Below are 48,709 nucleotides of genomic sequence, written 5' to 3' on the forward strand. Positions count from 1 at the left end.
CTGACTTAAAAGGAAAATCAATCAATGAAAGTCCATCTAGTTATGAATATTCTTTATTAACAAGTTATAACCAAAAGACATTAGGAAACACATTAAAAATCAATGCTGTTTCAGATTTGTCAACGGCTGATAATTTCAAACAGGTAGCGAATGGGCAAGTAGACGCAGCGCTTACTTACCAATCAACATATAAATCAGTACAAGCGGATCTAAAGATTGACAACATTAAATTAACAGATACAGTTCTTGTAGAAGATACATATATTATGTTAGCAAAAGGACAAGAAAAATTAACGGCCGCAATCAATCAGGCATTAAAAGATATGTTAAGTGATGGAACACTTGCTACAATAGCAAAGAAAAATTTGAGCGAAGATGTTTTTGCAAATTATACCAGTTTGATTCAGACAACAAATTAATATCTATTTGAATAATATCTATTTGTTGCAAAATAATAGATGAGAAAATAATAATCTCAAATATTATGTTGCAGTAAGTATAGAAAAGGAGTGATAGAATTTTGAATAGTACATTTAAACCAGAAACAATTCTAGGTTACATACCAAAAATATTACAAGCTTTTCCAGTCACTATGGAAATCCTGTTGGTGTCTTTAATAATAAGCTTGATTATAGGAGTACTTATTACCATGTTGAGTTTAAGCAATGAAAAATGGTTAAAAAGAATTGCCCATTTTTATATTGCATTTATGAGAGGGATTCCAACGCTTGTTTTGATTTTCCTGATTTATTTAGGTTTGCCACAGCTAGCATTGAGCTATGGGATTAATTTGTCGAAAGTTAGTAAGATAACTTTTATTATTATCTGTTTATCATTGGGTAGTTCAGCCAATATGGCTGAAATGATGAGAACTTCTTACTTGGCAATTGATAAAGGTCAAAGAGAAGCCGCATATAGTGTAGGAATGAAAGGATTTCCAACATTCTACAGAATCATCTTGCCACAAGCTTTTGCTATTGCAATTCCAACATTAGGAAATAACATTATTATTTTGTTTAAGGAAACATCGTTAGCATTTTCAATTAGTGTTATTGATTTGATGGGAAAAGCTAGGTTAATGAGTACACTTAGTTATGGCGCAAACAAATTAGAGGTATATATTGCGGCAGGAATTGTATTTTGGGTTAGTTGTATTATATTGGAGAAGCTGAGTAAATTTTTAGAAAGAATCTATACAAAAAGCAGAAAGAAAGTAGTTATTTAGGAGGAGTTTTATGATCAATTTTAAATTTATCATCGCATCATTTCCTGAAATTATTAGGGCAATTCCTATTACACTTCTAATGGCATTTGTTTCTGCAATAATTGGTTGGATACTTGGATTTGGAATTGCGTTAGTCCGAAAATATAAAATCCCCATAATTTCTCAGATATGTGCTATTTTTGTATCATTAATGAGGGGAGTTCCGATGGTTATCTTGTTGTATATTTCCTATTATGCTTTACCAATTATAATTTATAGGTATGGAACAGGAGTTGGATTAAAGCTTGATATCAATGTATTACCGGCCGTTGTATATGCAATTATAACATTGACCCTTGGTCAGGCTGCATATGCTTCAGAAATATTTCGCTCTGCACTCGCAGCCATAGATGAATCGCAAATGGAAGCGGCTTGTAGTGTTGGTATGACAAGAAATCAAGGTCTACAACGAATTGTATTTCCACAGGCGCTTGTAATTGCAGTCCCTAATTTAGGAGGTTTGTTCGTTGAATTAGTAAAGGGTACTTCCTTGGCATATTATGTAGGCGTTTACGAGATTACTGCAACTGCCAATCTGTTAGCTATGCCGTCCTACAATTTTATTGAGGCCTATATAATAACAACAGTAATTTATGAAGTTATTAGTTTTATCTTCAATTTTTCCTTCCGGAAAATTGAAAACAGGCTCAAGAAATTTCGAACGGGAATTGTTGCCTTATAAAATATTCAAGGAAGATATGTTTGTGTTAAGATATTAAAAAAAGTATATAAAAATAATGAAAAAAATTGAAGTAAAAAGCATCCAATGATGGAAATATATCGGAGGAAGCTTTTTGCTGTATATTTAAATATATTTATTTAGATTAGTGGAACAATTTTAATTTCATAATTAGTGGATTGATTTTAAATTTAGGGTTGACAAAGCAATTCATTCATAGTATAAATATTAAAACAATATTTCATAGTAACCATACTATTTAAGTATGATATATTTAGACGATACATTTGAGTTTCGCATTACAGATGTTTAATAGACAAATAATATTAAACTAGGAGGATTTTTATGTTAGATATTAGAACCCCAGAACAGTATATTAATGAAGTAGGAAGTATAAAAAAAGCTGGAGAGTATATAGGAAAATACGGAAAAAATGCATTGATTATTGCAAGCGCTAAAGCCTTAGCCACAGTAAGTGATGATATTTTTTTAAGCCTAAAGGAGAATTCAATATCTTATGAAGTAATTCAATTTACAGGTTATCCTACATTGGCAAAAGCAAATGCATATTCTGAGATCGCAAAAAATACCAACATAAGCGTTGTTATAGCGATAGGCGGCGGTAAAGTACAGGATGTATCAAAGGCTACTGGAGATTTAGCAAGACTTCCAGTAATCGCAATTCCAACCATAGCTGCAACATGTGCTTCTTGGGCAGCTGTATCCATTATATATAATGATGAAGGTGATTTTGAACAAGTACATCTAAATAGATTTACCCCTAGGTTAATCATTGCGGATCCTGAAATCATCTTGAATGCACCAGAAAGATACATAAAGGCCGGGATTGTTGATACATTTGCAAAATGGTACGAAACTATTCCAGGAATCACAGGAAAAGATGATGCGTTGCCATTACAGATTTCTGTAAATGGAGCGAAAATAGCACTTGATCTTTTAAACGAAAAAGGCTTAAAGGCTGTTGAAGATAGCAGAAAAGGTGTCATTTCAAAAGAAGGAATTGATACAATTGATGCGATTATATATTTGGCTGGTTTTGTTGGTAGTTTCGTAGGGGAAAGAGCATTTGCAGGATTTGCACATCCATTTTACCATGCATCACGAAGAATACCGTCAACAAGACATATTCTACACGGAGAATTAGTTTCCTATGGATTAATTACACAGCTTATACTTGAAGGAAAACAAGAACAGGAAATATTTGAAGTCATTCGAAAATTTGACCAATTTGATGTTGCATTTACATTAGAAGATATTGGCCTTGCAGAAGATTCTAAGAATAAGCTCACAATAATTGCAGAGAGAATATTGAAGGAATTCCCAGGCTATACGAAATTAGGCTTTGGAACAACTGTTGAAGAAATTGTTGCTGGCTTATATAAGGCTGACGAATACGTAAGGAAATACAGAAGCGCGTAGGAAGGGAGTTGCGAAAATGGCTGTTAAAGAAAGAGAAGCATTAGGCAAAATTAATAATTACATAGCCGCAAGAACGCTAGAGTCGGTAAAAAGGGAATTTGGACTTACAGAGGTAATCAAACTCGCGGGAAATGAAAACAGAATTGGATGCTCGCCATTCGTACATACGGCAATCCAAAATTTTTTTGGCCAGTTATCCTACTATCCCGATATGAAATGCACCAAATTGAGAGAACAACTTGCAAAAGAATTTGACATTGATGGGGAACAACTAGTATTTGGAAATGGTTCATTTGAACTTATTTCATTTGTCGCTCAAACATTTTTGGAAAAAGGAGATGAGTCCATAATTTCAGTACCTTCATTTGGATGGTACACAAATGTAACTTTGCAGATGGATGCAAAACCAGTAAATGTTCCACTAAAGAATTTCACAGTGGATTTACAAGCTGTTTATAATGCAATTACTGATAAAACCAAGGTGATCTGGATATGTAATCCTAATAATCCTACAGGGACATTATTAGACCAGAAAAAGCTTTTAGATTTTATAGATAAAGTAGGAAAAGACATAGTTATTGTTTTGGATGAGGCCTATATCGAATATATTGAGGGCGACTATCTTGATACTACAACACTCATCACTAAATATGACAACTTAATTCTTCTAAGAACATTTTCAAAGGTATATGGTCTGGCATCATTTAGAATTGGATATGGGATTGCAGATACGGACATTATTCTTAAAATGAATAAAGTAAGGCCACCAATTAATATAAATGCACTTGCACAAGAAGCAGCAGTGGCTAGTCTTGGCGATAAGGAATTTAAGAAAATAGTCCAAGATAATAATAAAAAAAGTCTTGAATTTTACTATTCTGAATTAGATAAATTAGGCCTAAATTATGTAACGTCAAATTGTAATTTTATATTATTTGATACAACAAAAGACAGTGTATGGATTGAGAATGAATTCATAAAGAGAGGGTTTATCATACGGTCAGGAGTTGAATTTGGATATCCGACGTGGGTTCGAATTTCAATTGGAACATGGGAGGATAACGTAAAAGTCATTGAGATACTACGAGAGGTGTTACTTAATACACAGAATGTGTACTAAGGGCGAAGATAAAATGACTAATGGTTAGCAACAAAATGATTAATATATAACACAAAATGTTTAATAGAAAATAGTGAAAAGAGTTTTGGTCTTGAAAAACAGGCTTGAAATTATAAAAAAGAGTGAGACGAAAGGTTTCCCAAATGGGAAGGTGAAAAATTATGAAAAAGATTAGAAGAGGTCAATTTGGTAAAAAAGTGAGTACAATATTACTCGTTATAAGCGTTTTATCAACATTTGTATTAGCAGGCTGTGGAGCTGATAAGACAACAACATCAACAGCAACATCATCATCAACAATAGAGTATCCATCAAGTTTAAATAAGACAGTTGTTCTTAGAGTAGCAGAAACAGGTTGGGATTCTTATAATCAATTACTAATTGCAGCAGGATTAGATGATACCCCATATACGGTTGAATATGCAATATTTCAGGGTGGAAACTTATGCCTTGAAGCAGTGGCAGCAGATAAGATCGATTTTACAGGCTCAAGTGAAATACCACCAATTTCAGCATCACTTGCCACAAACGGAGGGAACTTTAAAATCGTTGCAGTAAGTAACTCAAGTCCACAAAATCAGGAACTTGTGACGATGGGAACTTCAGGAATTAAAACAGTTGCAGACTTAAAAGGTAAAAAAGTAGGATATATCAAAAATACAACAGCACATTACTTCTTGTCACAAATGCTAACAGCTGCAGGTCTCAAATGGAGCGATATAACACCAGTAGAAATCACAACAGCTGATGGCGTTACTGCATTAAAAGCAGGTAGTATTGATGCATTTGCAAGTTACGGAAACTCAATCAATGCAGCTAAAAATATTGGAGCTGTAACATTAAAATCAGCACTTAAAATTTTATCGGGTAATTTCCCTTATGAAGTATCAGACAAAGCGTTAGCGGATACCAATAAGAGAGCTGCCGCAGCGGACTATCTTGCAAGATTACAAAAAGCAAATGAATGGCAAAAAAATAATCTTGATAAATGGGCAGAGATTTCAGCAGATCCAACAGGACAGACCTATGATGATGCTTTAACATTATTAAAAGCTACGTATGCTGATTTTGCTACATCTGTAAAAATTGCTGATGATGCAATCATCAAGTCAGAACAAAGCGTGGCAGATACATTTTATGAATTGGGATTATATGCAACAAAAGTGGATGCTTCAAAATTATACGATAAATCATTTTCAAGCGATTACACAGCAGCACTAAGTAAATTCAAATAGACGGAGGTTTGTTAATATGGATAGGCTAAAACAAGCAATTAGGTTAATTGTTCCATGGTTACTACCAATATTTCTTATAATATGGTGGTACTTAGCAACAGTAAATACAACAACTGCCTCAATAATGCCGGCACCAGGTAAGGTTTGGGATAGGGCCGTTAAAATGCTAAAGACTGGTCAGTTACAAGAATACACAGCAGTTAGTACGCAAAGAGCATTACTAGGTTTATTGATAGGTGGTGTGATTGGCCTTGTTCTTGCTATACTAACCGGTATTTCAAAAACTATAGATCTCGTTCTTAATACATCTATACAGATGCTTAGAACAGTTCCCGTACTTGGCGCAATCTCACTTATGATTATCTGGTTTGGGATTGGTGAAGAAGTTAAGATATATATGGTTGCATTTGGAGTGTTTTTTCCAATCTATATTAATACATATCATGGAATAAAAAGCGTCGACAAAGGTTTAATCGAAATGGGAAAAGTTTATGGATTGAACAGATTTAAATTATTTATCAATGTTATATTACCAAGTTCATTATCCTCAATATTAGTAGGGTTACGATTATCACTTGGAACAATGTGGCTTATTCTCATAGCAGCTGAAACAATTGCAACAGACGCAGGTATTGGTTATATGGCAATGAGTGCAAGAGAATTGATGCAAATGGATAAAGTCGTATTATGTCTACTTATCTATGCACTTCTTGGTAAATTATCTGATGTGATTGCCAGAGCATTGGAATTCGTACTTTTAAGATGGCAGAGAGCATAGAAGAGGAGATGGCTAATGGGAGAAAATTTAACAGGATATGAAATAAAAATTGAGAACCTTAGTAAAAGCTTTGGAAATCTGGAAGTCCTAAAAGATATCAATCTTACGATACCACAGGGACAGTTTGTTGCTATCGTAGGGCATAGTGGATGTGGGAAAAGTACGTTGCTGCGAATCATAGAAGGACTTGATATTCCAACAGTAGGAAGTCTTAGTGTAAATGATAAGAAAGTAAATGGCGTTGATAGCAATGTAAGGTTTATATTTCAAGATGCAAGACTTCTTCCCTGGAAAAGCGTTTTAAATAATGTACTAATAGGAACAAAAGATAGAGACAAGAAAAAAGCAGAAGAAGCCTTAGCGCATGTAGGGCTTCTTGAAAGAAAAAAAGTATGGCCAGGAATATTAAGTGGCGGACAAAAACAAAGGGTTTCACTAGCGCGCGCATTATCAGGGGAACCATCCGTGCTGCTACTTGATGAACCGCTTGGTGCACTTGATGCACTTACAAGATTAGAGATGCAAAATTTAATCGAAGGTTTATGGAAAGAACAAGGGTTTACAGCAGTTCTCGTCACGCATGATGTAAGTGAAGCTGTAAAACTTGCGGATAGGGTAATTATAATTGATGGAAATTCAGTAAAATTAGATTTGGAAATATCACTACCAAGACCTAGAGTAAAGAATAATGATAGTAGTTATTTTGAACAAAAGATTTTAAGCTATCTTATGCGAAGCGATGATAAGACGGATGATTTCACTATTTAATACCCTCAAAAGATAAAAAGATATCTACAGGTAGACGGGATTGAACAGTGCAAAACATTCTTTCTCCCCACCATTTTGCATTAACACTGATTTTTAAAATGAAAGAGGTGAGAGGAAGTGCCAGACAGAATACGTTTACTTGGTCTAGATTTGGATGGAACATTACTAAATAATAAAAAACAGGTAAACGGGCCTGACGAAGATAGAATAAAAAAAGCAATGCAAAAAGGTATTATTGTAGTACCAGTCACAGGTCGGCCCCTAAAGGGGATCCCAGAAAATATTAGAAAACTGTTTTACAGTTCCTATATGATTACATCCAATGGTGCAGTTACAACGGATATCAAACTTCAAAAAAATATAGATTGTGCTTATTTGAATAGTAAAAAGGTACTCGATATAGTGGAATTACTTCAGTGTCAAAAAGAAGAAGTAATGGTTGAGGTTTTTGCAGATGGAATTGGCTATGTTCAAAAGAAACAGCTTGATATGATCAAAGAATTGTACAGAGGAACAAACCTAGAATCATATTTTCATACTAGTAGGATTCCAATAAATGACATAAAAAGCTTTATAGTAAGTAGAAATGATGATATTGCCGAAATTTCGATTATGACACGATCGATTGCGATTAAGAATAAAATCAAAAAACTACTCAATGTGTTTGCTGATATCAAGATAACTTCATCTGTTCAGACAGATTTAGAAATAAATGCTCAAAATGCTGGAAAAGGGTTAGCACTTTTAAGATTGGCAAAGAAACTAGGTATTCAAAGTTCAGAAATTATGGCATGTGGCGATAGTGGAAATGATATTGAAATGCTACAATCCGCAAGAATAGCAGTTGCAATGGGTAATGCAAATGAAGAAGTGAAAAGCGTTGCCGATTTTGTAACATCGAGTAACGAAGAAAACGGTGTCGCGTATGCAATCGATAGATATATATTCAATGAAATCGTAGGAAAGTAAGTGAATAGGAAGAAAAAGGGTTTATATAAATGTTTGATATTAGAAAAGCAAATAAGTATGACATAGTGGTGGAGTTATTTGGTATGATATGGAGTTGACATACATAAACTTTAATGATAAATCAGACTAAATATATCAAGTAAGTATGAAAAGAAAAGAGGCCTATTATGACAAATGCAAATAATTATGAAAATCTAAAAGCATCTCACCCATGTTTTGGTGGACATAAGAATAATAAAGGAAGAATCCATCTTCCAGTTAGTCCAGGATGCAATATACAGTGTAAGTTCTGTGATAGAAAGATTAATGATGTTGAGCAAAGACCTGGAGTTACTTCCAAGGTGATTACTCCAGAAGAATCATTAGATGTAATTAAAAGGGCATTGGAATTGTGCCCTGAGATTACAGTTGCAGGGATAGCAGGACCTGGTGATACACTGGCCACAGATAATGCCTTAAATACATTTCGATTGATAAAACAAAGCTATCCAGATCTTCTAAAATGCATGAGTACCAATGGTCTTTTATTATATGAAAGAGCAGATGAAGTAATAGAAGTTGGAATTGATTCACTTACTGTAACAGTAAATGCAGTAGATCCAGAGATTGAAGCAAAACTGAATTCTGCCATATTTTATCATGGGAAGAAGTATGAGGGAATAGAAGCTGCAAAAATTCTTATTGAAAACCAGTTAAAGGGAATCAAAAAGGTAACTAGCGCAGGAATTACCGTTAAGGTAAACAGCGTATTGGTACCAGGAATTAACGAAGAACATATTCCTGAAATTGCAAAGGCAGTCAGTGAAGCTGGGGCATCTATTTATAATATTATTCCGCTTATTCCACAACATGAATTATCAGATTCTCCAGCGCCAACCTGTGCGCAAATTGACGATGTAAGAACAAAAGCAGGACAGTACATAGATGTATTTAGACATTGCCAAAGATGTAGGGCAGATGCGATTGGGGTACCGGGCGAAAGTGATTTCGGAGACCAGATATACCAGAGAAGAATCTCTCATAAAGATACTTTCTCACATGGATAATTAAAACAGGTAGGAGGCAGAATATGTCATACAAGATAGCGGTGGCATCAACGGATGGCAAAGTGGTTAATCAGCATTTTGGAAAGGCAGATCAGTTTTACATCATTGAAGTTGACGATGAAAGCAAATATGAACTAGTAGAACTGCGAAAACTGCCTCCGGTCTGTCAAGGTGGTGATCATGATGATGATGCAATAAAAAGAAATGTAAAATCATTATCGGACTGTCAATATGTATTGGTTAGCAGGATTGGGCAGAGAGCAGAAAATGAATTAGAAGGTCATGGAATTAGTGTATATATTATACCTGACATAATTGAGGATGCATTAAATAAGTTGATTTCTTATGTGGAAATAAACAATATGATAAATAATCTTGCAAAGTAGGAGGAAACGAGATCAATGGGAGAAACATATTCTGGTATTCGAGAAAGTAGGCCGAATACTTATAATGATTTAGGTGATAGTAGTAAGAATATTGAAGAAAATTTTGACAAAGGATGTTTAAAGAGGGCAGATAGAAGCTTTGCGCAGGGTTTACAGTGTCAGCAGATAAATAGCATGGCGGCTCTTATGTCCTTAGATGATGCAGTATTCATCGCACATTCGCCGCAAGGATGCGTTGGATGTGCTACAATGGCGACCGATGTATTTCGTGTAGGCCAGGCCCATAGAGGTGTGAAAGTAATTCGTAATCCTCGAGTAATCGTATCAAATATTGATCAAAACGATGTCATTTTTGGTGGTGAAAAGAAGCTCGTAGAAGCGATTAATTTCGCGAAAGAAAGATATAATCCAAAACTGATATTTATCTTTTCTTCTTGTGCATCAGGAATTATTGGAGATGACATTGATTCCATAGCGAAAGAGCTTCAGGAAGAAAGTGAAGCTCTGATAGTACCAATTCATTGTGAAGGCTTTAAATCTAAAATATGTGCTTCTGGATTTGATTCAGCATTTATATCAATATCAAAATACATATTAAAGGAAGAAAAACTGCCTAAGACGGAAGGGCTTATTAATCTATTTGCGCCTACGACTGTAAGCTATAAAGATCAGGTGGAAATAGAGCGAATGTTAAGCGAATTGGGGCTTAGCGCTAATTATATACCATTTTATAGTTCTCTTGAAAGTATCAAAAAAATCCCATCAGCAATCGCATCTACTTCTATATGTAAGGTGTTTGCGGATGAATTTATGAAAGAACTTGAAGAAAAATATGATATTCCATATTCGCATACAGTTATGCCCATTGGAGTGAGAAATACAGATAAGTGGTTTAGAGGTCTTGCAAGTATTGTAGGCAAGGAAAAAGAAGCAGAAGAAATCATTGCAAAAGAACATGCACGAGTATTACCGGAAATAGAAAAGATAAAACAACGCTTACAAGGTAAGCGAGTATTTATTTGTGGTGGAACAGGTCGCTCATTTGCAGCTGCAGCACTGATTGATGACTTTGGTATGAAGCTTGTCGGGCTTGAGACACCTACTTATGATGATGATGCGCAGCTTGATATCGAGTATCTAAATGGAATACATAAGGACTTTGTCGTAGATATAGCGAATATGCAGCCATTTGAACAAATCAATCTTGTAAAGAGATTAAAACCAGATGTATTTATTGGTGTGCCAACATGGGCGGCCAGACTTGGAATTCCAACTACTCATGTTCTTGACATGAAACGCCCAACAATGGGATACGATGGAATACTTTATCTTGGTAATAAAATAGCAGATCAGATAGAAAATCCAGGTTTTAATGTGAAGCTTTCAAAACATGCAAGACTTCCATATAGGGATAGTTGGTATGAAGAAAATCCATTTAAATATATAGAAGGATAGGTGATAATATGTCAAAAGTAACAGAGAGCCCAAGAGGCAACTGCGTTCTTGGTGGAATAAATGCTGTTTTAGGAGCGGTTGATAGAGTTTGTCCAATATTTCATGCAGGCCCTGGCTGTTGTATGCAAACATCTGCTGGTGAAGCAGGACAGTCGGGTGGAAAGACTCCTCACTTTGTTTCAAGTGTTTCCATACCTAGTTCAAATATGTTGGAAAAAGAAGTCGTATTTGGTGGTGTTGATAAGCTTCGAAGTACAATAAAAGGCACATTAGAAGTGATTGATGCCGATGCATATTTTGTATTGACTGGATGTACAGCTGGTATTATCGGTGATGATATCGTTAGTACAGTAGAGGAATTCAGCCAGGAGGGTCATCCAGTATACGCCATAGAAACACCAGGTTTTGCTGGAAATAGTGAATATGGTTATGAGGTTGTATTTGATACATTTCTAGATCAGATTATTGAAAAAGGAAGGCCCAAACAGAAAAATCTAGTTAATCTTCTTGGAATTATTCCATATCATGATCCATTTTGGAGTGGAGATTTTGAAGAACTAACAAGGATTTTAAATAAACTTGGATTGGAAGTGAACACCTTTTTCACAGAACATCAAGGAATTGAACACATTAAAAATTCTTCAGCAGCAAGTTTAAATATAATCGTAAATCCTTGGTTACTTCAAGGTGCAGCGACAAAATATGAGGAAATATTTGACGTCCCAAGTATTCGTATTGCAGGTATTCCAATAGGAGCAACAGATACAACTGTATTTGTTAGGCAGGTAGCAGAGGCACTTAACCTAGATAAAGCGTTGGTAGAAAAAGTGATTGCCGAGGAAGAGGATTATGTATATAGCTATTTAGAAGCAGCAATTGGTCAGCTAAGCTGGAAACGTTTTGCTGTAGTTGGTGATGCTAACTATGCGATTGGGATAACAAGGTATTTAGCAAATGATTATAGCTTTACACCACAAGTTGTAATTATTACAGAACCAATGTTTCGTGAAAATGATAAGGAACTCATTACAAAGCGTCTTACTGAATTGGAATATGCGAGACCGCCAAAAGTATATTTTGAGCCGGATCAATATAATATAACCAAAATTCTAGAAGAAAATGACGAAATCACACTTTTGATTGGAAGCACGAATGAGAGAGAAGTCGCTTTGAAAAAAGAAATTCAGTGTAGTGTAATTATGTTCCCGATTACAGATCGGTTAATATTTAACCGTACCTATGCTGGATACAGAGGCAGTTTGACGTTGATTGAAGATTTGTATGATAATTTATAATAATTAGGCGAATAAAATCTGAAAAAACACTACAATTTTCGTTGTAGTGTTTTTAATAGAAAGGCGAAGCGTTAATTGGCTTTATTTACATTTTCCACAAGTAGCACAATCTGTACATTCATTTGAAATCAATGGGATAGAACTTAACTTGATACTAGCGATATCACTAATCTTAATTGTAAATGCATCTAGACATGAGAAGGTAATTGTTTCACTATCAAATTTAACGTTCAAAGGAACTAATTCAGTTTCTTCAATGCTAGTGCTACTTTCAACATAGGAAGGGGCCAGATAATGAATTTTTCCTGCTTGGTCTGTGATTTTAATAATATCAGTAGAAGTAACAAGTTCTGCAACTTTATTTCCAGTGCTATCAAAGATTAGAGAATTCTGATCGGCGTGAATTTCCATAGCACTAGAATCATATGCATGAAGAAGTCCAATAGGAGTTTCTATCGCATAAGGGCTTTCCGGTTCTAATGAACGTAAACGACCATCACTTAGGAATGAAAATCCAATTCTTGTTTCAATTATTCCAAATGGGGTAGGAACAGACGCTGTTTCACCAGGGAAAAAGGATACACTTTTAACTTTACCATCAGGATAGAAAAAAATACTATTCACTTTTAAATGAAAGCTTCTATTTAACATATTAAATGTAATTCTTTTCATTAACTCAGCTTCATCCGTTTCTAACCACATTCCGTTAACTGCTCCGTTTAATGGAAATATTCTTTTCAGAGAGCCATTTTCATAAAAAGTGACAAGTTCGGCCTCAATGACTCCAATCGGAGTGGGTATTGCAGTCGGTTCCTGTAAATCGATACTTTTTATAGTTCCACTTGGATAAAACAAAAGACATTTTGTGTTTTTTCTTCTTCCCGTAAAATCTTGAAAACGTGGAATTAAGATACCAATCGAGGTGTTTAGTTTGTGTTCACTATCTAAACATAAAGAATCAAGCTGGCCATTTTCATGGAGAGAATATCTTGTTACATTATTTAAATTACCGTATTTAGTTGAAAAACTCTGCATATTTAACCTCATTTCTTAACTGATTTTAAAGATGTGCCTATCAAATTTGTGTATAGCAGTGCCGACACAAACTTGTACGTGAACGATAAAAGCATTCACACATATTCAATCATATCATAGCATATATATATGAATAGTATAGAAAAAGAATTTTCAGTTGTCAATCGATATTTATTATTTTGAATTTTAAAAAGAAATGACAATATAACTGTTGACAAATAACAAAAAAGTAGTTATAATTCATAAAAATAGAATTCATACAAACATAGTATGAAAAGTAAGAAATACATCAAGACATAGTGATTCGCAGTAAGCAAAGTGGGTTATCAATATCCAGTTTGACTTTTATAAATGATGGAGGATAGATATATGGGAGAGCTTAGACAAATTGCAATATATGGAAAAGGCGGAATTGGTAAGTCTACAACTGCACAGAATTTGACAGCAGGGCTTGCGGAACTGGGGAAACAAGTAATGGTAGTTGGATGTGACCCTAAGGCAGATTCTACAAGATTATTATTAGGGGGATTAGCCCAGAGAACAGTTCTTGATACTTTAAGAGAAGAAGGTGAAGAGGTTGATCTTGCATCTATTTTAAAGACTGGGTATAGAGGCATTCGATGTGTGGAGTCAGGAGGACCGGAACCTGGTGTTGGATGTGCAGGACGAGGAATTATTACTTCAATTGGATTGTTAGAACGATTAGGTGCCTATACATCTGATTTGGATTATGTGTTTTATGATGTTCTTGGAGATGTAGTGTGTGGTGGTTTCGCTATGCCAATCAGAGAAGGTAAGGCTAAGGAAATATACATAGTTGCAAGTGGCGAGATGATGGCATTATATGCAGCAAACAATATTGCAAAAGGAATTCAAAAATATGCAAAAAAGGGTGGAGTTAGAATCGGTGGAATAATTTGTAACAGTCGTAACGTAGACCGTGAAATTGATTTGCTTCGTGCATTTGCACAAGAATTAGGAACACAATTAATCTACTATATACCAAGAGATAACATTGTACAGAGAGCTGAAATCAGAAAGCAAACGGTTATTGAATACAAAGCAGATGCAGCGCAGGCAGAAGAATACAGAAATCTTGCAAAAGCAATTCAAAATAACACACACTTTACAATTCCTACACCAATGTCGCAAGAAAGATTGGAAGAGATTTTAGTAGAATTTGGATTAATGGATTTGAATGATGATTATAGAATCTAGTTAACAAAATAGATTGTAAAATATAATGAAATTTGCTATTGTGAACTTGCGGAAAAGAATTCCGCTTAAAAAATATTTTATAAAAAGGAGTGTATACATTATGGCTAAGATTTTTGGAAGTGTAACAGAGTTAATTGGTGGAACACCATTACTTGAAGCAAAGAATTATGCAAAGAAGAGAAATATTAATGCTAGGTTAATCACAAAGTTAGAGTACTTTAATCCAGCTGGAAGTGTTAAGGATAGAATTGCTCTTGCAATGATTGATGATGCAGAAGCAAAAGGCGTTTTAAAGGAGGGTTCAGTAATTATTGAACCTACTAGTGGTAATACAGGAATTGGTCTTGCATCTATTGCTGCGGCAAGAGGATATAGAATCATATTAACAATGCCTGAGACGATGAGTGTTGAAAGAAGAAATTTATTAAAGGCTTATGGAGCAGAACTAGTATTAACAGAAGGTGCTAAGGGTATGAAAGGTGCAATTGCGAAAGCAGAAGAGTTAGCAGCAGAAACACCAAATTCATTTTTACCTGGTCAGTTTGTTAATCCTGCAAATCCAGAGGTACACAGAAAAACAACTGGACCAGAAATCTGGAATGATACTGACGGAAAAGTCGATATTTTTGTTGCTGGAGTTGGTACAGGTGGAACTGTTTCTGGTATTGGTGAGTATTTAAAATCACAGAATAAGAATGTTAAAGTAGTAGCAGTGGAACCAGCAAGCTCTCCAGTATTATCAGAGGGTAAGGCCGGACCTCATAAGATTCAAGGTATTGGCGCAGGTTTTGTTCCAGATACATTGAATACAAAAATTTATGATGAAATAGTTACCATTGAAAATGACGATGCTTTCGCAGCTGGAAGAGAATTTGCTCATACAGAAGGAATCCTAGTTGGAATTTCATCAGGTGCAGCATTGTATGCAGCAGAAATCTTAGCAAAGAGACCTGAAAATGCGGGCAAAAATATTGTTGTGTTGCTTCCTGATACTGGGGAAAGATATTTGTCTACAGCGTTATTTGCAGATTGAAGTTGAGGGAGTGAGTGAATATGGATTTATAATGATCCGTTTTACTTGCCTTTCCTTCAAGCAGTATGGTTTTTGCAAGCCTCAGGGATGATGAAAAGACTCGCTTCGCTCATTTTTCATCTGAGTCTTGTAAAAACCATGGACACTGCTTTCAGCCGGTCTGCGTAAAATGGATCATTATAAATCCATATTCACGGTTACTTTTTTGGGGAAGCGCTAAAAGCAAAAAGACAAAAAAGATATTATCATGGTATACATTGGATAATGATGGAGTAGGTACTAAAAAAAAATTGAGGAATTTATAGATAAAACTATGAATTCCTTAAAAAATAATGCTTTTCCTAGTAAAATAGTATAGAATATATGAATTCGAAACGGGTTAGAATTAGTATATTTGATTTATAAGGTTAGGAACTATTAAGCGGTAGATAGTGTTTAGAGTGGAATTCAATATAAGAGTGAAATTTAATATAAAAGTGAAATCAAAATAAGAGGCATATTCAATGTAAAAGCGGAATGAAGCATTTAAGGGAAATAAAATAGAAAAATGAAAGGTGCAGGGTATTAATATGGCTATGCAATTAGACATTTCTGATATTGGAACTAGAGAAAGTAGATTGGGTTCAATTACGGGCTATGTGGGAGATTTAAAGGATTTGGCGACTCAGAGTAATTGTGGTTCACTAAAAGGGTGCTCTCGATGTTTTTCTCAGTCTAGTACATGTCTTTCCGGGTGTGCACTAAGTCAGTTGGCAGGAATTCGTGATGTGGCGGTTGTTCATCATGGGCCATCAGGTTGTTCAGTAACGGGAACTGGAATTTATGCAGTTACGAAGCAGGTAGCAGCAAAAAGAGGAATTATAAATAATTCTGTATATATTGGAACTGATATGAATGAAGAAGATACCATCTTTGGCGCAGGGGATGCACTAAAGGATATTGTACTTGAGACATACAGAAGATATAAACCGAAGGCGATATTTGTAAGTAGTTCTTGTGCAACAGGAATCATAGGCGAGGATATCGACAGCATTGTTGACGATTTGAGGGAAGAAATAGATGTTCCTATTGCAGCAGTACATTGTGAAGGTTTTAAATCTCGTATATGGGCAACCGGATTCGACATTTCAGATCATGCAGTATTATCTACGATCGTACAGCCACCAAAGCAGAAAAGAAATACGATAAACTTTAAAAACTTCTTTGAAAGCGCAAGAAACGAAATTATAGAAATATTTAAAAATTTCGATGTGGAACCTACTTTCTTATATGCGAATGCAACCGTCGAAGAACTTTCTCATATATCAGAGGCACTAGCAACTGTATGTATTTGTGGAACACTTGGAAATTACTTAGGAAATGGCCTAGAAGAAAAGTATGGCGTTCCTTATATAAGAACAATTAACCCATTAGGCGTTGTCGGCTTTGAAACTTGGCTTAGAGAAATTGGAAAAGTGATTCATAAAGAAGTTGAAGTTGAGAAATACATAGAAGTAGAAAGAGCAAAATATTTACCTAAAATTGAAGAAGTAAAGAAAGAGTTAGTGGGACTTAAAGCAGTACTTGGCATGGGACCCGGTTATACCTTTGAAGTATCAAGAGTTCTTCAGGAATTGGGAATAGAAGTGCTTCATGCAGCAGCTTGGCACTATGACAAGAAATATGAAAATGGTGAAGTGCCACCAGCGATGGAATATTTACTTGAGAATAATCCTAACTTTGAAGTAAGTGTAGCGGATCAGCAAAACTTTGAAGTGCTTAATATTTTAAATAGATTACAGCCAGATGTATATCTATCACGTCATCCAGGTTCTACCGTTTGGGCAATCAAACAAGGATTTCCAGCAGTATATGTAGCAGATGAATATATGATTTTTGGATATAAAGGTACTTTGGATTTTGCACATACGGTACTCGATACAATTCGTAATAGAAGTTTCGAGAAAAATCTTGCTAAGAGAGTAAAACTTCCATATACCGACTGGTGGTATAAACAGGAATCAGGACTTTTCTTAGATAATAAATAGATGGAGGTCAGATTAGATTATGGCAAAGATATTAGATAAACAAAGATATAAATGTGCGATGAGTGCAATGTCAACCGTTCAGGCAATTGAGCGAGCAATCCCGATCCTTCATTCTGGTCCTGGATGTGCACAGAAATTATCAAATTCATCAGGAAGCAGTGGATATTTTTCCCCTAACATTTTTCCATGTACCAGTATAAATGAAGAGGATGTAGTGTTTGGTGGAGAGAAAAAGCTTCGTTCCACTATTGAAAATTCACTTAAGATCATTGATGCGGATTTATACGTAGTTCTTACAGGATGTACACCTGAAATCGTTGGTGATACGGTGGAAGATGTGGTTAGCGATTTTAAGGATGCTAAGAAGCCCGTAATATTCGCTTCTACGCCTGGATTTAAAGGTAACAATTATAAAGGGCACGAATGGGTTGTTAATTCGATTGTTGAGCAATATTTAGAGCCATCAGATAAAAAAACAGTGGGACTTGTAAATATTTGGGCGGATGTACCTTATCAGGATGAATTCTGGTCTGGAAATCTAAGAGAACTTGAAAAGCTAGTTGCAGAGCTAGGATTGATTCCTAATACAATATTTGGCTACAAAAGGGGGATAGAGAATATAAAAAAAATTCCAGAAGCACAGTTTAATCTGCTCGTCTCACCTTGGGTAGGGCTTGAAAATGTAAAGCTTATGAAAGAAAAGTTTGGAACACCTTATTTACATTATCCAACACTCCCAATTGGAGCATTTGAAACAAGTAAATTTCTTCGAGCAGTAGGTGAATTTGCAGGTCTTGATAAGGATAAAGTGGAAGCAATCATTGTAGAAAAAGAAGAGTATTACTACTACTATATTGAGCGATTTGCAGATTTGTTTCTGGAGACGAGAGTTATGTCAAAGAAGTTCACAATCGTTTCAGATGCACAATATGCACTTGGTATTACGAAGTTTCTTGTAAATGATTTGGGATTATTCCCTGCAAAACAGTTTATTGTCGATGATACGCCAAAAGAATTTAGAAATGATATCGAAGGATATTTCAAAGATTTAAATTATGATATTGAAGCAGAAGTTATCTTTGCAACAGACGGATATAAAGTACATAAAGAAATAGAAGAAACCGATTATCATGGCTATCCATTAATTCTTGGCGGATATTGGGAAAAGGAAATAGCCGCAAAAGTAAATGCACATTTCTTAAATGTATCTTGGCCGGTGAATGAACGTTTAATTATGAATGGGTTCTATGTGGGGTATGATGGTGGATTGAAGCTGATTGAGGATATTTATTCTGTTGTCAAGACTAGATTTAATTAAGAGGGGTAGGTGGTGAGTGAATATGAAGTTATCATTATTTATTTTGCTTGCCTTTCCTTCAAGCAGCATGATTTTTTGCAAGCCTCATGGATGATGAAAATGCTCACTTCGTTCGATTTTCATCTGAGTCTTGGAAAAAACATGGGCGCTGCTTTCAGCCGGTCTGTACAAAATGAATAATGATAACTTCATATTCACACCTACTTTATCGGTGGGGGCGGAAAGACGAAGACAAAAGCATAAAGACAAAAGCATAAAGACAAAAGCATAAAGACAAAAGACATAAGACATGAGGTCATAAATATTATATTTAGATAGTTGATGGATTTACATTATAGGTGCCGTGAAGGGCGGAGGAGGATATTGATATGGGAAAAATTAATAAATCGATAACGGAGTTAGTGGGAAATACACCATTGTTGGAGTTGGTGAATTTTGAAAGACAGAATGGTTTGGAGGCTGAAATTGTAGTGAAACTTGAGTATTTTAATCCGAATCAGAGTGTAAAGGACAGAATTGCATTGGCAATGGTTGAGGATGCGGAAAAGAAAGGGTTACTGAAACCTGGATATACCATTGTTGAGACTACGAGTGGAAATACGGGGATTGGTTTGGCAGCAATTGCAGCTGCAAAAGGTTATAAGTTCAGAGTATATATTCAGGATAATGTAAGTATAGAAAGATTTAAGGTTATTAAGGCATTTGGTGGGGAGACGATTAAACTTTCAGCAGAACCTGCAGTTGCCAAAGTACTTGCAGAAACTGGAGGAGATTTTGTTGCTGCTATAAAAGCTTTGGAAAAAGAAGTATTGTCAAAAGAAAAGGATATATTTTTTGTGAATCAGGTTGCAAATCCTGCAAATCCTACGGTACATAAGGCTACGACTGGACCAGAAATATGGGAAGATACAAATGGAAAAATAGATATTTTAGTAGCAACAGTAGGTACGGGTGGTACGATATCAGGCGCAGGCGCTTATCTTAAATCCAAGAACCCTAATTTGAAGATTGTAGCTATTCAACCAGGTCCTGGTTCACTTCCTAGTGAAGCCAATCCGACACCGCCTGATATCACTGGAGTACATTCGTTTTCAGGGATACCAGAAGAAAGAATCCCTTCTACTATGGATTTGAGTATCTACGACGAATTTTATGAAGTAGAAACCCCACAAGCGTATGAAGCCGCAAGAGAAGTGGCGAAGTCAGATGGAATCTTAATTGGTACTTCATCAGGAGCAGCAATATATGTAGCCAAAGATTTAGCAAAAAAGCCACAAAATAAAGGAAAACGAATTGTCGCTATCTTAGCAGATACAGGCCTTCGTTATTTATCAACAGGTTTATTTGAAGAAGTATAATAGTTAAATGTCGTTCTAAGACAGAAATGAGGTTGTTATGTCATATAAGATAGCCGTCGCTTCTACAGATGGTATTTATTTAGATGCCCATTTTGGAGGTGCATCATCATTTCTAATCTATGAAGTAAATGCCGACGGTAGTTATGAAAATAAAGAAAAGCGAATCGTTCTAGGTGCAAATGAGGAAATAAGTAGTAGTTTAAATTGTTCAAGCAATTCAGACTGTGCCAAAAAATCAAGTTGCACAAGTTCCGACGAAAATAAAAATGGAAGCACTGGTGGATGTGGTGGTCATTCTGATTCAAAGATTGAAGCAAACGTAGCATTGATAGCAGATTGCCGTTGCCTACTTTGTAATAAGGTTGGAGCTGGGGCAGAAAGACAGTTGGAGCGAAAAGCAATCACAGCATTTCAAGTTAGCTATAAAATTGATGATGCACTTGCAAAAATTATTAATTATTATACGAAGATTGATAATCACATTTCCCTCCGAAACGCCAGATAATAATAAAGGAATAGAAAAAGGAACTTATTTATTACATATAAGTTCCTTTTTATATTCTTTATATTGAAGTAGTTACAACAGATGTTTTTTTATTTAAATAGGATAAAGCGATAGATAAAAGTAGTCCAACGAAAACAAATCCCGAAAGAACGAAGGTCGCTGTGCCAAATCCAGTAGCTACAGCTTTCACTGGGACTTGGTTACTTAAGGCTTTTAGCTGTGAGGCTGACATAATACCTATAAATAATGATGAACCAATTGCAGATGCAAGTTGTTGAAGAGTATTTAGAATAGCTACCCCATGTGGATAAGATTCTTTTGGTAATGTATTAAGCGCAGTTATTTGAGAAGGTGACATTGTGAGTGAAATCCCAATATCAATTGCAACAAATAACACAATGATTTTAATAATAGATGTATCCGTATTGGCATAAGATAAAATAAGTAATGGTACAAGTATTATAGCAAATCCAACAGGTACTAAAACGTTTGTCCCAAATTTATCATATAGTTTGCCAGCGATAGGGGTTACAACTGCAGATGCAAGCGATGCCGGGAGTAATACCATTGCAGTTATAAATGTGGTTACTTCAAGCGCACCTTGAAGAAACATGGGCAACATGACAGCCAGAGTAAATATTGTCATCATTGAAATCATAACAAGTACGGTTCCTATTGAAAAGACTGGATACCTAAATGTACGTATGTCTAACATTGGTTCTTTTAATGAAAGTTGACGTTTGCAAAATGAAATTAAAGATAGTATTCCAATTATGAAAACCAAACCGGTTATCTTAATGTTTTGACCTTCACTAATACTACTTAAAGCATATATAAAGCCTCCAAATCCTATGGTTGATAATATAATTGAAATAAAATCAATCTTAGGTTTTGTAACAGTTGATGTACTAACTATATAAATCGAACCGAGAATCATAGCTAAAATTATAATTGGAATTAATATAAAAAATAGTGTATGCCAATTAGAAAACTCTAATACAACTCCGGCAACTGTTGGACCAAGCGCAGGACCTAGGATAAGTGCGGCGCCACATAATCCCATTGTTGCACCACGTTTTTGAGGGGGTGTTACCACCAAGACAGTATTCATCATAATCGGAATTAGCATTCCTGTTCCGGCTGCTTGTAAACCTCTTGATAGTAAAAGCATTATAAATGATCCTGAAAAAGCTGCACATATTGTACCTAGTAAAAATATGGACATTGCTGATAAATATAACTGCTTTGTTTCGAATGTTTGAATTAAAAAGGCGGTAACTGGTACTAGAATTGCAACAATAATCATATATGCAGTGATAATCCACTGTATGGTTCCTGCTGTAACATTCATTTCCACCATTAGAGATGATAATGCAACATTTAATATTGTTTCGTTAAATACGGATATAAATCCACTAAATACCAATACTGCTATTATTGCATTTATATTGGTTGATCTTTTTGTTTCCATTCAATCTTTCCTCCTATTGTTAGACCGGTCTATATAATAGCCCATAAAATTAAGACTGTCTCAAATGAAGGAATATGAAAAATTATTCATATTCTCAAATTCAATAAGGCAGCAATTTTATTTGATATATCTATATTTTATTATATAGTTAATAATCTAGGTATCTGTTCAGCAATTAATCTAAGAGGATTACCATTTTTCTTTACCAATGAATAAGTAATTCCGCCTTCTATCATTTCGGAAATTACACATCCTAATTTATATGCATTATCTTTATCTATTCCAGATTTGATAAGTTTTTCAGCATAAATATTTTCTAATGAAGTGTAAATTTCTAAACAAGCATTTCTTAAAACATCACTTGTTAAATATGTTTCTAAGGCGATTAAGCTTATCGTCATATCTTTGGTTTTTTGGTCGCTATCAATTGCTGTCGCGATTATTTCTATAATAGATACAATAGCTTCAACTGGATTTTCAATATTTTGTAGGGAAACTAAAACTTTAGATTTAATTTTTTCGCCCTCAGAATATATGGCTGCTAAAGCAAGTTGTTCCTTCCCTTTAGGAAAATGGTAATATAGTGATCCCTTAGGAGCACCACTTTCTGCTAAAATCTCGTTTAATCCCGTTGCGTAATAACCCTTTGTTTCAAAAAGTTTGGCAGCAGTTTCTATCAAGTTTTCTTTTGTATTTATCTTATTATTCATAGCGATATACCTTCTTAATAAATTATAGTGACTGGTCTATTAGTGATAATACTTATTTTTTGTATAAATGTCAATATATAATTTACAACTACTACTAAATGCTAAAATTATCAATATGAATTATTATTATATTTTATCAAACTAATCCACCGATTATAACAATTCGAACATCTTTGTTATAGGAAACTCAAAATATATATAGAATATTGCACAAAAAAAATATGCGTTAAATTTTGAAAATGTAACAAAGTTAATAAAAAAGAGCGATAGCCCTTACAATAAGCGCAATACTTTGTTATGCTATAGGTAAGCAAGAATGGATTATTATGCTGGGAGGTTTATTATGCATGAAATAAATGAAGTAAAAAGTAAAGATTTCGATAGTTTAATGGATAAAAATGTGACACATAGAAAGTATGGTAATGGCAATATCGTTGAGGTCAATGATAAAATCATTAAAGTCAAGTTCGATAAAATTGAAGGTGTCAAAAAATTTATATACCCCGATTCATTTAATGGCTATATGACATTTGAAAATAAAGAGTTACAAGTTGAAACAATGAGATTGCTTGAAACAGAAGAAGCTAAAAAAAGAGTTGAAGAAGAGCTTAAGAGACAAGAGTATGAAAAAAAAGAAGAAGAAAAAAGAAATGAAAGTAATGATAAATTAAAAAAACAAAAAAAAGCGACAAAGGCAAAAGCAGATAGAGATCAAGAGAAGGCTTTGAAATTACTGAAGGAAGAATTAGGCGAAGAGCAGGCCGTTCAAGTATAAGCTTTATGCGTTATATGACGCAGTAACTTAAAACAAAGAAAGAATATGGAAAAGATTCCATATTCTTTCTTTGTTTTAAGTCATAGTGTGTTTAATCACTTGGATTTGATGAATGTATAGCTATTTCCAAATTCGTCAATGCCTGCACTAGTACACTTCGTGGACATGCAATATTGATTCGTTCAAATAACGCTGTTTCCTTACCAAATATAATTCCGCCGTCTAACCAAAGCTTTGCTTTGTCAATAACGATCTTTTCGAGTTCCTTATAAGATACTCCCAACGAGCTACAGTCAAGCCAGATAAGATAAGTGCCTTCTGGCTCAACAAGTTTTATTTCAGGTAGTTTTTCTTTGATAAAAGTTCGGGCGTAATCTAGATTTCCCTTTAAATAAGTTTTGAGCTCTTTTAGCCATTCATAACCATTTGAATATGCGGACTGACACGCAACTAGACCTAAAGTGGTTAGTTGACTGTATCCGCTGGCATCAAGCTCATGAATAAATCCATTTCTTATGGTCTTGTTTGGGATAAAGATGTTTGAAGTCTGCATTCCAGCCATATTAAAAGTCTTGCTTGGAGACGTGCATACGATTGAATTATTTGCAAATGCCTCACTTATGGAAGCAAAAACCGTATGCGTGTGGCCTGGATACGTAAAGTCACAATGAATTTCATCAGACAACACAATTACTTTATGTTTTAGGCAGATTTCACCCAGCCGTGTAAGCTCCTCTTTTGTAAATACGCGTCCGGTAGGATTTTGTGGGTTGCAAAGCAAAAATAATTTCACATTCTCATTTATGATTTTTGCTTCAAAGTCATCAAAATCAATGCTATATTTTCCGTCTTCATAAACCAGCTGACTGTTAATCAGTTTACGATTATTGTCATTGATACATTCAGAGAATGGATAATATACAGGTTGCTGAATTAGAACGCTGTCCCCTTCTTTTGTGAACGCTTTAATTGCCAAAGCAATGGCATACACCACACCAGGTGTTTTAATAAGCCATTCTTTTTTGATTTCAAAATTAAAATGATTTAAAAACCAATCATGTAGCGGTGTAAAGTAGCTTTCTTTCGTATCGCTATAACCAAAAATACCGTGCGCTACAGCATTTTGAATATCAGAAATAATTACTTCTGGCAGACGAAAATCCATGTCTGCAATCCAAAGAGGAATTAAGTCATCTCGGTGTTTACGCTCCATTCCAAAATCATATTTTAGGCTATTTGTATTTCTGCGGTCTATAATTTCATCAAAATTAGTCCCCATATAGTCAGTCTCCTTTATTAGATAATAAGTTAAAATGCTTGAGATAAATCATAAATTAGATCATCAATGTCTTCAATTCCAACAGACAGTCGTAGAATTGTAGGAGTGATGCCAGTTTCTTCACGCTTTTCTTGTGATAGATCAGCATGTGTCTGCGTCATAGGATAAGTGATTAATGTTTCAACGCCGCCAAGACTTTCCGCAAAATGAATCAACTGAACGGAACTAAGTATTTTTAATGCAAGATCCGAAGTTTCCACTTCAAATGTTAACATGCTACCAAAGCCTCTTGATTGTTTTTTACTGATTTCATAGCCAGGATGATCGGGAAGCCCTGGATAATATACATTTTTCACCTTTTCATTTGTTTGTAACCAAGCTACAATTTTAATCGCATTTTTTTGCTGCCGTTCCATACGAATTGATAGGGTCTTGATTCCTCTTAGAATTAGCCAGCTATCAAATGGAGCTAGCCCAGAACCTATCGTTTTTATGATAAATCTAAGCTTTTCTGATAATTCTGCGCTATTTACAACTAAAAATCCAGCGAGTGTATCATTATGACCGCCAAGAAACTTTGTTCCGCTGTGAATAACGATATCAGCACCAAGAACAAGCGGATTCTGGAAATACGGTGATAAAAAAGTATTGTCTACAATAAATAACAAATTGTGCTTTTTTGCTATTGCAGCAACTTTGACTATATCAGTCACATTCATCATTGGATTGGTTGGGGTTTCCACATAAATTGCTTTCGTAGAAGGTGTAATATAAGATTCGATATCATCGTTACCTGTATCGATATAATCAAATGTAATTTGATTCTTATGATTGATGTTGTCAAATAAACGAATAGAACCGCCATACAAATCATTTCCAGAAATGATGTGGTCACCAGGACTAAATATTTCCATAAGTGCAGAGATTGCAGCCATGCCACTAGAAAATGCAAGCGCATCATATCCGCTTTCCAGTGAACAGACAATATCCTCTAGGTGTTCTCTGGTTGGGTTTTGTAAACGGCTGTAGTCGTAACCAGTACTGTTTCCAACCCCAGGATGAGCAAAGGTAGCTGATTGATAAATAGGAAAACTAATGGCCCCTGACTTATCACAAGAGGTCCCTTCCTTATCACTATATAAACATTTTGTTGCAAGTTTATAATTCATTTTTAATTTCATGCATTTAATTGCGCTTTAATCGGTTTGAAAGAAGATCTGCGCAGCATGTCTCCTCATAATAATTTCTTCCAAACATTAGGTTTATTAGATTTAATCCTACAATATAATAACATATTCCATATTTACTTTGTAGGAATACTATAAATATATATTATCAAATTCAATTCGTCAATAAAAATTTAACAATTCCTATTGACATAGTATGAAATATATGATAAAAATAATATGTAAACCACAAGAAAGCAAATTAAGGGAATGCATGAAGAATATAGAAACGTAAATCAATGTAGGCAAAGCAATAATGCAAATCAATGAATGCAATCCACAAGTATTCAAATCTAATATATGTAAACCATTATAATAAGAAGATAAATTTACAAATATATTTTAACTAAGAATAAGATAAATAAATTTACAAATTGATTTTAATAATAAGGAGGTTAAAAAATGAAAATTTCAACAAAGGGACAATATGCATTACGTATGATGCTCGATTTGGCGATTAATAATACAGGTGAGTACATTACAATTAAAAGTATTGCTGCGAGGCAGTCATTACCTGAAAAATATATGGAACAGATTATGACAAGCTTATCGAAAGCAGGATATGTAAAAAGTATACGTGGATCAAAAGGTGGGTACCAATTGGCGGATAAACTTGAAAATTATACGGTTGGAATGATTCTTAGGACAATAGAAGGTAGTTTGTCACCAGTTTCTTTATTAGACGATATCCCCAATTCTAGTCTACAGAGTCAAAACTGTGTAACCTTTGATGTGTGGAAAGAATTGAACGATGCAATCAATAATGTAGTCGACAATATTACGTTGGAAGAGCTTGTACAGCGCCAATTAGCTAAAGCCGGAAATGACTATATGATTTAGAATAAAAAATTGACTAATCTAATATCTGAGAGTATTATATATTTAATTCCTATTATTCAAGTGTAGATGAAGTGAATACTAGGAATTAGAAACGAATAATATTTCTGCATGAAGATATCATACATACAGAAGGAGGATTTTAGATGAAAGTGTCAACAAAAGGAAGATATGCTTTAAGATTAATGCTGGATTTGGCTATACATGGTAAAGTCGATTTAGTAAGAATTAGGGATATCTCAGAAAGACAAGATATATCTGACAAATATTTGGAGCAGATAGTGTCAACCTTGAATAAAGCAGGATTTGTTAAGAGTATCAGAGGCCCACAAGGTGGATATCGTTTAACTAGGGAACCAGAACAATATACAGTTGGAATGATATTAAGACTTACCGAGGGAAGTTTAGCACCAGTAGCTTGCTTGGAAGACGATGAAAATCAGTGCGCTAGACAAGGCGATTGTGTAACCCTATTACTTTGGAAAAAACTCGATGATGCAATTAAAGGTGTCGTTGATAATGTAACACTTGCCGATCTAGTAGACTGGCAACAAGGTAAAGTAGATAATTACGTAATATAGTCATTGGTGAAATTGATAATTGTATCATATAACACTAATGGAAAATCGGTAATTATGTATATAGACATACTGAAAAAACGATAATTATGTATATAGTCTTATTGAAAAAAATTAATTATGTATGTAAGTAAAATCCAAGAAGCCGCATTTATGCCGGCTTCTTTTTTTCGTATTTCGAGACAACGTAAAATCATTACTTTGGCTTTGCAGTATCATTTGACGGTATGCAAAAGTTACTTATGTGTTTATTTTGTGCGCCAAGATAAAAAGTTCGTTGTCTGACGAACGCAGTGAGGAGTTCGAACTTTTTATCTTATCTTTTAGCACAAAATAAACACATTAGTAACTTGCATACAAGGAGATGATACAGCAAAGCCAAAGTAATGATTTTACGTCCGTTCCAAAATAAAAAAAGAATTAATACAAAACCTATTGACAAAGTAGGAAAAGAATTTTATAATTCATTTAATAAATCCTAAATCATAGATAGGGAAACGAAAGGAATGATAAATATGAGAAAATTAGAGAAGGAAAATCATTATCTACCGGAGAGCTTTCGAATGTGTCGATGTTGTAGCTAACTTCAGCAAGCAAGGATAATAATTACATAAATTATGATTTATAAATAAAAATAAAATAAAATAAAAAGGGCATATTAATGAAAATATGCAAAGGGAGAATATTATGAGTGATAAAATCAAAAGAGCAGACAGAAAATTGAAATTTGAGACATTGCAGTTACACGTAGGTCAAGAGAGCCCAGATCCAGTTACAGATTCAAGAGCAGTTCCAATTTACCAGACATCATCTTATGTATTTCGTAATTCAGCACATGCAGCAGCAAGATTTGGTTTAGCTGACGCTGGTAATATTTATGGAAGATTAACAAATCCAACACAGGGTGTATTTGAAGAAAGAATTGCAGCACTTGAAGGTGGCGTTGCAGCACTTGCAGTTGCTTCAGGAGCAGCAGCGGTTGCATATACAATTGAGAATTTAGCACAACAAGGAGATCATATTGTTGCAGCGAAGAACATATATGGCGGAACATATAACTTATTGGCACATACATTGCCTCAATATGGCATCACAACAACTTTCGTTGATGTATTTGAAGAAGGAGCAATTCAAAATGCAATCAAGGAAAATACAAAAGCTATATTGATTGAGACATTAGGAAATCCAAAGTCAGAAGTTGTAGATATTGAAGCAATTGCTAAAATCGCACATGATAATAAAATCCCATTAGTAGTGGATAGTACATTTGCAACTCCTTATCTTGTTAGACCAATTGAATATGGCGCTGATATTGTTGTTCATTCAGCAACAAAATTCATTGGCGGTCACGGAACTGCAATTGGTGGCGTTATTGTTGATAGTGGAAAGTTTGATTGGGAAGCATCTGGCAAATTTGCATCTCTTACAGAACCAAATCCAAGTTATCATGGAATTAGCTTTACAAAAGCAGTAGGACCTGCAGCATTTGTTACAAAAATCAGAGCTATCCTATTAAGAGATACTGGTGCTACATTATCACCATTCCATGCTTTCTTATTCTTACAAGGATTAGAGACACTTTCACTTAGAGTTGAGCGTCACGTAGAGAATGCACTTAAAGTAGTTCAATACTTAAATAATCATCCTCAAGTAGAGAAGGTACATCATCCTTCTGTTACAGATGATCAAAGCCAAAAAGATTTGTACAAAAAGTACTTTCCTAATGGTGGTGGATCAATATTTACATTTGAGATCAAAGGTGATGATCAGAAGGCAAAAGATTTCATTGATAATCTAGAATTGTTTTCACTCCTTGCAAATGTTGCAGATGTGAAATCTTTGGTTATACATCCAGCATCTACTACACATTCACAGCTTTCAGGTGAAGAATTATTAGACCAAGGAATCAAACCTAACACAATTCGTCTATCAATTGGAACTGAAAACGTAGATGATATTATTCAAGATTTAGAAGAAGCATTTAAAGCTGTACTATAAGGAATAATAAGTTGTTGTTCAAAGGCCCTTGGATATCGTATAATAGCTTGTATAAAGAGAAACTTATATAAAAATATTAATAGATTGGGTGGGAAAAACATATGAAAATAGAAGTATGGTCAGATTTTGCATGTCCCTATTGTTATCTAGGGGAGAAAAAATTAGAGAAGGCAATCGCCGAGGTAGAATTAAAATCCCCTGTGGAGATTACATTTAGAAGTTTTCAGTTGAATGTAGATGCAGGGAGTTATAACGGTCAGAATATTAATACTCTTATTTCAAAAAAATATGGGATTACTTTGGATGAAGCGAAAGCGGCAAATGATAATATTGTTAGTCTTGCAGCAGAGGTAGGTTTGAATTTTGATTTTGAACATCTAAAACCAGGAAACACAGCACTGGCTCATGAAGTTTTAAAATTTTCAAATTCAATTGGAAAAGGCAATGAAGTAGCAAAACGTATTTTTGCAGCATACTTTGAAGAAGGCATAGATATTGGCGATAAGAATAATCTTCTCGAACTTGCAGAAGAGGTAGATATTGATAAGAATACATTACAACTAGATTTAAAACTTGAAAAATATACTAGCGAAGTTATTAAAGATCAAAATGAAGCAATTCAACTTGGTATAACAGGTGTTCCATTTTTTATTATTGATAACAAATATTCAATATCCGGGGCTCAAAGTGTTGACTACTTCAAAAAGGCTTTAGAAAAAGCTATGGAGGATTAGTTCAGAGTTGAGGAATATGCATTATTAAACGGCAGCAAGGTTAAACATGAATTTGTGAAATTTGATTTGCAAATTTAAAAAGATAAGGTATAATAAAACTATGTTTATAAAGGTTAAAAGGCAGCAGTCATATGATTGGTGCCTTTTTTCGGCAGAGAGGAATTCAGATGATATATTTAGATTATGCTGCAAATACACCAGTAAATAGTGAGGTTTTAGACTGCTTTTGTGAGGAAAATAGATCCTTTTATGGCAATCCAAACTCTACTCATAAATTAGGACAAAACGCAAAACAACATATGGATGAAATTACCGCAAATATTGCGAATTTACTTGAAGTAAAGCCGTCTGAACTCATATATACTTCGGGTTCTAGCGAATCCAATAATCTAGCAATAAAAGGTGTGGCTTATACCTATAGAAATAGAGGAAAGCACATCATTTCAACATGTTTGGAGCACTCATCAGTGAGTGGAGCCCTGACTGCATTAAAAAATCAAGGTTATGAAATCGATTTGGTGGATATCTTACCAAATGGTCAGGTTGATATGGATCACTTAGCGGAATTAATAAGAAATGATACAATACTCATTTCGGTGTGTTATGTGGACAGCGAGTTAGGAATTTTACAACCGATTGAGGAAATAGCAAAACTTATAAATGACAAACCAAACTGCTATCTACACGTTGATGCTACTCAGGCAGTTGGAAAAATTAAAATCAACATGGAAAACATTGATCTGTTATCATTTACTCCCCATAAATTTTATGGGATTAATGGATGTGGCATTCTAATCCGCAAAGAAAATGTAGTTTTGGAGCCTTTAATACATGGTGGAGCAAGTACGACTATATATAGAAGCGGAACACCAGCATTAGGTTTAGCAGCTTCTATTTACACAGCGCTTCAGATTGCCTATGAAGCATTGGATAAAAATTATAATTATGTGGAAAAACTCAATCAAGAAATAAAATCGCAACTTTTAAAATATCCATTGGTTAGAATAAATAGTACAGAAAAATCAATACCCCACATCTTGAACCTTAGCGTGAAAGGTGTAAAGGGTACTGTATTTCAACAGGAATTATCAAGTAGGGATATTTGTGTATCAGTGAAGTCCGCATGCTCTGTGGAAGCGACGATGTCAAGACCAGTGTATGCAGTTTCAAAAGACAAGAAAAATGCAATGTGTTCATGGAGAATCAGTCTTAGCCATTTGACAACCAAGGAAGAAGTTGATACATTTATGAAGGCGTTTGATGAATGCTATAAGAAATTGACGATTTAAAAGGTGAAAAAGAGCTGAACTGGTTTGAAAGTAATATATTGAAACTATATACGAAAATATACATTGAAGCTATATTGAAACTTTATATTGAAACTATACATTGAAAACATGCATTGAACCATGTATGTTGAAAGGAAATTACCATGGAAAGATACGAAGAAATAGAGAAGAGTATTATTAAAAAATATAGAAAACCTATCTGGAGACAGTTTACAAAAGGCATCAATGAGTATGAGATGATCAAGGAAAATGATAAAATTGCGGTTTGTATTTCTGGCGGAAAAGACTCCATGCTTCTTGCCAAATTAATGCAGGAAATACAAAAACACGGTGTAATAAAGTTTGAGTTGGTTTTCCTTGTAATGGATCCTGGTTATAATGAGATTAATAGGCAGACGATAATTAATAATGCAGAGTTATTAAATATTCCGATTACGATTTTCGAATCAGATATATTTGATGCTGTGGCAAATGTGGAAAATACGCCATGCTACTTGTGTGCTAGAATGCGAAGAGGCTATTTATACAGTAATGCACAAAGGCTAGGCTGTAATAAGATTGCACTAGGACATCATTTTGATGATGTAATTGAGACCATACTTATGGGGATGATGTACAGTGGTAAAATAGAGACCATGATGCCCAAGCTCCATAGCAAGAATTTCGAAGGAATGCAGCTAATAAGGCCTATGTATAAGGTAAAAGAAGCTGACATTATTGCATGGAAAGAATATAATGACTTGCAGTTTATTCAGTGCGCATGTAGATTCACTGAAAATTGTTCAATATGTGACAATGGTGGTGGCGGCTCCAAAAGAGAAGAAATGAAGAAGCTCATCAAAAAATTACGTCTAACGAGTGATGTGATAGATATTAATATCTTCAGAAGTATCCATAACATTAATTTAAATACGGTAATTGGTTATCACAAGGACGACGTTGAGAGTAGCTTTTTGGATGACTATAACGACTAGTAGCACATGCATAGACACTTAGATACGTAAGATATCATATAGGATAGAGCATATTGACGACACCCATTGAATATGGTAATATTAACCAATGGGGTATAAATTAAAGGGGACAATTAAACAGGGTAAGAGGCTAAGAATTATTAGCGTTGCTTAACTATGAATTTTGCCGAGAATATTTATATTCTCGGCTTTTATTTTATAAAAATTAAGATATATTTATTGGAATTTTACAGTAAAGTGAGGTTTATATGAAAAAGGTTAAAATTACATTGGTATCAACTATTGTATGTATAAATATAATTACTGCAATATGCTTGGTAAGCTGCCAAAATAATGAGAGCGGTAATACTTTTGATAATAGTACAAGCAGCCATGATGAGGTATCTAGTATATCTTATGAGCTAAGAAATGTTTCTGTGGATTATACAATAAATGAAGAAGTATTTTCAGATACATCACATATAAATAGTAATGTTAATATTAAGTACCCACAATTAATTGGTGATAAGAGAGATTATTCTGAGGTGAATAATTTTATTAAAGAAACAATAATGGAACATTTATATGATTATGGTGTTGATTATTCTAATTTAACCATTACTGTTGATTTTAAAATTACGTTTAGCAATAAACGATTGATTAGCATTGTGTTTAGTGGATTTGGTAATGTTAGAACAGCAGCACACCCCAATAATATCTTTTATTCATTAAATATAGATCTAGAGGCTTGTTCAAAAATAAAGCTACAGGATATATGTTCTATTAATAGTAATTTAGTTAAGATTTATAGGGAGAAATGGGCACAGCAAACAGATGAAGTAAGAGCGGTTATTTTGAGAGATTATAATGATGATGATTTAATAAAAGCATTCACTCAGGCGGATAATTTAGGTAGTAGTGTATATAGTTATCTAACTAGTAATGGAGTAGCATTTAGTCTTTCTGTTTCGCATGCAATTGGAGATCATATAGAAACTGAAATTAATTACCAGGAAATAAAAGATAACCTTAAAATAAAAGAGTGAATATTTGAAAATTAATTATCTTAGGAAAATGTTCTATAGTAGAAAGTGTTGTTAAAAATAAAGACTACTGGATTGTCAATATTTTTCTAAACAACTTTTTTAAGGGTATTCATTCTGTATTGGACTGGTGTTTGATATTCCAGCGAAGAATGAATTCTGCGGTTATTAAACCAATTAACATAGTCAGCTAACTCCAATTGTAATTGATAAAGACTTGCAAATGTCTGATTCTTTACAAATTCTGTCTTGATGATTTTAAATGTTGCTTCAGCAACGGCATTGTCATATGGGCAGCCTTTATGGCTTAGTGACCTCTGAATATCAAAGACTTCAAGTGTTTCATCAATCATCTGGTTCTTGAATTCATTGCCTCGGTCTGTATGAAATATATTTATATCACCAAGATTTTCTTTCACTGACATAAATGCCTGTTTTACTAATGCTGCAGTTTTACGTCGACCAGAACTATAACCAATGATTTCGCGGTTAAAAAGGTCAACAAGTACACATATGTAATGCCAGCTCATTCCGACTCTAACATATGTTAAATCACTTACTACTACGTTTCTATATGACTGTTCGTTAAAATGTCGATCAACAACATTTTCCACTTTTGATTCATTACATGTATCTTTTTGTGGATGAAATTGAGCCGTAGTATAAGAAGATACAAGACCTTCCTGCTTCATGATTCTGCCGATTCTTCTACGAGATGAAATGATATCTCTATCGGCAAGCTCTTTCTTGATTTTTCGCGTTCCGTAATTATTACGGCTCGCTTTAAATATATCAACTATGGCAGATTCAAGCTCAGATTCATTCCGATTCTTGCTTGCTTCATAATAGTAGGTACTTCTGTTAACCTGAAGGACGCGACACATTGCTGATACAGAGTATTTGTGAATATTCACCTTAATCACATTTACTTTCGTCCTAAGATCAGCGCCGCTTGTTTTAAAATATCATTCTCCATCTCTAACACTTTTAATTTTTTCTGGAGACGGATCAGTTCTTCTTGCTCAGGGGTACGATTGTCCTTCTCTTTGAAAGAACCAGAACTCTCTGCCTGGATAATCCATTTATCTAAGAGTGAACTAGCAATATCATACTCACGTATGATGTCGCATTTTCTTTTACCGTTACGGTAGAGATCAATAATTTGTTGTTTAAAATCTGATGTATAAGTACGTCGGGTTTTACGAGGGGCTTTTTCGGACATAATCAATCTTCCTTTCATTTATATGAATTCATTGTATATGCCCTTTAAAAATCTGTCTAGTTTATTATAGCCGATCCAGTTGGCGCTTTAACCTAGGTGACTATTCCATAGGTTGATCCACATAATGAAGGTCGATTCTATAAATATAAGTAGGATAAGGGTAAAAATATGATTAAACAAAAAGTATTTATATGTATCCTTTTGTCGATTCTGTTAATGCAGTCTGCTTGTTCGCATTCGTCAGATCCATTTGATACATCATCAAGCAGGATAACATCTGATGCATCATTAGGGGGGGATATATCCTCAGACAACCATTCTTTCTTTTCTGTTGATGATATTAAGAACGCTGAAATAATTGAAGAAAACGAACATTATAAAGTCGTTAAATTGAATTTCCTGTTTTACTATAATATATTTGATGAAAATCATAGAATAGTGAAATCAGGCGGACCATTGAGTCGCCAACCCCACATTTTAATGGTAAGCGATCATCTTGTAAGGTTCACATTGCAAGCAGGTACAGGAATAGGGACTCAATGGGGGTACTACTACGACACAAAAATGGATATGCTTTCAAGTATCTTCCAATACATTTTTGACCAGTGCAATGGCAAAGTAGCATATGGGGGGGTAAACAAGGTTATTGTAAGAGATATTTTTGATGAGACCAAGTATTTTCTTGAAATAACATCTTTTAAAGAACCTTTTTCAAATGTGGTCGAGCCTATCACCAATGTAGAATTTACAGACAGTGGAGCAAGTGTAAAAGTTTCATATCTTACAGGTGTTAATTATCAAGAAATATCAGAAAGTTTTGACTTGAATTGACTTTTTGCAATATCATAAATAATCGAATTTAAAAAAATATTAAAATCCTGCAATTGCAGCCAGATCATGAAAAAGCTCTATTAGAGGCTAAAAAGATTGAAATAAGAAGGCGTGGTAATTTGATTTGAAAAGAGAAATGGAATTTATTGTTACAATTTTTATCTGTATTTCTATTGCAACTAATCATTTGTGAAATAAGAGTGAGGATGCGTGTGAATAAAAAATTACGAATTATTGTAGTAGTATGATGAAATTTTAAAAATTAGAATAGGTGATTAAATGAAAAAATATCGTATTACAAAATATAATCCTTTCCTTCGTGATAAACAAGGACGATATGCTTTGAGTGAATGGACATCATATGCTGATATTGGAAAATTATATAATGGTGAAGTATTTGAGCCTAATGAATATATATGTGTCGAAAACAAATATATTCAAGTGTTAATGATGATATTAAAAGATAAGAGTATTGATACATTAGTAGTCAAAGATTTGGAAAAATATTTCAGCATTGCTGAAGCAGTGAAACTTCTAAACGATAGTGATTTGTCTTTATCAAAAAAAGAAGAAGAATTATTTGAAACTGTAAGGAATGAAAACATAATATCGATTAGTCAAGTGGATGAAATGACTAAATTATTATTGAGAGAGTGTTTATGGTGCAAATTAAGGACTCAGGAAAATAACTTGTTTATTCAGGTCGGATATGATTTTTATTTGTATATATATTGTGAAAATATACCACGAAAAATTATTAGTGATGTTAGCATGTTTCAAATGTATATAGAAGAAATGGATATATAAGATGTTTGAATTAATATTAAACTTGCGATTGAAACAAGAAGTAGAATATCCAGAAAATGATCAAGGGAAGTTATTATTGGATTTGTCCTGATTGTCACGACTTTAAGGAACTTTTTCAGTGGAAATAATGAGCAAGTTATAGATGTATATTGCTGAGATGATGAAATGATTTTTTGGGATTGTTGATAATACGTTGAGTTATTATATACTTAAGTAAGGAAAAAGGAGATTTATGATTAAAAAATACAATAGAGATTATGTTATTTTTTTCAATAAAATGGACTTCGATTATTCCAATATTATCGGGTATTGCATCACTTATTATTTTTGTATTTAAATGGTTTGATAGTTATGCGTTTTTTTTTAATATAATTTTTATTGTATCTGTATATATTTTTATACTCAATGCATATCCATACTTACATAAATATTATTATAGCCAAAGCGCAATCTATATATGCTTTGGAAAGCTTGTAACTAAAAAAATATTATACAATGATATTGATACAATAGTAATCTACAATGCAGTTTACACTAAAGGAAGAGGCTCAGCTACTTACGGGAGAAAACTTGAAGAAAAACATATAATAGATGGTAAAAAAATATTTTTACAATATGCTTATTTCTCTTTTTTTACTTCTGATATCATTTGTAAGCAGCTAAAGCCAAAAATGACAAATATAGAAATTCCAGGTGATTGTCGTAGAAATTCTTTATTTGGTGCGTTGTGTTTCATTGATTCATTTAGAGATTTATTGTCTCATGTTGTTCCTAAAACATATATTCTTGAAGACGTGTATTTAAGATATCAGAAAGATTTTGATGAGATTATTTCACAACATTACCGATATATTGATAACTTTTTCATCGTCTCTCAGGAAAATATTAATTATATAAATTATCCAAAGTAGAAGATAAATAAATATATAATATCACTAAAAATTTGCTTTACTAATATAATGCAGGAAAAATTATATAAAATTTAATTTATAAAATTAATCATAGCCGCAGAGCAAACCACCAGCTAAGCTGGTGGTCTTGATTAGAAAAGTATTAAATGCTTTCTATTTATATAAACCATGCTTGGAAAATACGTATACAAAATATTTTTCATCTGTATTTAAAACTGTATCGTGTATCGTAATAAATGCACATCCTTCTGATACACTATTAACTTTTCCATTTGAATCAACTGTAGCAATATCTGTATTACTTGAGGTATATGTTGAATTGGACCTAAATGGAACTGATGAACTATAGTGATTTCTTATAACAATGGGGTTAGATGTATTATTACCGCTTCTATAAGTTTCGTAATCTTCTGGTGATAAAACAATAATTAACTTAGCAAACATACCACCATTTGTAGAATCAAAAACTACAAAATCATATCCAGTGTTAATCGTATTAAGTTTTAGGGTACTGCCCTTTAACAAACCGGCTAAAATATTTCTTGTCCCTAAAGTATAACTATCAACATAATTAGAAAAGGTAGAATATTTTCCAAGTTGTAAAATACTTACATTATTCCAGAAGGAAAAATCTGTGTATGAAATTGTAAAAGATTGAGAGTCATCAAAATCAACTGAATTCGGGGCTTGCGTATAAACTTCATTCTTAGTAGTTGGAGCTTGGGTGGTAAGAACTTGCGTAGTGGCTTGCGTAGTAGCTTGTGTAGTAGCAGAAGTATCTGAAGATGCTTGAGTTTCTTGTGTTACCGTTATCTGTTGTGCAGGGCTTTCGGTTACCGTATTCGCCGTAGTATGAGTAATGTTTTCTGTAGATGAATTATTCTGTGCACTATTTGGATAAGATGTACTTTGTGTTTCTTTTTGGGAAGATGTATTAGATTGTAATGCTAAATCCTTTGATTCCATAGAACTATTAAGTGAATTTTTTCCTGAACCTATTGTAGAAAATGAAAATACTATAATTACAATAATAATTAATAGTACAGCTCCCATTGATGATGTAATCAAGAGATTTTTTTTAGAAATTTTTACGAATTTTGCTTTTAATTTATTAAAAATCATATGAATAAGTTCCCCCTGTGTTATATTTGGTATATTATACCATTAAAATTATAGATGCTTCAATATATTTATAAATAATTGTGAAAGAAATGTAGATCTATAAAATTCTCAGTAAGTTTGGAATATTGTTAATTGCCACAAAATGTTTTTGTATAAAATAGTAAATTAGATATGTTCGAGAAAGGCAAGTAACCAATGGAGTATGTTTGTAATTATCGAAAGAGTGTAGAAAGGGTTAAGGATGAAACCAAAGAATAGGAACGCCTATTTTTATGTATATAAAACACAGATCTTAAAAGGTCTGGCATATAAGTTTGATGTGTATGGCAATATTTTAATGCAGACGATCATCATGGTGGCAACAGCATATTTTTGGAGAGCTTTATTCAAAAATGCTGATTCGGTGCAAGGAGTTACAGTGGATACGATGCTGACTTATACGGTGGTTTCTTCCATGATTTCTGTGGTGCTGACTACTAATGTAGAACACAGAATCACACTTAGTGTTAGAAAGGGCACGATTGCCATTGATATGATGAGGCCGGTAAATATCTTTAAAGTTTTTTTTGCTGAAAACTTGGGCGGTGTAACGGCATTACTGTTTCAAAATCTGTTGCCTATCTTTCTCATTGGAAGTGTTTTGATCAAATGTTTGTATGCCTCGGTATAGTATCAACTGTGGTGGAGAATTGCTTGTAATTGTGGTGGCTCATGGGAATAATGAAGTGTTTTTACGACACATTTACGACAGGATTTTTGAAAAAATTGCGAAAAAATTGAGATACGTTAATGTGAATTGAGTTGCTAGGCTATGATGAAAATGTAATATTCTTTCAATTGACAATATGGCATATATACCATATACTAAAAGTAAGCAAGTGAGGAAAAAAGTGAATAAATTTACAATAGAGTTTTATGAAAGAGAAAATGGGGTTATACCAGTAGAAGAATTCTTACTTAGCCTTGATAAAAAGATGCGTGCAAAAATTCTTGGAATCATGGGCATACTACAGGAAAAGGGAAATCAGTTAAGAGAACCTTATAGCAAACATCTTGACGATGGAATTTTTGAAATCAGAGGAAAAGTTGGAACTGATATTTCCAGAGTTCTATGCCTAAGTCAGAAATAGAAAAAGCTAAAGCATATCGAAATAATTATTTAGAAAGGTGTGAGAAGAATGAGAAAATATGATGATTTTCTAGCAGAGCAGTTACAGGATGAAGAGTTAAAAAAAGAATATGACAATCTGCAACCAGAGTTTGATGTGATTCGTGCAATTGTGGATGCAAGGGTATCTCAAAATCTTACACAGAAGCAATTAGCAGAACGCAGTGGCATTAATCAGGCGGATATCAGTAAGTTGGAAAATGGAACGAGGAATCCATCTATTAACCTGTTAAAAAGATTGGCTGATGGAATGGATATGGCACTTAAAATTGAATTTATACCAAAACAGAAGATTTAGTGGAAGAAGCTTTATTGGGTTATGAAAGTAATCTGATAGAGCTTTTTGAGCCAAAGGAATTCTCGCTGTCGTAAAATCAAGAGAAAGTCAATAAAATCAAGCGTTTACAAGGAGAATTAATAGATGACAAAAGTACTATTTGTATGCCTCGGCAACATTTGCCGCTCTCCGATGGCGGAATATGTATTTAAAGATATTGTAAAGAAAAAAGGATTGGAACATGAGTTTTTTATTGCTTCAGCAGCCACAAGTTCAGAGGAAATAGGCAATCCAGTACATCACGGTACAAGGAATAAATTAAGGCAGTATGGTATTTCAACGGATGGGAAAAGAGCTATTTTGTTAACTTCTAAAGACTATCAAAATTATGATTACATTATTGGCATGGAGCAAGCAAATATTCAAAATATGAATCGAATATTAGGACAAGATATCCAAAATAAAATATATCGGTTATTAGATTTCACAAAAAGCCCAAGAGATATTGCAGATCCTTGGTATACTGGGAATTTTGATTTGACGTATAATGATGTCCAAGAAGGTTGTGAAGCGTTGTTGGAGTATATTATTACAAATGATTTAAAGAAAAAAATATTTTAAATTAAAAATGTATGTATACATCCCACTCAATTGACAGTTCCACCGTATTATGGTAACATATGAAAAACACATAAATCCCATGAGGGAGTAGTTTGCGCATACCAATGCGTTTTTAAGTCAACATCATGGCCTTTTTTAGGCCTGGCTTATAATTAAATGACCAGACTCATGTGTAGACACGGCGTTTGCCTATCTATACATGAGTCTTTTTGTATAGTTTGACAAACTTATGTAAAAACTAAAAGAGGATAGTAAGGAGATTGAAAATGAAATATTATAGTGAAGAAAAAGAGCAAGTATTAATTGCGCTCAACAGTAATGAAGACGGCTTAACTTCTGCGGAAGCAGAAAAAAGAATTTTGGCGAATGGAAAAAACAAAATAGCGGAGGGGAAAAAGGTCTCCACTGTGGAACGATTGATTGCACAAATGAAAGATCCAATGATTATTATTTTGATTGTAGCTGCAGTTATTTCTGGAGTTACAGCCGCATATTCGCATGAAGGATATGCTGATGTTATCATTATTATGCTTGTTGTTGTCATTAATGCAATACTTGGTGTTTATCAGGAAAGCAAGGCGGAAAAAGCAATCGAAGCTTTACAACAGATGGCAGCGGCTACCAGTAAGGTACTTCGCGATGGACAAATTGAAATCGTTAAAAGTGAAGATCTTGTTGTCGGTGACATCGTTATTTTAGAAGCAGGCGATGCGATTCCGGCAGATGGTAGAATTATCGAGAGTGCAAGTATGAAGATTGAGGAATCTGCATTGACAGGTGAAAGCGTACCAGTTAATAAGATGATCAATGTGCTAGGATTGGATGGTACCCCTGTTTCTCTTGGTGATAGAAAGAACATGGTCTATATGGGAAGTGCTGTCGTTTACGGACGTGGTAAAGCCGTTATAACAGCAACAGCAATGGAGACTGAAATGGGTAAGATTGCAGATGCCATTTCTAAGACAGTAGAAGGACAGACGCCACTTCAAATTAAGCTTGCGCAACTAAGTAAAATACTCAGCGTATTGGTTGTTGGAATCTGTGTATTTATATTTGCATTCAGCCTTATTCGCGAAGGCGATTTAAGCGGACAGACGGTATTGAACACATTTATGATTGCAGTAAGTCTTGCAGTTGCAGCTATTCCAGAAGGATTAGCGATGGTTGTTACAGTCGTATTGTCAATTGGTGTAACTAGTATGTCAAAGCGTAATGCGATTATTCGTCGACTTACAGCTGTAGAAACATTAGGCTGTGCTCAAATTATATGTAGTGATAAAACAGGTACGTTAACACAAAACAAGATGACAGTAGTGGAACATTTTGGTGATGTGAAGTTGCTAGCCACTGCAATGGCTCTTTGTAGTGATGCCGAACTTGACCTTGAAAATCATGCAACTGGTGAACCAACAGAGTGTGCACTTGTTAATTTTGCATACAAAGAAGGTCTTGCGAAACAAGATTTAAAAGATAAGGCACCAAGAATAGGTGAAGCTCCATTTGATAGTATGAGAAAGATGATGAGTACTGTTCATGAAACTGCTGAGGGAATCGTTCAATATACAAAGGGAGCGCCTGATGAAGTCTTAAAATCTTGTACTACTTATTTGAAAGATGGCAAAATATTGCCTCTTGATGAAACTATGAGAAAAGAAATATTTAATACAAATAAAAATATGGCACAAAAGGCTCTCCGTGTTTTATGTGCAGCACAAAGAACTTATGATGTGAAACCATCTAGTAATGAACCATCTTTACTAGAAAAGGAATTAACATTTATAGGACTTACAGGTATGATTGATCCAATTCGACCTGAAGTTAAGGACGCAATTGAAGAATGTAAGAGCGCAGGTATTACTGCGATTATGATTACAGGTGACCATAGAGATACAGCTTTAGCAATTGCAAAAGAGCTTGGCATTCTTGAAAATGAGTCACAGGCAATTACAGGAGCAAATCTTGATACAATTAGTGATGAAGAATTTGAAAAAACGATTGGTAACTATAGAGTATATGCAAGAGTTCAGCCTGAGCACAAGGTTAGAATTGTAAATGCATGGCGTAAAAATGGTTTCATTACAGCAATGACTGGTGATGGCGTAAATGATGCACCAAGTATTAAAAGTGCAGATATCGGTATCGGCATGGGTATAACGGGCACAGATGTAACTAAGAATGTGGCTGATATGGTTCTTGCAGATGATAACTTTGCAACAATTGTTGGTGCAGTTGAAGAAGGTAGAAAAATCTACGATAACATTAGAAAAGCAATACAGTTTTTACTTGCTTCAAATATGAGTGAAGTATTAAGTATTTTCTTTGCAACAATAATGGGATTTACGATTTTACTTCCAGTTCATTTGTTATGGATTAATCTGATTACAGACTGCTTCCCAGCACTTGCACTTGGAATGGAAAAAGGCGATGCTGATATTATGGAAAGAAAGCCTCGTTCATCAAAAGATGGAATCTTTTCAGGTGGTGTTGGATTTGATGTAGTATATCAGGGAATTCTTGTAACAATCGTAACACTTGCAGCGTATTTTGTAGGTCATTATATGGAATCAGGAGTATGGGAAATTACAGAAAGTGCAGATGGTATAACCATGGCATTTCTTACACTGAGCTTTGCAGAGATATTCCATAGTTTTAATATGCGTAGTCAACGTGGAAGTATATTTACAATCAGCAATCAAAACGTATTTTTATGGGGAGCAGGTATTCTAAGTCTTATAATGACAACAGTTGTTATCTATGTACCGTTCCTTGCAAACGCTTTTGAGTTTGAACATATTAACTTAACAGAATATGGAGTTGCTGTACTTTTAGCATTTAGTGTAATTCCGATTGTTGAAATCGTTAAGTTTGTTCAAAGACATATGACTAAGAATAAGTAAATGAATAGAATGGAAACGGTTTTATGAAAGAAACCGTGGTAGAATAAATGCACACATCATAGTTATAATAGCTATGATGTGTTTTTTTACAAAAAAATAAAATATTATTTCATAATATATATGATTAAGGTGTCATAATAAGTTTTCCTATGTCACCGTTAGTTGAGTATAAGTTTGAAAAATTAGGTTTCCAGAAAAATAGTATTTTTAAGAGGAAATTATTTTGTAAAGTAAATCGTGAATATTAATTTCTGATTATTCATTTATCGCAGACCGGCTGAAAGTAGTGCTTATATTTTGTCGAGACTCAGATAAAAAATGAGCGCAAGCGAGTATTTTTATCATTTTTGAGGCTCGTAAAAAATATACTACTTGAAGGAAAGGCAAGATAAAATGAATAATCAGAAATTAATATTCACTCGACACCTTTCATAATTATTTTTGACACCCTAATCATACATAAATAAAATTATTAATCTAATTTATGCATATACATAATATAGTATAAAGTTAAAAACAGTATTCTGTAATTTGTCTAAGGAGGACTTATGACTATTGAAGATCGCAAGAAAATCATAAGTAATGATTTTGCCAATGCAATTGTAGAATATAATCGAACGGATAGAGGTATGGATATATTTGCGGGTTATCCAAGGAATATTATAAATGAGATGTACGAAATTATTTATTTCCCAATTTCCAAAATCTCTACTAAAATAGTGTATGAAAATGGATATGCAGTAATACCAAAACTATATGGATTGTTAGATACGATTAATTTAGATGCAATGGGGGTAAATAAAGTTCAAAATGTTCCCAAATTATCCTTGTTTGGAACGGGCGTTTTACTTGGCTTTGTAGATACTGGAATTGATTATACGAATCAGATTTTCAAGAATGCTGATAATTCTACAAGAATTGTTTCAATCTGGGACCAAACGATTGAAAACATAGAAGCACCAGAAAATATCTTTTATTTTGGAACAGAATACAGCAGGCAACAAATTAATCAAGCACTAAAAAGCGAAAATCCTTTTTTGGTTGTACCTAGTAGAGACGAAATCGGTCATGGAACTATGCTCGCTGGTATAGCTGGCGGATCACGAGATGAAAAAAATGATTTTCAAGGAGTAGTACCACAGTCTGAAATCGTAGTTGTGAAATTAAAACAAGCAAAGCAACATTTAAGAGATTATTTCTACATTCCAGAGAGCGCAAATTGTTATCAGGAAGATGATATTATGCTTGGTATAAAATATCTTACAAATATTGCATCACTTCTTAATAAACCAATTGCTATATGTATAGGAATGGGAACTAGTCAAGGTGCACATGATGGCTATGATATATTATCAAGTTTCATAGCGTGGGTTGGAAATTTTAATGGTAGAGGAATTTTGATAGCAGCAGGAAATGAAGGGAAGACGCAGAGTCATTATTTCGGAACGATTGATCCTAAAATAGGTTTTGATAACGTTGATCTTGTGATTGGAGAAAATGATAAAGGTTTTGCGATGGAATTGTGGGGATATGCACCGAATTCCTATTCAATTGATATTTTATCACCCAAGGGACAATATGTACCTAGAATAGTGTCGAGATTAGGTGAGAATAGGGAAATAAATTTTATCTTTGAAAATACTACTGTATATGTGGATTATCTTGTTATAGAATCTCAAACTGGAGAACCTATGATTCTGATTCGTTTTCAAAATGCAGCACCAGGACTTTGGAAATTTAGAGTATACGGAAATGGAAAAGATGATGCAGCGTTAAAGTTTCATATATGGCTGCCTATAGTAGGTTTTATTTCAACGGGTACATATTTTCTGAATTCTAATCCCGATACTACAATAACTTCACCTGGAAATACTCCATTGGCTGTAACGATAACAGCATATAATGCATTAACTGAGGGTATTTATCCCAATTCCAGTAGAGGCTATACAAAAAATAATTATATTAAACCAGAAATAGCTGCGCCTGGAGAAAATGTATTAGCTCCTATACCTGGTAATATGTTTGTAAGAACTTCCGGTACCAGTATAGCAGCCGCACATGCAACTGGAATTGCAGCAATGATTTTGGAATGGGGAATTGTAAGGGGAAATTATTATTCAATAAGCACCGTACAAATTGGAAGATTTTTAATACGCGGTGCTGATACAGATGCGAATCTGATATACCCAAACAATATATGGGGATATGGCACAATTAATATCTATAATACATTCCTTAGTCTAGGCAGCAGGTTGCCACAATAAATTAGCTTCTATATTAGAATATAGATAGTTGGTTATCCCACTCGTTGGATAATTGAAAACAGATTGAAGAAGTTATATACAAACAAAGATAAAAATAGTAAAAAAGAATTGTAAGTGTTATAATCATTTACAAATGTTATTGGTATGTATAGGAGTGCATTTTAGCTGAGGAAAATACCAATACGATAACATGTATGCTCGTACAGATTAGAGGTAAATGAGAAATGAAAAAGATTAAATCAAAGAAAAAGCTTATAAAAAATTTGATGATTATGATGGCAATAATGCTTATATGTACTACGATATCATTGTTTTTTGATCATATTAGGATGTCTGAGTCAAATACAGTTATGATATATTTACTCGGAGTTCTTTTGTTTTCATTTTTAGCAGAAGGATATATTTACAGCTTCTTTGCTTCGGTTTGTGTTGTACTTTTATATAACTTTTTTTTCATTGAACCATTATATACGCTCAAAGTAAATAATTCGGATTATCTACTTACTTTTTTTGTAATGTTTATTGTTGGCTGGATTACCAGTATGCTTACAATAAGAGTGAAATTGGAGAGACAACTTGTAAAAGATAGGGAAGAGTATATATCTTCATTGTATTTTATTGAGGAAAGACTCCTCAATGTAAGAGGTGTAGAGGAATTAGCCAAAGTTTCTGCTGAAGAGATTTCAAAACAGTTTAATGCAAATGTTCTTGTGGAATTTTTTGATACCACCGGTATCTTATTATGTAGAAATATAGAGGGGGAAGAGGTGTTCAAAGAAAATAATGATTGTTTGGCGTGCCTAGAAACATATCAATCTGGGAGTCCTTGTGGAAGAGGAACTACGCTTTTTCCTAATGCCAAAGCATACTATTCGCCTGTTTTAAACCACAATGGGGTACTAGGTGTAATGGGAGTTTCATTGGTGGATAATCTATCTCTTTCAAATGCGCAACGGGCCTTTATTGAAGTTATCTCACCGCAGATTGCAGTCGTGTTGGAGAAGGAAAGGATTTATGAGAAACAACAACATACTAAGATGGAGATTCAAGCAGAACGTTTGCGTGCCGATATGTTGCGAACAATATCTCATGATCTTCGAACTCCTTTGGCGGGTATTATGGGAATGGCAAGCACGGGATTTGACAATTATGATAAAATAAGTGACGAAGTTAAGAAAAATTTCTTGCAAAGTATTTATGAGGATGCAGATTGGTTGAATGAATTAGTTGAAAATGTATTACAGACAACACAATGTGAAGAAGGCAAAATCAAACTTAATATTGCGGAAGAGGCAGCAGAGGAAATTATAACTGCGGCAGTGACTCATGTAAAGAAACATACGCTTAAACATAAAATATTTGTTGAAATACCAGAAGAAATAATTTTAGTACATGTTGATGGAGTATTAATAAGACAAATAATTGTAAATATTTTAAATAATGCAATTAATTATTCCCCTGAAGGAAGCGTTATTATTGTTTCGTTATATAGTGAAGAAAATCATGTGTATTTTGAAGTGAAAGATAACGGACCTGGTATTTCAGAAGAAGAATTTTCGCACATATTTGAACGCTATTATAATAAAAATGTTAATAGTAGTACAAAACGTAAAGGTATGGGTTTAGGGCTTTCGTTATGTAAATCAATTGTAGAAGCGCACAATGGAAAAATAACAATTTGTAATAATGAGCCTCATGGGACAATTGTTAGATTCTATGTTTTATCAGATAAGGAGACAAAATAAATGAAACCACTTATTTTGATTGTAGATGACGAAAATTCAATAAGAAGCTTTCTTCAAGTTTCAATTGAAACCCAAGGATACAAATGTATTGATGCTGCTAACGGTGCTAATGCACTTATGTTGGCTATCTCACATAATCCAGATATCTTAATTTTAGATCTTGGATTACCAGATATGGATGGCTTAGAGGTGATTAAGAAACTCCGAAAGATATCACAAATGCCAATAATAATTATATCTGCGCGTGGGCATGACCGTGAAAAAGTCGAGGCCCTTGATGCGGGTGCCGATGATTATCTTACAAAACCATTTAGTGTAACGGAATTACTAGCTCGAATTCGTGTGATATTGCGTCATAAATCAAATGACAATGTATCATCAGAGGCAGAAACCTTTATATATAAAATAAAAGACTTGATTATTGATACAGATAAACATAGGATCTGGAATTATAATGAGGAGATCCGCCTCACACCGTATGAATACAAGGTTCTTGTTTTATTAGCTAAAAATCAAGGAAAGGTCCTTACACACAGATATATTATAGAGAATATCTGGGGTGGAATAGTTACTGAAGATACCCAGGCCTTACGCGTTTGTATGGGAAATTTGAGGAGAAAACTCAGTGAAGATCCATCGCAACCGAAATATATAATAACAGAAATTGGTGTCGGTTATCGCTTGACTGATGAATAAAAATAATACTTGAAAAATATAGCCTAACGATAATATTAAATTATTGTTAGGCTATATTTTTTTCGCTTTTTTACATAAAAATTATACAAACAAACTCAATGCTTACACAAAACTTATATGAAAAGATATATTCTTAAAAATAACTTCTCGGAGTTAGCATCTACTGGTGCAAATGTAAATTGACAATTGAATATTGGTGGTTTTGGAAAAAAAGAAGAGATTTTGTGTACCAGAAATAGACATAACGCAAGTTATGCCTTAAAATAGGTATTGTCCTTATGGACATTAAGCGGTCAGCTTAAATGTTTTTTGAAATGCCTCTACAG

The 48,709-nt window shown here is 34.0% G+C and carries 46 protein-coding genes (1 of these 46 only partly in view); 39 read left to right on the forward strand and 7 right to left on the reverse strand.

The genetic code is table 11. From position 1 onward, the window contains the following. The 13 genes from BMY18_RS08460 to BMY18_RS08520 all read left to right on the forward strand — a co-directional run. A protein-coding gene (locus BMY18_RS08460; RefSeq protein WP_092452786.1) for a transporter substrate-binding domain-containing protein crosses the window boundary here: on the forward strand, positions 1 to 419 show its 3' end. Its footprint begins 433 nt before the window's first position; only the last 419 of its 852 coding nucleotides appear in the window; its start codon lies off the left edge, out of view; its stop codon occupies positions 417 to 419. A 101-nt stretch (positions 420 to 520) separates the two neighbouring features. Further along, positions 521 to 1,225, forward strand: a complete 705-nt coding sequence (locus BMY18_RS08465; RefSeq protein WP_092452789.1) for an amino acid ABC transporter permease — start codon at positions 521 to 523, stop codon at positions 1,223 to 1,225. 10 nt (positions 1,226 to 1,235) lie between these two features. Next, positions 1,236 to 1,946 carry an amino acid ABC transporter permease gene (locus BMY18_RS08470; RefSeq protein ID WP_092452792.1) on the forward strand — a complete coding sequence of 237 codons (711 nt, stop codon included), beginning with the start codon at positions 1,236 to 1,238 and terminating at the stop codon, positions 1,944 to 1,946. 342 nt (positions 1,947 to 2,288) lie between these two features. Next, a complete protein-coding gene (locus BMY18_RS08475; RefSeq protein WP_092452794.1) occupies positions 2,289 to 3,383 on the forward strand; it encodes an iron-containing alcohol dehydrogenase family protein in 1,095 nt (364 codons plus the stop codon). Positions 3,384 to 3,399: 16 nt separating this feature from the next. Continuing rightward, positions 3,400 to 4,503: a histidinol-phosphate transaminase gene (hisC, locus tag BMY18_RS08480; RefSeq protein WP_092452797.1), complete on the forward strand. Its 1,104-nt coding sequence runs from the start codon at positions 3,400 to 3,402 to the stop codon at positions 4,501 to 4,503. A 161-nt stretch (positions 4,504 to 4,664) separates the two neighbouring features. Further along, positions 4,665 to 5,738, forward strand: a complete 1,074-nt coding sequence (locus tag BMY18_RS08485; RefSeq protein WP_092452800.1) for an ABC transporter substrate-binding protein — start codon at positions 4,665 to 4,667, stop codon at positions 5,736 to 5,738. A 16-nt stretch (positions 5,739 to 5,754) separates the two neighbouring features. Beyond that, the gene (locus BMY18_RS08490; protein ID WP_092452803.1) at positions 5,755 to 6,516 is read left to right on the forward strand and encodes an ABC transporter permease subunit; all 762 of its coding nucleotides are present in this window, start codon (positions 5,755 to 5,757) and stop codon (positions 6,514 to 6,516) included. A gap of 15 nt (positions 6,517 to 6,531) precedes the next feature. Continuing rightward, the gene (locus BMY18_RS08495) at positions 6,532 to 7,284 is read left to right on the forward strand and encodes an ABC transporter ATP-binding protein (protein ID WP_092452806.1); all 753 of its coding nucleotides are present in this window, start codon (positions 6,532 to 6,534) and stop codon (positions 7,282 to 7,284) included. 117 nt (positions 7,285 to 7,401) lie between these two features. Continuing rightward, a complete protein-coding gene (locus BMY18_RS08500) occupies positions 7,402 to 8,253 on the forward strand; it encodes a Cof-type HAD-IIB family hydrolase (protein ID WP_092452809.1) in 852 nt (283 codons plus the stop codon). A 167-nt stretch (positions 8,254 to 8,420) separates the two neighbouring features. Then, the gene (locus BMY18_RS08505; RefSeq protein WP_092452811.1) at positions 8,421 to 9,299 is read left to right on the forward strand and encodes a radical SAM protein; all 879 of its coding nucleotides are present in this window, start codon (positions 8,421 to 8,423) and stop codon (positions 9,297 to 9,299) included. Between the two features lie 23 nt (positions 9,300 to 9,322). After that, positions 9,323 to 9,685 (forward strand): NifB/NifX family molybdenum-iron cluster-binding protein, encoded by a 363-nt coding sequence (locus tag BMY18_RS08510; protein ID WP_092452814.1) that lies wholly within the window; start codon positions 9,323 to 9,325, stop codon positions 9,683 to 9,685. 15 nt (positions 9,686 to 9,700) lie between these two features. After that, the gene (locus BMY18_RS08515; protein WP_092452817.1) at positions 9,701 to 11,140 is read left to right on the forward strand and encodes a nitrogenase component 1; all 1,440 of its coding nucleotides are present in this window, start codon (positions 9,701 to 9,703) and stop codon (positions 11,138 to 11,140) included. 8 nt (positions 11,141 to 11,148) lie between these two features. Then, on the forward strand, positions 11,149 to 12,435 hold the full coding sequence (locus tag BMY18_RS08520; RefSeq protein WP_092452820.1) for a nitrogenase component 1: 1,287 nt from the start codon (positions 11,149 to 11,151) through the stop codon (positions 12,433 to 12,435). An 81-nt stretch (positions 12,436 to 12,516) separates the two neighbouring features. On the opposite strand, the gene BMY18_RS08525 is transcribed toward BMY18_RS08520, so the two are convergent. Next, on the reverse strand, positions 12,517 to 13,470 hold the full coding sequence (locus tag BMY18_RS08525) for a toxin-antitoxin system YwqK family antitoxin (RefSeq protein WP_092452823.1): 954 nt from the start codon (positions 13,468 to 13,470) through the stop codon (positions 12,517 to 12,519). Between the two features lie 369 nt (positions 13,471 to 13,839). Here BMY18_RS08525 and nifH point away from each other — a divergent pair, with 369 nt between their 5' ends. From nifH to BMY18_RS08555, 7 genes are all read left to right on the forward strand, one after another. Beyond that, positions 13,840 to 14,688, forward strand: a complete 849-nt coding sequence (gene nifH / locus BMY18_RS08530) for a nitrogenase iron protein (protein ID WP_092452826.1) — start codon at positions 13,840 to 13,842, stop codon at positions 14,686 to 14,688. Positions 14,689 to 14,788: 100 nt separating this feature from the next. Further along, positions 14,789 to 15,721, forward strand: a complete 933-nt coding sequence (gene cysK / locus BMY18_RS08535) for a cysteine synthase A (RefSeq protein ID WP_092452829.1) — start codon at positions 14,789 to 14,791, stop codon at positions 15,719 to 15,721. Positions 15,722 to 16,290: 569 nt separating this feature from the next. Beyond that, positions 16,291 to 17,748, forward strand: coding sequence for a nitrogenase component 1 (locus tag BMY18_RS08540; RefSeq protein WP_092452832.1), 1,458 nt, complete (start codon positions 16,291 to 16,293; stop codon positions 17,746 to 17,748). Positions 17,749 to 17,767: 19 nt separating this feature from the next. Beyond that, positions 17,768 to 19,066, forward strand: coding sequence for a nitrogenase component 1 (locus BMY18_RS08545; protein WP_092452836.1), 1,299 nt, complete (start codon positions 17,768 to 17,770; stop codon positions 19,064 to 19,066). 12 nt (positions 19,067 to 19,078) lie between these two features. Next, positions 19,079 to 19,246 carry a hypothetical protein gene (locus BMY18_RS21030; RefSeq protein WP_170841352.1) on the forward strand — a complete coding sequence of 56 codons (168 nt, stop codon included), beginning with the start codon at positions 19,079 to 19,081 and terminating at the stop codon, positions 19,244 to 19,246. Between the two features lie 188 nt (positions 19,247 to 19,434). Next, positions 19,435 to 20,424, forward strand: coding sequence for a PLP-dependent cysteine synthase family protein (locus tag BMY18_RS08550; RefSeq protein ID WP_092452838.1), 990 nt, complete (start codon positions 19,435 to 19,437; stop codon positions 20,422 to 20,424). 37 nt (positions 20,425 to 20,461) lie between these two features. Then, positions 20,462 to 20,929, forward strand: coding sequence for a NifB/NifX family molybdenum-iron cluster-binding protein (locus BMY18_RS08555; protein ID WP_092452841.1), 468 nt, complete (start codon positions 20,462 to 20,464; stop codon positions 20,927 to 20,929). Between the two features lie 58 nt (positions 20,930 to 20,987). Here the strand turns inward: BMY18_RS08555 and BMY18_RS08560 are convergent, their stop codons facing one another. Both BMY18_RS08560 and BMY18_RS08565 read right to left on the reverse strand, forming a co-directional pair. Beyond that, positions 20,988 to 22,400, reverse strand: coding sequence for a DHA2 family efflux MFS transporter permease subunit (locus tag BMY18_RS08560; protein ID WP_092452844.1), 1,413 nt, complete (start codon positions 22,398 to 22,400; stop codon positions 20,988 to 20,990). A gap of 140 nt (positions 22,401 to 22,540) precedes the next feature. Further along, a complete protein-coding gene (locus tag BMY18_RS08565; protein ID WP_092452847.1) occupies positions 22,541 to 23,110 on the reverse strand; it encodes a TetR/AcrR family transcriptional regulator in 570 nt (189 codons plus the stop codon). Positions 23,111 to 23,453: 343 nt separating this feature from the next. On the opposite strand from BMY18_RS08565, the gene BMY18_RS08570 reads away from it, so the two are divergent. Further along, positions 23,454 to 23,885, forward strand: coding sequence for a hypothetical protein (locus tag BMY18_RS08570; protein WP_092452850.1), 432 nt, complete (start codon positions 23,454 to 23,456; stop codon positions 23,883 to 23,885). Between the two features lie 91 nt (positions 23,886 to 23,976). On the opposite strand, the gene BMY18_RS08575 is transcribed toward BMY18_RS08570, so the two are convergent. After that, complete coding sequence (locus tag BMY18_RS08575) at positions 23,977 to 25,164, reverse strand: MalY/PatB family protein (RefSeq protein WP_092452853.1); 1,188 nt, start codon at positions 25,162 to 25,164, stop codon at positions 23,977 to 23,979. A 29-nt stretch (positions 25,165 to 25,193) separates the two neighbouring features. Further along, on the reverse strand, positions 25,194 to 26,333 hold the full coding sequence (locus BMY18_RS08580) for a trans-sulfuration enzyme family protein (protein WP_170841353.1): 1,140 nt from the start codon (positions 26,331 to 26,333) through the stop codon (positions 25,194 to 25,196). A gap of 459 nt (positions 26,334 to 26,792) precedes the next feature. On the opposite strand from BMY18_RS08580, the gene BMY18_RS08585 reads away from it, so the two are divergent. The 7 genes from BMY18_RS08585 (at position 26,793) to BMY18_RS08615 (ending at position 33,825) form a co-directional block, all read left to right on the forward strand. Next, the gene (locus tag BMY18_RS08585; protein WP_092452859.1) at positions 26,793 to 27,230 is read left to right on the forward strand and encodes an RrF2 family transcriptional regulator; all 438 of its coding nucleotides are present in this window, start codon (positions 26,793 to 26,795) and stop codon (positions 27,228 to 27,230) included. A gap of 143 nt (positions 27,231 to 27,373) precedes the next feature. Next, entirely contained in the window at positions 27,374 to 27,808 is a 435-nt protein-coding gene (locus BMY18_RS08590) for an RrF2 family transcriptional regulator (RefSeq protein ID WP_092452862.1), read from the forward strand. Positions 27,809 to 28,492: 684 nt separating this feature from the next. Beyond that, the gene (locus BMY18_RS08595) at positions 28,493 to 29,803 is read left to right on the forward strand and encodes an O-acetylhomoserine aminocarboxypropyltransferase/cysteine synthase family protein (protein WP_092452864.1); all 1,311 of its coding nucleotides are present in this window, start codon (positions 28,493 to 28,495) and stop codon (positions 29,801 to 29,803) included. A gap of 101 nt (positions 29,804 to 29,904) precedes the next feature. Beyond that, entirely contained in the window at positions 29,905 to 30,537 is a 633-nt protein-coding gene (locus tag BMY18_RS08600) for a DsbA family oxidoreductase (protein WP_092452867.1), read from the forward strand. Positions 30,538 to 30,704: 167 nt separating this feature from the next. After that, positions 30,705 to 31,826, forward strand: coding sequence for a cysteine desulfurase family protein (locus BMY18_RS08605; RefSeq protein ID WP_092452941.1), 1,122 nt, complete (start codon positions 30,705 to 30,707; stop codon positions 31,824 to 31,826). 143 nt (positions 31,827 to 31,969) lie between these two features. Next, entirely contained in the window at positions 31,970 to 32,800 is an 831-nt protein-coding gene (locus BMY18_RS08610) for a tRNA 2-thiocytidine biosynthesis TtcA family protein (protein ID WP_092452870.1), read from the forward strand. 248 nt (positions 32,801 to 33,048) lie between these two features. After that, on the forward strand, positions 33,049 to 33,825 hold the full coding sequence (locus tag BMY18_RS08615; protein ID WP_092452873.1) for a hypothetical protein: 777 nt from the start codon (positions 33,049 to 33,051) through the stop codon (positions 33,823 to 33,825). An 86-nt stretch (positions 33,826 to 33,911) separates the two neighbouring features. On the opposite strand, the gene BMY18_RS08620 is transcribed toward BMY18_RS08615, so the two are convergent. Continuing rightward, a protein-coding gene (locus BMY18_RS08620; RefSeq protein ID WP_092452876.1) for an IS3 family transposase occupies positions 33,912 to 35,044 on the reverse strand; the annotation gives its coding sequence in 2 pieces (ribosomal slippage) (positions 33,912 to 34,777 and positions 34,777 to 35,044; 1,134 coding nt in all). Between the two features lie 168 nt (positions 35,045 to 35,212). On the opposite strand from BMY18_RS08620, the gene BMY18_RS08625 reads away from it, so the two are divergent. From BMY18_RS08625 to BMY18_RS08635, 3 genes are all read left to right on the forward strand, one after another. Further along, positions 35,213 to 35,875: a hypothetical protein gene (locus tag BMY18_RS08625; RefSeq protein ID WP_092452879.1), complete on the forward strand. Its 663-nt coding sequence runs from the start codon at positions 35,213 to 35,215 to the stop codon at positions 35,873 to 35,875. A 279-nt stretch (positions 35,876 to 36,154) separates the two neighbouring features. Further along, complete coding sequence (locus BMY18_RS08630; RefSeq protein WP_092452882.1) at positions 36,155 to 36,682, forward strand: hypothetical protein; 528 nt, start codon at positions 36,155 to 36,157, stop codon at positions 36,680 to 36,682. A gap of 257 nt (positions 36,683 to 36,939) precedes the next feature. Beyond that, entirely contained in the window at positions 36,940 to 37,593 is a 654-nt protein-coding gene (locus tag BMY18_RS08635; protein ID WP_092452884.1) for a hypothetical protein, read from the forward strand. 153 nt (positions 37,594 to 37,746) lie between these two features. Here the strand turns inward: BMY18_RS08635 and BMY18_RS08640 are convergent, their stop codons facing one another. Next, entirely contained in the window at positions 37,747 to 38,715 is a 969-nt protein-coding gene (locus tag BMY18_RS08640) for an Ig-like domain-containing protein (RefSeq protein WP_092452887.1), read from the reverse strand. Positions 38,716 to 38,956: 241 nt separating this feature from the next. Here BMY18_RS08640 and BMY18_RS08645 point away from each other — a divergent pair, with 241 nt between their 5' ends. The 8 genes from BMY18_RS08645 (at position 38,957) to BMY18_RS08680 (ending at position 48,383) form a co-directional block, all read left to right on the forward strand. Next, positions 38,957 to 39,385 carry an ABC-2 family transporter protein gene (locus BMY18_RS08645; RefSeq protein ID WP_092452889.1) on the forward strand — a complete coding sequence of 143 codons (429 nt, stop codon included), beginning with the start codon at positions 38,957 to 38,959 and terminating at the stop codon, positions 39,383 to 39,385. Between the two features lie 220 nt (positions 39,386 to 39,605). Beyond that, on the forward strand, positions 39,606 to 39,845 hold the full coding sequence (locus tag BMY18_RS08650) for a type II toxin-antitoxin system RelE/ParE family toxin (RefSeq protein ID WP_330385964.1): 240 nt from the start codon (positions 39,606 to 39,608) through the stop codon (positions 39,843 to 39,845). A 48-nt stretch (positions 39,846 to 39,893) separates the two neighbouring features. Beyond that, a complete protein-coding gene (locus tag BMY18_RS08655) occupies positions 39,894 to 40,181 on the forward strand; it encodes a helix-turn-helix domain-containing protein (RefSeq protein ID WP_092452892.1) in 288 nt (95 codons plus the stop codon). Positions 40,182 to 40,304: 123 nt separating this feature from the next. Continuing rightward, a complete protein-coding gene (locus BMY18_RS08660) occupies positions 40,305 to 40,781 on the forward strand; it encodes a low molecular weight protein-tyrosine-phosphatase (protein WP_092452895.1) in 477 nt (158 codons plus the stop codon). 266 nt (positions 40,782 to 41,047) lie between these two features. Further along, positions 41,048 to 43,678 carry a cation-translocating P-type ATPase gene (locus tag BMY18_RS08665; RefSeq protein ID WP_092452898.1) on the forward strand — a complete coding sequence of 877 codons (2,631 nt, stop codon included), beginning with the start codon at positions 41,048 to 41,050 and terminating at the stop codon, positions 43,676 to 43,678. A 548-nt stretch (positions 43,679 to 44,226) separates the two neighbouring features. Beyond that, positions 44,227 to 45,942, forward strand: a complete 1,716-nt coding sequence (locus tag BMY18_RS08670) for a S8 family peptidase (RefSeq protein ID WP_092452901.1) — start codon at positions 44,227 to 44,229, stop codon at positions 45,940 to 45,942. 224 nt (positions 45,943 to 46,166) lie between these two features. Next, positions 46,167 to 47,687, forward strand: coding sequence for an ATP-binding protein (locus BMY18_RS08675; RefSeq protein WP_092452904.1), 1,521 nt, complete (start codon positions 46,167 to 46,169; stop codon positions 47,685 to 47,687). Continuing rightward, on the forward strand, positions 47,688 to 48,383 hold the full coding sequence (locus tag BMY18_RS08680; RefSeq protein WP_092452906.1) for a response regulator: 696 nt from the start codon (positions 47,688 to 47,690) through the stop codon (positions 48,381 to 48,383). The last annotated feature ends 326 nt before the right edge of the window (positions 48,384 to 48,709 follow it).

Origin of the sequence: [Clostridium] fimetarium (assembly GCF_900111235.1) — a bacterium.
GTDB lineage: Bacteria > Bacillota > Clostridia > Lachnospirales > Lachnospiraceae > Clostridium_N > Clostridium_N fimetarium.

Excerpts from the sequence above, each read along its gene's own strand:
- BMY18_RS08470 (WP_092452792.1), top strand. The coding sequence starts at position 1,236 with ATGATCAATTTTAAATTTATCATCGCATCATTTCCTGAAATTATTAGG.
- BMY18_RS08475 (WP_092452794.1), top strand. The coding sequence starts at position 2,289 with ATGTTAGATATTAGAACCCCAGAACAGTATATTAATGAAGTAGGAAGT.
- hisC (WP_092452797.1), top strand. The coding sequence starts at position 3,400 with ATGGCTGTTAAAGAAAGAGAAGCATTAGGCAAAATTAATAATTACATA.
- BMY18_RS08485 (WP_092452800.1), top strand. The coding sequence starts at position 4,665 with ATGAAAAAGATTAGAAGAGGTCAATTTGGTAAAAAAGTGAGTACAATA.
- BMY18_RS08490 (WP_092452803.1), top strand. The coding sequence starts at position 5,755 with ATGGATAGGCTAAAACAAGCAATTAGGTTAATTGTTCCATGGTTACTA.
- BMY18_RS08495 (WP_092452806.1), top strand. The coding sequence starts at position 6,532 with ATGGGAGAAAATTTAACAGGATATGAAATAAAAATTGAGAACCTTAGT.
- BMY18_RS08505 (WP_092452811.1), top strand. The coding sequence starts at position 8,421 with ATGACAAATGCAAATAATTATGAAAATCTAAAAGCATCTCACCCATGT.
- BMY18_RS08510 (WP_092452814.1), top strand. The coding sequence starts at position 9,323 with ATGTCATACAAGATAGCGGTGGCATCAACGGATGGCAAAGTGGTTAAT.
- BMY18_RS08515 (WP_092452817.1), top strand. The coding sequence starts at position 9,701 with ATGGGAGAAACATATTCTGGTATTCGAGAAAGTAGGCCGAATACTTAT.
- BMY18_RS08520 (WP_092452820.1), top strand. The coding sequence starts at position 11,149 with ATGTCAAAAGTAACAGAGAGCCCAAGAGGCAACTGCGTTCTTGGTGGA.
- BMY18_RS08525 (WP_092452823.1), bottom strand. The coding sequence starts at position 13,470 with ATGCAGAGTTTTTCAACTAAATACGGTAATTTAAATAATGTAACAAGA.
- nifH (WP_092452826.1), top strand. The coding sequence starts at position 13,840 with ATGGGAGAGCTTAGACAAATTGCAATATATGGAAAAGGCGGAATTGGT.
- cysK (WP_092452829.1), top strand. The coding sequence starts at position 14,789 with ATGGCTAAGATTTTTGGAAGTGTAACAGAGTTAATTGGTGGAACACCA.
- BMY18_RS08540 (WP_092452832.1), top strand. The coding sequence starts at position 16,291 with ATGGCTATGCAATTAGACATTTCTGATATTGGAACTAGAGAAAGTAGA.
- BMY18_RS08545 (WP_092452836.1), top strand. The coding sequence starts at position 17,768 with ATGGCAAAGATATTAGATAAACAAAGATATAAATGTGCGATGAGTGCA.
- BMY18_RS08550 (WP_092452838.1), top strand. The coding sequence starts at position 19,435 with ATGGGAAAAATTAATAAATCGATAACGGAGTTAGTGGGAAATACACCA.
- BMY18_RS08555 (WP_092452841.1), top strand. The coding sequence starts at position 20,462 with ATGTCATATAAGATAGCCGTCGCTTCTACAGATGGTATTTATTTAGAT.
- BMY18_RS08560 (WP_092452844.1), bottom strand. The coding sequence starts at position 22,400 with ATGGAAACAAAAAGATCAACCAATATAAATGCAATAATAGCAGTATTG.
- BMY18_RS08565 (WP_092452847.1), bottom strand. The coding sequence starts at position 23,110 with ATGAATAATAAGATAAATACAAAAGAAAACTTGATAGAAACTGCTGCC.
- BMY18_RS08570 (WP_092452850.1), top strand. The coding sequence starts at position 23,454 with ATGCATGAAATAAATGAAGTAAAAAGTAAAGATTTCGATAGTTTAATG.
- BMY18_RS08575 (WP_092452853.1), bottom strand. The coding sequence starts at position 25,164 with ATGGGGACTAATTTTGATGAAATTATAGACCGCAGAAATACAAATAGC.
- BMY18_RS08580 (WP_170841353.1), bottom strand. The coding sequence starts at position 26,333 with ATGAATTATAAACTTGCAACAAAATGTTTATATAGTGATAAGGAAGGG.
- BMY18_RS08585 (WP_092452859.1), top strand. The coding sequence starts at position 26,793 with ATGAAAATTTCAACAAAGGGACAATATGCATTACGTATGATGCTCGAT.
- BMY18_RS08590 (WP_092452862.1), top strand. The coding sequence starts at position 27,374 with ATGAAAGTGTCAACAAAAGGAAGATATGCTTTAAGATTAATGCTGGAT.
- BMY18_RS08595 (WP_092452864.1), top strand. The coding sequence starts at position 28,493 with ATGAGTGATAAAATCAAAAGAGCAGACAGAAAATTGAAATTTGAGACA.
- BMY18_RS08600 (WP_092452867.1), top strand. The coding sequence starts at position 29,905 with ATGAAAATAGAAGTATGGTCAGATTTTGCATGTCCCTATTGTTATCTA.
- BMY18_RS08605 (WP_092452941.1), top strand. The coding sequence starts at position 30,705 with ATGATATATTTAGATTATGCTGCAAATACACCAGTAAATAGTGAGGTT.
- BMY18_RS08610 (WP_092452870.1), top strand. The coding sequence starts at position 31,970 with ATGGAAAGATACGAAGAAATAGAGAAGAGTATTATTAAAAAATATAGA.
- BMY18_RS08615 (WP_092452873.1), top strand. The coding sequence starts at position 33,049 with ATGAAAAAGGTTAAAATTACATTGGTATCAACTATTGTATGTATAAAT.
- BMY18_RS08625 (WP_092452879.1), top strand. The coding sequence starts at position 35,213 with ATGATTAAACAAAAAGTATTTATATGTATCCTTTTGTCGATTCTGTTA.
- BMY18_RS08630 (WP_092452882.1), top strand. The coding sequence starts at position 36,155 with ATGAAAAAATATCGTATTACAAAATATAATCCTTTCCTTCGTGATAAA.
- BMY18_RS08635 (WP_092452884.1), top strand. The coding sequence starts at position 36,940 with ATGTTATTTTTTTCAATAAAATGGACTTCGATTATTCCAATATTATCG.
- BMY18_RS08640 (WP_092452887.1), bottom strand. The coding sequence starts at position 38,715 with ATGATTTTTAATAAATTAAAAGCAAAATTCGTAAAAATTTCTAAAAAA.
- BMY18_RS08645 (WP_092452889.1), top strand. The coding sequence starts at position 38,957 with ATGAAACCAAAGAATAGGAACGCCTATTTTTATGTATATAAAACACAG.
- BMY18_RS08655 (WP_092452892.1), top strand. The coding sequence starts at position 39,894 with ATGAGAAAATATGATGATTTTCTAGCAGAGCAGTTACAGGATGAAGAG.
- BMY18_RS08660 (WP_092452895.1), top strand. The coding sequence starts at position 40,305 with ATGACAAAAGTACTATTTGTATGCCTCGGCAACATTTGCCGCTCTCCG.
- BMY18_RS08665 (WP_092452898.1), top strand. The coding sequence starts at position 41,048 with ATGAAATATTATAGTGAAGAAAAAGAGCAAGTATTAATTGCGCTCAAC.
- BMY18_RS08670 (WP_092452901.1), top strand. The coding sequence starts at position 44,227 with ATGACTATTGAAGATCGCAAGAAAATCATAAGTAATGATTTTGCCAAT.
- BMY18_RS08675 (WP_092452904.1), top strand. The coding sequence starts at position 46,167 with ATGAAAAAGATTAAATCAAAGAAAAAGCTTATAAAAAATTTGATGATT.
- BMY18_RS08680 (WP_092452906.1), top strand. The coding sequence starts at position 47,688 with ATGAAACCACTTATTTTGATTGTAGATGACGAAAATTCAATAAGAAGC.